Below are 57025 nucleotides of genomic sequence, written 5' to 3' on the forward strand. Positions count from 1 at the left end.
TTGAAGACGCGGACGGCCACGGTGAGCAGGGTCTCGGGGGTGTACGTGTCCCTCCGGGGGGCGGTGGTCACGAGCCGCTCACCCCGTGCCCGTCCCCGTCCTCGTCGGCCGCGGCCGCGTAGCCGAGCCGGAACAGGGCCAGCGAGGGCGCGTACCGGCCGCCGGGACAGCGCTCGTCGAGGTGGTGCAGCAGGTCGTAGGCCCAGTCCTGGCCGAGCCGGGCGTGCCATTCGCCGGGGCCGAGGGGGTAGTTGACGCCGAGCCGCATGGCGGTGTCGATGTCCTCGAAGGTGGCGGCGCCCTTGGCGACGGCGTCGGCGGCGAGGTCGACGAGCATGGCCACGGTGCGGGCGACGATCATGCCGGGCACGTCCCCGATGACGCTGACCTTCTTGCCGAGCTTCTGGAACAGGCCGACCGCCTCGGCGAGGGTCTCCGGGCTGGTGTCCTCGGAGGCCGACAGCGCGATCCGGGTGGCCCCGCGGTAGTCGAGGGCGAGGTCGAAGTAGACGACGTCGGTGAACTCGACGGAGGTCTTGCCGTCCGCGAGCACCAGCTGCCCTTCGCTCGGCAGCTGGATGTACGGGCCGCCGGACGGGGCCCGGACCACCTCGATCCCGGCTTCCTCCATGAGGTCCACGAGGACGGCGGCGGGGCCGAGGTCGCCCACCACGGAGACGTGGCCGGGGGCCTCGTCGGGACCGGCCGTGTGCGGGGCGGGGGCCTCGGCGCCGTCCTCGTACGCGTACCAGCCGCGGCCCGTCTTGCGGCCCAGCCGGCCGGACTGCACGAGCCGGCGCTGGGCGAGCGAGGGCAGGAACTTGGGGCTGCGGTGGAAGGACTCCCAGACCGAGCGGCTCACGGCCTCGTTGACGTCCTGGCCGATCAGGTCGGTCAGCTCGAACGGGCCCATCCGGAAGCCGCCGCTCTCGCGCAGGACGGCGTCGATGGTGGCGGGGTCGGCGCCCTGCTCCTCGTACACCGCGAAGGCCTCGGCGTAGAAGGGGCGGGCGATCCGGTTGACGATGAACCCGGGGGTGTCGGCGCAGCGGACCGGGGTCTTGCCCCAGGCCAGGACGGTGTCGAAGGCGGTCTGCGCGGTCCCGGGGGCGGTGGCGGTGCCGCTGACCACCTCGACCAGGGGCAGCAGCGGGGCCGGGTTGAAGAAGTGCAGGCCGACGAAGCGGCCGGGGTGCTTCAGCAGGGCGCCCAGCTCGGTGACCGAGAGGGAGGAGGTGTTGGTGGCCAGCACGGCGTCCGGCTCCACCACTCCTTCGAGGGAGGCGAACAGCTCCTGCTTGACGCGGACGTCCTCGACGATCGCCTCGACCACCAGCGCGGCCGGGGCCAGCGCGGAGAGCTCGGGCACGGCCGTGAGCCGGGCGGCCGCCTCGTCGGCTCCGGCCCGGTCCATCCGGCCCTTGGCCACGAGCCGGTCGATCCGGTCGGCCACGGCCGCCCGGCCCAGCTCGGCGCCGCCCTCCCGGGCGTCGTACAGCAGCACCTCGTGGCCGGCGAGAAGGGCGACCTGGGCGATGCCCTGGCCCATCGTTCCGGCTCCGACGACCGCCACGGTGCGGGACCGCTCGATTCCTGTCATGACCCCGATCCTCTCGCATCAGCTGTCCACAAGGAGCGGCAGGCCCTCTTGTCCCGACCGATCGTTCGGTTACTCTAACTCCAGTCTGCTCTGCCGACGCCGCTGTCGCCTGATCCCGTTCGGAAATCACACCCGATACCGCCCGGCTCAACGAGGAGTTGGTCCCTGATGGCCGCCGAGCTCACCGTCCCCCTGCTCACCGAGAAGCACCGGCCCACCCTCGGCCAGGCCCTGGAAGCGATCCGCAGCCGGGCGTACTGGTCCCCGCACCCCGAGCACCCGAAGGCCTACGGCGAGACCGCCCCGGCCGACGGCCTCGCGGCCCACGAGGCCGTCCGCGGCACCCGCCTCGACCTCGGCCAGCCCGGCACCGACGGCTGGGCCGGCGGCGAGGTCTCCCCCTTCGGACCGGAGCTCGGCGTCGAGTACCCGCATGTGGACCCGGACGTGCTGCTGCCCGCCATGAAGGCCGGCATGGCCGCCTGGCGGGACGCCGGACCCGAGGTCCGCGCCCTCGTCTGCATCGAGATCCTCTCCCGCATCGGCGCCCGCACCCACGAGTTCGCGCACGCCGTCATGCACACCAGCGGCCAGGCCTTCATGATGGCCTTCCAGGCCGGCGGCCCCCACGCACAGGACCGCGGCCTGGAAGCCGTGGCCTACGCCTACGAGGAGCAGACCCGGGTCCCCGGCCGGGCCGACTGGTCCAAGCCCCAGGGCAAGAAGGACCCGCTCAACCTGGGCAAGACCTTCACCGCCGTACCGCGCGGCATCGCGCTCGTCATCGGCTGCAACACCTTCCCGACCTGGAACGGCTACCCCGGCCTCTTCGCCTCCCTGGCCACCGGGAACCCCGTCCTCGTCAAGGCGCACCCGCGGGCCGTCCTGCCGCTCGCCCTGACCGTGCAGGTCGCCCGCGAGGTGCTCGCCGAGGCCGGCTTCGACCCGAACCTCGTGGCCCTGGCCGCCGAGCACCCGGGCGAGGGCATCGCCAAGACCCTCGCCCTCCGCCCCGAAATCAAGATCATCGACTACACGGGCTCCACGGAGTTCGGCGACTGGCTGGAGCAGAACGCCCGCCAGGCCCTCGTCTACACCGAGAAGGCGGGCGTCAACACGGTCGTGGTCGACTCCACCGACGACTACCGCGGCATGCTCTCCAACCTGGCCTTCTCGCTGTCCCTCTACAGCGGCCAGATGTGCACCACCCCGCAGAACCTGCTCATCCCCCGCGAGGGCATCGCCACCGACGGCGGCCACAAGACCTTCGACGAGGTCGTCGCCGACCTCGCCACTTCGGTCGAGAAGCTCCTCGGCGACGACGCCCGGGCCAACGCGCTGCTCGGCGCCCTGGTCAACCCCGGGGTCAAGGAGCGCCTGGAGGCCGCCGCCGGGCTCGGGGAGGTGGCCCTCGCCTCCCGCGAGGTGGCCAACCCCGAGTTCCCGGACGCCGTGGTCCGCACCCCCGTCCTCGTCAAGCTGGACGCGGCCAAGCCCGACGACGCGGCCGCCTACATGTCCGAGTGCTTCGGCCCGGTCGCCTTCGCGGTGGCCGTCGACTCCACCGCCGACGCGCTCGACCTGCTCCGCCGCACCGTCCGCGACAAGGGCGCCATGACCGTCGGCGCCTACACCACCTCCCCCGACACCGAGCGGGCCGTGGAGGAGGTCTGCCTGGAGGAATCCGCGCAGCTCTCGCTGAACCTCACCGGCGGGGTGTACGTGAACCAGACTGCCGCCTTCTCCGACTTCCACGGCTCCGGCGGCAACCCGGCCGCCAACGCCGCTCTGTGCGACGGGGCGTTTGTGGCCAACCGCTTCCGGGTGGTCGAGGTGCGCCGCCAGGCGTGACGGCGGCGGTGTCAGGAGGGGTCCGGCGGCAGGTCCGCCGGACCTCCCCAGTGGAAGAGGGCCATGGCCACGCTCGTGGCCAGGTTGTAGCTGGAGACCTGCGGGCGCATCGGCAGGGACACCAGGTGGTCGGCCCGCTCCCGCAGCTCCGGTGAAATCCCGTGCCGCTCCGAGCCGAAGGCGAGCACCGCGTCGTCGGGCAGGGTGAAGGAGCGGATGCTCTCCCCCTCCGGGTCCAGCGCGAACAGCGGGCCCGGCGGCAGCTCCGCCAGCGGCAGCCGCTCCACCGCCGTGGCGTAGTGCAGCCCGGCGCCCGCCCGGACCACGTTCGGGTGCCACGGATCGAGATCGCCGGTGGTCACCACCCCCGTCGCCCCGAACCCGGCGGCCAGCCGCACCACCGCGCCCACGTTGCCCAGGTGCCGCGGGTTGTCGAGCAGCACCACCGGCGCGGGCCGCGGGGTCCGGGCCAGCTCGGCCAGGTTCGCCTCCCGGTCCCGGCGGGCGGCCAGCGCCGCCACACCCGTCGGGTGCACCTTCAGCAGCAGCTCGTGCAGCACCAGCGCGGGCACCTCGCGCACCAGCTCCGCCGCCGCCGGGCCGACGTCCGGCGCCAGCCCCTCGGCCAGCCGCAGCAGGGCCGCCCGGTCGTCGCAGATCCCGATCCGCACGTCCGCGCCGAAGCGCAGCGCGTGCTTCAGCGCGTGGAAACCGTCCAGCAGCACCGCCCCGCCCTCGGCGGTCAGCCGCCAGTCCAGCACGGCCTGCGCGACCGCCTCCCCGCCACCGTGCCGCTGCGCCCCGCCGTGCTGCTCGCTCATCCCCCCACCCTACGAGCCGCGGGGGCGCCGTCGGGCCAGGTGGGGCGGGGGGCGCGGCGGGACGCGCGCGGCGCGGGCGGTCCCGCCCGCGCGGCCCCCGCCCCGCCCCCTCACTACGCTCGGTACGGCAACCGTGACACCGCACGGCCCACAGAAACGCCCGACGCGACGGAGGCGGATCGTGAAGAAGCTCGTCAACTCCCCGGAGACCGTGGTCGCCGACGCCCTGCGCGGCCTGGCCGCGGCCCACCCCGCCCTGAAGGCGGCCCCCGAGGAGGGCATCGTCACCCGCGCCTCCGGTCCCGTCCCCGGCAAGGTCGCGCTGCTCTCCGGCGGCGGCAGCGGCCACGAGCCGCTGCACGCCGGGTTCGTCGGCCCCGGCATGCTCGACGCGGCCGTCTGCGGGCCCGTGTTCACCTCGCCCGTGCCGGACGCCATCGCCAAGGCCACCGCCGCGGTCGACGCCGGCGCCGGGGTGCTGCACCTCGTCAAGAACTACACCGGCGACGTCCTCAACTTCACGATGGCCGCCGAGGACTGCGAGGAGGCGGGCCTGCGCGTCGCCCGTGTCGTCATCGACGACGACGTGGCCGTCTCCGCCGCCGAGGGCGGCCCCGGACGCCGCGGCACCGGCGCCACCCTGTTCGTCGAGAAGATCGCGGGCGCCCTGGCCGAGGAGGGCGCCCCCCTGGACGCGGTGGCCGCCGTCGCCCGCAAGGTCAACGAACGCTCCCGCAGCTACGGGGTGGCGCTGTCCTCCTGCACCACCCCCGCCAAGGGCAGCCCCCACTTCGACCTCGGCCCCGACGAGATGGAGCTCGGCATCGGCATCCACGGCGAGCCCGGCCGCGAGCGCCGCCGCCTGCTGCCCGCCGCCGACACCGCCCGCCTGATGCTCGACGCGATCCTCGCCGACCTCCCCGACTGCTCCGGCGACCCGGTCGTCCTCCTGGTCAACGGCATGGGGGCGACCCCGCCCATCGAGCTGTACGTGATGCGCGCGGAGGCCGGCACGGTGCTCGCCGAACGCGGCGTCCCGGTGGCCCGCAGCCTCGTCGGCACCTACGTCACCAGCCTCGACATGGCGGGCTGCAGCTTCAGCCTGTGCCGCGCCGACGAGGAACTTCTGCGCCTGTGGGACGCCCCGGTGGACACCCCGGCCCTGCGCTGGGGGCGCTGACGCCCCGGCCGGCCCCGCCGGCATCCGCATCCACGGCCGCGGCCGCTTCCCCGGCCCCGCCGGCATCCCCGTCCGCGTCCGCCCCCGGGCCCGTGTCACCGCGCGGGGAGCTCCGTACCGGCCGCAGCCGGACGCCGAGCGCACCCGCGCGGGCCCCCAGCCAGACCAGGAAGGCGGTCGGCAGGAAGACCGCGTCCGCGGCGATCATGGCCAGGGAGAAGAACGGCAGGCCGAGGACGACCGCGATGCCCGCGTGCTCCAGCATCATCACGGCGAGCAGGACGTTCTTGACCCGCCGGTTGAACAGCGTGAACGGGAAGGCCACCTGGACCGCGACCGTGCCGTACGACAGCAGCATGACCAGCACCCCGCTGCCGCCGAGCAGCCCGGAGAGGGCCGGCCACGGCGAGAAGTAGTCGAGGTTCAGCGGGTAGTACAGCGCCGTGCCGTCCTGCCAGCGCGAGCCCTGGATCTTGTACCAGCCGGCCGTCGCGTAGATCAGGCAGACCTCCGCCATGATCACGAACATCGCGGCGTTGTGCACCACGTTGCCGATCACGTCGAACAGCGCGCGGGCCTCCCCGCGCGGATCGGTGCGCCCGGCGGCCCACCACAGCGCGTGCCCCGTCCACAGGGCGGCGAAGACCATGACCAGGGCGCTGCTGGTGGCCCCCTTCTGGGCGGTCACGACCAGCACGGCGCCCAGTACGGCCCACAGCAGCGGCCCGGCGAGGTCCCGCTCCGGCGGCGCCCCGGGGGCCCGGCGGGCGGCCCGCCGGGCGTCCAGGGACCAGACCTGGGCGCAGCGGGTCAGGACCAGGTAGACCGCCATGAGGTGGATGACGTTGTCCCCGCCGTCGCCCATGAAGACGGACCGGTTCTGCAGGGACAGCACGCCGATCATGAAGAACACGGAGGTGGCCCGGGTGCGCCAGCCGAGGACCGTCAGGGCCGCCGCGAGCACCGCCAGCAGGTAGACCAGCTCGAACCACAGCCCGCTGCGGCCCCACAGCAGCACGGTGAAGGCGTTGTTGGAGGCGACCAGCCGCTCGGCGAGCTCCCAGCTCCAGGGGCCGTCGGGGCCGTACAGCTCGTGGCGGTGCGGGAACTCCCGGAGCAGGAAGAGCAGCCAGGTCCCGGCGAAGCCGATGCGTATGACGGCGCTCTGGTACGGGCCGAGCGCCTGCCCGGTGACCCGCCCGGCGGCCCGGGCGAGGGCGGCGCGCACGGCGGCGGCGGTACGGGCGGGCCCGCGCGGGGGTCCGGCGGGGGCGGCACCGGCGGGTGCGGGCCGGGCAGCGGCGGCGCCGGACGCGTCTGCGGCGGTCCCGGCGGTCCCGGCGGTCCCGGCGGTCTCGGGGCGGATGGTCATCGGTCGGCCTCCGTCACGGTCCACCAGGGCAGCTGCCGGCGGTAGGTCCGGGTGTCGGTCTTCTCGTCGCTCCACGAGGGGGCGGCGACGTTGGTGGTGGCGGAGCGGACCTGCACCCGCAGGACCTCCATGCCCCCGCCGCCGTACCGCTCGGCCATCCGCCGGGCCGCGATCCGGCGCAGGTACTCCTCGGAGAAGGCGCCGCGGTCCCCGGTGGCCCGGTCCTTGTCGTCGTGCGAGCCGGTGTAGAAGTCCCAGGCGCGGCGGAGCTCGTTCTGCTGGACGTGGCTGGGCAGCAGGTTGTGGCGGATGGCCGCGCCGTCGTCGGCGGACAGGTTCCGCCAGGGGGTGGTGACCCGGTTGCCGTCCCGGCCGCGGATCTGGGCGCGGACCTCGACGGCGATGTTCTGCTGGAGCGGGTTCGGGGCGAACAGCTTCCAGTTCTGCTCGAACTCCGGGTAGATCCAGTCGTCCACCGTCTGCGCGTGCCGCTTGGTCAGCGTGTTCGACGGGGCCACGTGCAGGAACACCAGCCCGAGGTGCCAGCAGGCGGCCACGGCGGCGGCCGCGAGGGCCAGGGCGGCGGCGGTCCGGTACGGCCGGGACAGGCCGGCGATGCCGGGTGCGCGGGGCGGCGGCACCGCCCCGGGAGCGGGCCCGCCCGGGGCCTCGTGCTCGTTCGAATCCATCCCGCCCCGCTCCTCGGCCGTCCACAAGGCATCCACAGAGGTTGACACCCTACGGGCCGCCGTCTCACCATTGAAGAGCATGGACCGAACGATCGGTCGGTAGGCACTGGTCACGACAGCGCAGGACATCGGCAGGGGGCCGGCATGGTGGCATTGACCCAGGACGCGGCGGCAGGGCAGGCGCCGGACCCGGCGCTCGTCGCCGCGTTCGACGCGGCCGTGGCGGCCGACGAGCGCGTGGAGCCGCGGGACTGGATGCCCGCGGAGTACCGCGCCTCCCTGGTCCGCCAGATGGCCCAGCACGCGCACTCCGAAATCATCGGGATGCAGCCCGAGGCCAACTGGATCACCCGCGCGCCCTCGCTGCGGCGCAAGGCGATCCTCATGGCCAAGGTCCAGGACGAGGCGGGCCACGGGCTGTACCTGTACAGCGCCGCCGAAACCCTCGGCACCAGCCGCGACGAACTCCTCGACAAGCTGCACGCGGGCAAGCAGAAGTACTCCTCGATCTTCAACTACCCCACCCTGACGTGGGCCGACGTCGGCGCCATCGGCTGGCTCGTGGACGGCGCGGCGATCACCAACCAGGTCCCCCTGTGCCGCTGCTCGTACGGCCCGTACGCCCGCGCCATGGTCCGGATCTGCAAGGAGGAGTCCTTCCACCAGCGCCAGGGGTACGAGCTGCTCCTCGCCCTCTCCCAGGGCACCGAGGCCCAGCACGCCATGGCCCAGGACGCCGTGAACCGCTGGTGGTGGCCCTCGCTGATGATGTTCGGCCCGCCGGACGACGAGTCGGCCCACTCGGCCCAGTCCATGGCCTGGCGCATCAAGCGCCACTCCAACGACGAACTCCGCCAGCGGTTCGTCGACATCGCGGTACCGCAGGCCGAGGCCCTCGGCCTGACCCTCCCGGACCCGGACCTCAAGTGGAACGAGGAGCGGGGCCACCACGACTTCGGCGCCATCGACTGGACCGAGTTCTGGGAGGTCCTCAAGGGCAACGGCCCCTGCAACGAGCAGCGGATCGGGCAGCGCCGCAGGGCCCACGAAGAGGGCGCCTGGGTAAGGGATGCGGCGGCGGAGTACGCCCGCAAGCACGGAGGGGTGAAGGCATGAGCACGACGGAATGGCCGCTCTGGGAGGTGTTCGTCCGCTCGCGGCGCGGACTCTCGCACACGCACGCGGGCAGCCTGCACGCCCCGGACGCCGAGATGGCCCTGCGCAACGCGCGCGACCTCTACACCCGGCGCAACGAGGGCGTGTCCATCTGGGTGGTGCCCTCCGCCGCGGTGACCGCCTCCTCCCCCGACGAGCGGGACCCCTTCTTCGCCCCGTCCGCCGACAAGCCCTACCGGCACCCCACCTTCTACGAGATCCCCGAGGGAGTGCGGCACCTGTGACCACCACCGTGGACAAGACGGCGGCCCTCGCCCTCGGCGACGACGCCCTGGTGCTCGCCCAGCGCCTCGGCGAATGGGCGGGCCACGCCCCCGTCCTCGAAGAGGAAGTGGCCCTCGCCAACATCGCACTCGACCTGCTCGGCCAGGCCCGCGTGCTGCTCTCCCTCGCCGGCGACGAGGACGAGCTCGCCTTCCTCCGGGAGGAGCGCGAGTTCCGCAACCTCCAGCTGGTCGAACAGCCCAACGGCGACTTCGCCCACACCATCGCCCGCCAGCTGTACTTCTCCGTCTACCAGCAGCTGCTGTACGGGGAGCTGGCCGCCGGATCCGGCCCGTTCGCCCCGCTGGCCGCCAAGGCCGTCAAGGAGACCGCCTACCACCGCGACCACGCCGAGCAGTGGACCCTGCGGCTGGGCGACGGCACCGAGGAGAGCCGCCGGCGGATGCAGGCCGCACTCGCGGCCCTGTGGAAGTTCACCGGCGAGATGTTCCTCCCCGTCGAAGGCCTCGGCCTCGACGAGGCGGCCCTGAAGGACCTGGACGCCCGCTGGCTGGCCGCCGTCACCGCCACCGTCGAGCAGGCCGGGCTGACCCTCCCCGAGGGGCCGCGCACCGGCGCCTGGGCCGCGGGCGCCGGCCGCCAGGGCCTGCACACCGAGCCCTTCGGCCGGATGCTCGCCGAAATGCAGCACCTGCACCGCAGCCACCCGGGGGCGTCGTGGTGACCGCCACCCGCCTCGAAGAGGAACTGGCCGCGCTCGCCGGGTCGGTCCCCGACCCCGAGCTGCCCGTCCTCACCCTGGCGGAGCTGGGCGTGGTCCGCGGGGTCCGGATGCTCGGCCCCGGCCGCGCCGAGGTGGACCTCACCCCCACCTACACCGGCTGCCCGGCGATCGAGGCCATGTCGGCCGACATCGAGCGGGTCCTCCACGACCACGGCATACCCGAGGTCTCGGTGCGCACCGTCCTGGCCCCGGCCTGGTCCACCGACGACATCACCGCGGAAGGGCGGCGCAAGCTCGCCGAGTTCGGGATCGCCCCGCCGCGGCCGCACACGGCGGAGGGGCCGGTGCCGGTCATGCTGTCGGTGCGCTGCCCGCACTGCGGCTCCACCGACACCGAGCTGCTGAGCCGCTTCTCCTCCACCGCCTGCAAGGCCCTGCGGCGCTGTGCCTCCTGCCGCGAACCGTTCGACCACTTCAAGGAGTTGTAGATGGCTGCGGCCCGCCACGGCGCGTTCCACCAGCTGAAGGTGGCGGCCGTCGACCGGCTCACCGAGGACTCGGTCGCCCTCACCCTGGAGGTGCCGCCGGAGCTGCGCGAGGAGTACCGGCACGCCGCCGGCCAGCACCTGACCCTGCGCCGCCGGAGCCCGGAGGGCACCGAGGTCCGGCGTACGTACTCGATCTGCTCGGCCGCCCCCGGGGCGGCGGGGCCGGCCGCCCTGCGCGTGGGCGTCCGCATGGTCGAGGGCGGCGCGTTCTCCACGTACGCGCACAAGGAGATCTGCGCCGGGGACGAGCTCGACGTGATGGTCCCGGCCGGCCGGTTCGTCCTCGAACCGCGGCCCGGGCACTTCGCCGCGATCGTCGGCGGCAGCGGGATCACCCCGGTGCTGTCGATCGCCGCGACCCTGCTGGCCGCCGAGCCCGAGGCCCGGTTCTGCCTGGTCCGCGCCGACCGCACGGCGGCCTCGGTGATGTTCCTGGACGAGGTGGCCGACCTCAAGGACCGCTACCCGGACCGCTTCCAGCTGGTGACCGTGCTCTCGCGGGAGGAGCAGGAGGCGGGCCTGCCGTCCGGGCGCCTCGACGAGGAGCGGCTGACCGGGCTGCTGCCCGCACTGCTGCCCGTGGAGTCCGTCGCGGGCTGGTTCCTGTGCGGGCCGTACGGGCTGGTGCAGGGCGCCGAGCGGGCCCTGCAGGGCCTGGGCGTGGACCGCGCCCGGATCCACGAGGAGATCTTCCACGTGGCGGACGAGGCGGCGCCGGCCCCGGCCGCGGGCGCCGCGGCCCCGGCCCACAGCCGGGTCACCGCCAAGCTCGACGGCCGCTCCGGCAGCTGGCCCGTCCAGGCCGGGGAGTCCCTGCTCGACGCGGTGCTGCGCAACCGGGCGGACGCCCCATACGCGTGCAAGGGCGGGGTCTGCGGCACCTGCCGGGCCTTCGTGGTCTCCGGCGAGGTCCGCATGGACCGCAACTTCGCCCTGGAGGACGAGGAGACGGAGGCCGGATTCGTACTGGCCTGCCAGTCGCACCCGCTGACGGACGAGGTGGAGATCGACTTCGACCGCTGACCGCTGCCGCTGACCGCGGCGCAGGCCAGGCGGAGGCCAGGCACAGGCCCGGTGCAGTCCCGTCCGAGGGCTGCGCCGGGCCTGTGCTTTTTCCAGAACCTGTTCTATCTTGACGGACCGTCAGATCAAGCCGGTTCCGGTGCACGCGGGAGGACAGGCAGTGGACTTCACCTTCACCGAGGAGCAGCAGGCCGCCGTCGAGGCGGCCAGGGCCGTGTTCGCCGACGTCGCCCCCGACCGGGTCTCCAGCCCCGCCCTGTCCCCCGGCGCCGTCGCCGACGACTTCGACCGCCCCCTGTGGGCCACCCTGGCCGCCTCCGACCTGCTCGGCCTCACCACCGCCACCGGACACGGCGGCGCCGGCCTCGACACCGTCGCCCTCTGCCTGCTGCTACGCGAATCCGCCCGGGTCCTCGCCCGCGTCCCCCTGCTCGAACACTGCGCGACCGCCCTGGCCGTCCAGACGCACGGCAGCCCCGCCCTCGCCGCCGAACTCCTGCCCCGCGCCGCCCGCGGAGAACTCGTCCTCACCGCCGCCGCCTCCGGCCGCACCGGCCACGACCCCGCCGAACTCGCCGTCACCGCCCGCCCCGAGGGCACCCACTGGGTCCTCGACGGACTCCAGACCGCCGTCCCGTGGGGCCACACCGCCGACCTGATCGCCGTACCCGCCCACACCCCGGCCGGAGCACCCGTCATCGCCCTCGTCGCACCGGGCACCCCCGGACTGGGCGCGGCCCGCCAGTACTCCACCAGCGGGGAACTCCTCGCCGAACTGGCCCTCGACTCCGTACGCGTCCCCGCCGGCCGGGTCATCGACGCCGACGGCGCCTGGGAACGGCTGCGCCAGACCCTCACCACCGGAACCTGCGCCCTCGCCCTCGGCCTCGGCGAACAGGTCCTCGCGATGACCTCCGCGTACACGGCCAAGCGCGAGCAGTTCGGCTTCCCCGTCGCCACCTTCCAGGCCGTCGCCGTCCAGGCCGCCGACCGCTACATCGACCTGCGGGCCATGGAGGTCACCCTCTGGCAGGCCGCCTGGCGGCTCGACAGCGGAGCCGGCGGCCCGCTCCCCGCCGCCGGGGACGTGGCCGTGGCCAAGATCTGGGCCTCCGAAGGGGTCCGCCGCGTGGTGCAGACCGCCCAGCACCTGCACGGCGGCTTCGGCGCGGACACCGACTACGCCCTGCACCGCTACCACGCCTGGGCCAAGCAGCTGGAGCTCTCACTCGGGCCGGCCGCCGCCCACGAAGAGGCCCTCGGCGACCTCCTGGCCGCCCACCCCCTGGCCTGAGCGGCACCGGCCGGCCCGGCCGGCACCACCCACCACGCCCACGGCCACGGCCACGGCCACGGCACGGTGGCCCGGTACGGCCACGGCCCGAAGGCCGGGTACGGCCACGGCCCGAAGGCCGGGTACGGCCACGGCCCGAAGGCCGGGTACGGCCACGGCCCGAAGGCCGGGTGCGGCTACAGCACGAAGGCCGGGCTGCCGCCGTCCGCCACCATCGGACGGCCGGCCGCCTCCCACGCCTGCATCCCGCCGTCGATGTTCACGGCGTCGATCCCGTTCTGCAGCAGGTACTGCGTCACCTGCGCGGACCGGCCGCCGACCCGGCACATCACGTGCACCCGGCGGCCGTCCTCGACGGCCTCCGTCAGCTCGCCGAAACGCGCCACGAAACCGCTCATCGGCAGGTGCAGCGCGCCCTCGACGTGACCCGCCGCCCATTCGTCGTCCTCCCGGACGTCCAGCACGAAGCCGTCGGCGGGCACGGCGGCGGCGTCCACCGAAGGGAGCGGACCGAAGTTCATAACGCCTTCTCTCGTAAAGGGCCCTCGCAACGGGCCCCGTAACAGGCCCGGTGAAGGGCTCGGACTGCCCCGAACCTATCCGACCCGTCCGCCCCGCCCCACCGGACTACGAGACCAGCCCCGCCAGCTCGCTCTCCCGCTCCGCGACCTGCGCCAGCAGCTGCTCGGCGATCTCCTCCAGCAGCCGGTCCGGATCGTCCGGCGCCATCTTCAGCATCGCACCGATCGCACTCTGCTCCAGCTCCGCGGCCACCAGCGCCAGCAGCTCCTTGCGGCGCGCCAGCCACTCCAGCCGGGCGTACAGCTCCTCGGCCTCCGTCAGCCGCGCCTCCTCCGGCTCCGGACCCGCCGCCCACTCCTCGCCGAGCGCCAGCAGCTCCGCCTCGCTGCCCCGGCCGTACGCGGCGTTCACCCGCACCAGGAAGGCGTCCCGGCGCTGCCGCTCCGCCTCGTCCCGGGCCAGGTCCGGATGCGCCTGCCGGACCAGCTCCCGGTACAGCCGGCGGGCCTCCTCCGAAGGCCGCACCCGCTCCGGCGGCCGCACCGACTGCTCGGTGAGCATCGCCCCGGCATCGTCCGAGATCCCGTCCGAGCCGAGCCAGCCGTGGAACAGCTCGTCCACCCCCGGCATCGGCATCACCAGGGACCGGGCCTCCGCCGCCCGCCGCAGATCCTCCGGATCCCCGGTACGGGCCGCCCGCGCCTCCGCGATCAGCGCGTCCAGCTCGTCCAGCCGCGTGTACATCGGGCCCAGCTTCTGGTGGTGCAGCCGGGAGAAGTTCTCGACCTCCACCCGGAAGGTCTCCACCGCGATCTCGAACTCGATCAGCGCCTGCTCGGCCGCACGCACGGCCCGCCCCAGCCGCGCCTCGGGCTGCTCGTCATCACTCACCCGACCAGCCTAGGGCCTGCCCCGCCCGGCCCGGCATCCGGCGGACCCGCCCCGTCCGCAGCAGGCCCCGCAGCCGATCATGCAGCCGGCCCCGCAGCAGCCGAGGTCGGACGCCCTCCGGGCTGCCGCCGAGGTCAGCCCCCCGCCGCCGCAGCAGCCGAGGTCAGACCCCCTCCTCCGCCGCCACCCGGCCCGCGCGGACCGCCGCCACCAGATCCGCGTGATCGGCCTCCGTCACGTCCGCGTACGCCACCGCGAAGCCGGCCACCGCCTCGTCCAGCTCCTCGTTCTTGCCGCAGTAGCCCGCGATCAGCCGCGGATCGGCACTGTGCGCATGCGCCCGCGCCAGCAGCGCGCCCGTCATGCGCGCGTAGTCGTCCAGCTGGTCCGGGGCCAGCGCCGCCGGGTCCACGCTCCCCTTGCGGTTGCGGAACTGCCGCACCTGGAACGGCCGCCCCTGCACCGTCGTCCAGCCGAGCAGGATGTCCGACACCACCTGCATCCGCTTCTGCCCGGCCACCACCCGCTGCCCCTCGTGCTCCGCCGCCGCCCCGCCGAAGCCCACCGCCGCCAGATGCGGCAGCAGCACCGACGGCCGCGCCTCCTTCACCTGGAGCACCAGCGCCTCCCCCCGGTGGTCCAGCAGCAGCACCACGTACGAGCGCGTGCCCACACTGCCCGTCCCCACCACCCGGAACGCCACGTCGTGCACGGCGTACCGGGCCAGCAGCGGCAGCCGGTCCCCCGGCAGCGTCTCCAGGTACGGGCCCAGCGACGCGGCCACCGCCGCCGCCTCCGCATCCCCCACCCGCCGCAGCACCGGCAGCGCGTCCACGAACCGGCGGCCGCCGTCCGGCCCCGCCTCGGTCGACTTCGCCGCGAACCGCGCGCTCGTGTTGTTCCGCGCCTTCGCCGACACCCGCTCCAGCAGCCCCACCAGATCCCGCGCATCGGTGTGCGAGACCAGCTCCTCGTCCGCGATCGCGTTCCACGCGTCCAGCACCGGCAGCTTCGCCAGCAGCCGCATCGTCCGCCGGTACGCGCCGGCCGCGTCCTGCGCCGCCGTCCGGCACACCTCCTCGGAGGCGCCCGCCACCCGTCCGGCCAGCACCAGCGAGGCCGCCAGCCGCTTCACGTCCCACTCCCACGGCCCGTACACGGTCTCGTCGAAGTCGTTGAGGTCGATCACCAGCCGGCCGCGCGCATCCCCGTACAGCCCGAAGTTCGCCGCGTGCGCGTCCCCGCACAACTGGGTGCCGATCCCGGTCACCGGAGTGCCCGTCAGATCGTGCGCCATCAGCCCGGCCGCACCCCGCAGGAAGGCGAACGGGTTCGCGGCCATCCGCCCCACCCGGATCGGGGCCAGCTCCGCCACCCGGCCCGCGTTCGACTCCTCGACCGCACGGACCGCGTCCGGCCGCCCGGGAACCGGCCCCAGCTCCGCGTGCGCCTTCCGCGGCACCCGGGTCCGCAGGGCCCGGCCCTCGGCGCGCGCATCGCCCTGCGCCGTACGCGGTGCGAAACCGGCCACCCCAGGTATGCGCTCACCCATCGTCAGACCCCGCCCTCGTCACCCGCCCGTACCCGCGTACGGATCGGCAGACCAACAGATCAACAGATCAACAGCGCACGACCGTACCCACCGAGGCCCCCGCACGGAAGCTCCGGGCCCGGCCCCCGGCCGCCGCCCCGCACCCCGGCCCACGGCCGAAACCCGACGACCGCACCCCGACGCCCCCGTCCCGAAGACCGGAACCGACGCCCGCAATCCCCGGCGCCCGACCCCCACGACCCGCCCTACAGCCCCGCGTCCCGCGCCAGCAGCGCCGCCTGCACCCGGTTCTCGCACCCCAGCTTCGCCAGGATCCGGCTCACGTACGTCTTCACCGTCGCCTCGCTCATGTGCAGCCGCCGCCCGGCATCCGCGTTCGACAGCCCCTCGCCCAGCAGCACCAGCACCCCCCGCTCCCGCTCGCTCAGCTCCGCCACCCGCCGCCGGGCCTCCTCCGCCCGCCCGCCGGCCACCCGCCCCGCCCCCGAAGCCAGCTGGTCCACCACGTGCCGGGTCGCCGCCGGAGACAGGTACGCGTCCCCGGCCGCCGCCGCCCGCACCGCACCGATCAGCTCCGCCGGCGCCGAATCCTTCAGCAGGAAACCCGCACCGCCCTCCGCCAGCGCCCGCAGCACGTTCTCCTTCTCCCCGAACGTGGTCAGGATCAGCGCCCGCGTCCCCGGCGCCGCCCGCCGCAGCTCCGCCAGCGCCGTCAGCCCGTCCATCACCGGCATCTGGATGTCCAGGAGCACCACGTCCGGCGCGTGCGCCCGCGCGAGCTCCACCGCCGCACGCCCGTCGGGCGCCTCCGCAACCACCTCCACCCCCGGATCCGAGGTCAGGATCATCCGGATCCCCGCACGGATGAGGGGCTCGTCATCGGCAATGACCACCCTGACCACACCGCTCGCCACGCCCGCTCCTACCTGTCCACCTCGTACGCCGACTTCTCGACCAGCTTGCCGTCCTTGAAACAGAAGCGGAAAACCCGGTCCGTCCGCATGTCCGACGCATACGCCTCGTCCAGCAGGAACAGGCACTCCGCCCCCGCCGGCCGCGCCGGACCACCCTCCTCCAGCCCGGCGGTCACGAGATCGCTGCCCTCCGGCAGCCGCCCCCGCACCACCTCCTCCGAGGTGCCCACCTTCTGCTCCTCGTACGTCTCCTCCCCCACCGTCGCCTTCTGCGCCGCGCCCATCACCATGAACAGCAGCACCCCCGCCGCGATCACCAGCAGCACCAGCGCCGCCGCCGCGATCGCGCAGCCCAGCGCCACCCCCCGCAGCCGGCTCCGGCCCACCTGCCCGGCCAGCTCCCGGTCCACGGCGGACCAGTCCACCGGCCCCCCGCCCCGCAGCCCCACCGGCTGCGCCTGCTGCCCGAAATCGTCCGCCGCATCCACCGGCGCCACCGCCGGACCCGCCGGCTCCGCCCCGTACGGCAGCACCCCCGCCACCCGGAACCCGCCGTCCGCCGCCGCCCCCGCGTGCACCATCCCGCCGACCAGCCGGGCCCGCTCCCGCAGCCCCGTCAGCCCCTGCCCGCCGCTGACCACCTCGCCCGCACCCGGCCCGGCGGCCGGCCCGTTCGCGATCTCCACCACCAGCGAGTCGTCCTCGTACCGCAGCTCCACCGCGATCGGCGCCCCCGGCGCATGCTTGTACGCGTTCGTCAGCGCCTCCTGCACGATCCGGTACGCCGCGTGGTCGCACGCCGGAGCCAGCGGCCGCTCCGCACCCGTCCGTGTCAGCCGCACGTCCGTCCCCGCCGCCCGCGCAGCCTCCACCACCCCCGCGATGCCGGCCACCCCGCGCGCCACCGGCCCCGTGTCCTCCGCCTCCGCAGGCGCCTCCACCCCGTCCCGCAGGATGCCCACGACCTCCCGCAGCTCGTGCATCGCCGACACCGAGGCCTGCCGCAGCACCCCCACCGCCTCCCGCTGACGGTCGGTCAGCGCCGGATCGACCTCCAGCGCCCCCGTGTGCACCGCGATCAGCGCCAGCTGGTGCCCCAGGCTGTCGTGCATGTCCTGCGCGATCCGCTGCCGCTCCCGCAGCCGCGCCTGCCCCGCCACCATCTCCCGCTCGCGCAGCAGCTGCGCGTTGCGGTCCTGCATCGCGTGCAGCAGGGTCCGCCGCTGGTTCCAGTACCGGCTGGCCAGACCCGGGAACACGGTCGTCGCCAGGTACAGCAGCGTCGCGAAGAAGACCATCTGGAGCGGCCGCAGCTGCTGCCCGTCCACCAGCAGCCCCACCCCGATGCTGAGCACGAACCCCAGCGTGAACGCGAACAGCGCCCGCACCACGCCCACGATCCGCCGCCCGGCCGTCCAGCCCGCAAGGATCGTCACCGGCGCCATCCCCGGCAGCCAGCCGCCCAGCGCACACGACGCGACCAGCACCCCCGCCGGCAGCCGGCGCCGCAGCAGCGACAGCAGCGCCGCACCCACCCCGCTGACCGCCACCTTCCAGGCGGCGTCCTGCGCCAGATCGGCCACCCCGGCCGCCATCAGCGCCAGCGTCCCCGCGAGCACGGCCTCGCCCGCGATCCGGCGCCGGGACCACGCATCGGGCCCCTTCAGCCAGTTCCAGCCCCGGCCCAGCTCTGCCTTCACGTCCACGCCCCGACCCTAGGCACCCGATCCACCGCCGTCCGCTCTCTTTCGTCGCGCCCCGCCCGACGAAAGTCGCAGAGTGACGGCCCCCACACCCGGACCCCGTCCGGCCCCCGCCCGACCCGCACCGGCAAACCCGTACGCACCGCACGACACAACACAAGAAGCCCCGCGGATCTGTGATCCGCGGGGCTTCCGCTGTGGGCGAGGGGGGATTTGAACCCCCACGTCCCGAAGGACACTGGCACCTGAAGCCAGCGCGTCTGCCGTTCCGCCACTCGCCCGAGTAGCTACCTGGGGGCCTTCCCTTTCGGGCCGTTCCCCTGGCGACACCGGAACATTAGCACGTCGGACGGGGTGCAACCGAATCGCTTTCCCGCAGCCCCCCGCACCGCCCCCCGGAAGGGCACGCACCGGGGGTTCGCCCCTCCCCTCCCGCTGTCACCGCCAGGTGCGGGACACTGGTCCGGGGCCGCCTCTACGATCCCTTGTGAGGGGCAACACTCGTCTGCTGGACAGATAAGGGGAACCAGCCGATTTCCCCACGCGTGGATACGATCAGTAAGCAGTACAGGGCGACAACGACGGAGGAGGTGCCCCATGGGAGTCCTGAAGAGGTTCGAACAGCGACTTGAAGGCTTGGTGAACGGCACCTTCGCCAAGGTGTTCAAGTCCGAGGTCCAGCCCGTCGAGATCGCCGGCGCCCTCCAGCGCGAGTGCGACAACAACGCGACCATCTGGAACCGCGAGCGCACCGTCGTCCCCAACGACTTCATCGTGGAACTCAGCGCCGGGGACTACGAGCGGCTCAGCCCGTACTCCGGACAGCTCGGCGACGAGCTCGCCGGCCTCGTCCGCGACTACGCCAAGCAGCAGCGCTACACCTTCATGGGGCCCATCAAGGTCCACCTGGAGAAGGCCGACGACCTCGACACCGGCCTGTACCGCGTCCGCAGCCGCACCCTGGCCTCCTCCACCTCCCAGCCGCAGCCGGACCCCCAGCCGGGCCCCGGCGGATACGGCTACCCGCCCGTCGCCGCCCCCCCGATGCCCGCAGGCCCGCCCCCCGGCGGACCCCAGCGGCGCCCCGGGCACGGCGGACCGGCCCCCGCACCCGGAGGCGGCGACCGCCTCCGCCGCTGGATCGAGATCAACGGCACCCGCCACCAGATCTCCCGCCCGACGCTGGTGCTCGGACGCAGCACCGAAGCCGACGTGCGGATCGACGACCCCGGCGTATCCCGCCGGCACTGTGAGATCCGGACCGGAACGCCCTCGACGATCCAGGATCTCGGGTCCACCAACGGCATCGTGGTGGACGGGCAGCACACCACCCGCGCTACGCTCCGCGACGGCTCGCGGATCGTCGTGGGCAGCACGACCATCATTTACCGGCAAGCCGAAGGGTGAAGCGGGGGCAATGTCAGAGCTGACCCTGACGGTCATGCGGCTGGGTTTCCTGGCCGTTCTGTGGCTGTTCGTCATCGTGGCCGTACAGGTCATCAGGAGTGACCTGTTCGGCACGCGGGTGACCCAGCGCGGTTCACGCCGCGGCGGGGCGGACACCCGCACGCAGCCGCAGGGAGGCCGCCAGACCGCGCCCCCGCAGCAGCGCCAGCGCCGCGGCGCACCCACCAAGCTGGTCGTCTCCGAAGGCACCCTCACCGGCACCACGGTCGCCCTCCAGGGGCAGACCATCACCCTGGGCCGGGCCCACGACTCGACCATCGTGCTGGACGACGACTACGCCTCCAGCCGCCATGCCAGGATCTACCCCGACCGGGACGGCAACTGGATCGTCGAGGACCTCGGGTCGACCAACGGCACCTACCTCGACCGGGCCCGGCTGACCGTCGCGACACCCATTCCGCTGGGCGCCCCGATCCGCATCGGCAAGACCGTCATCGAGCTGCGGAAGTAGTACGAGAATGAGCGAGCGGAGCGAGCGAGCCGCGGCGGTCCCCACAGCGGACCCGAGCGCGCTCCCGACCGGAGGGTGGGCAGTGTGGCTCGAGACCGGCTGTACCCGGAAGGCTTGTCGACTGGGCAGGTGCACATGAGTCTGTCCCTGCGGTTCGCCGCCGGTTCGCACAAGGGCATGATCCGCGAGGGGAACGAAGATTCCGGTTACGCCGGACCCCGCCTCCTCGCCATCGCCGACGGCATGGGCGGCCAGGCGGCCGGCGAGGTCGCCAGCTCCGAGGTGATCTCCACCCTCGTGCAGCTCGACGACGACGTCCCGGGCTCCGACCTCCTCACCTCCCTCGGCAGCGCCGTCCAGCGCGCCAACGACCAGCTGCGCGTCATGGTCGAGGAGGACCCCCAGCTCGAAGGCATGGGCACCACGCTCACCGCCCTCCTGTGGACCGGCCAGCGCCTCGGCCTCGTCCACGTCGGCGACTCCCGCGCCTACCTGCTGCGCGACGGCGTCCTCACCCAGATCACCCAGGACCACACCTGGGTCCAGCGGCTCGTCGACGAAGGCCGGATCACCGAAGAGGAAGCCACCACCCACCCCCAGCGCTCCCTCCTCATGCGCGCCCTCGGCAGCGGGGACCACGTCGAACCCGACCTCTCCATCCGCGAGGTCCGCGCCGGCGACCGCTACCTCATCTGCTCCGACGGCCTCTCCGGCGTGGTCTCCCACCAGACCCTCGAAGAGACCCTGGCCGGCTACCACGGCCCGCACGAGACCGTCCAGGCGCTCATCCAGCTCGCCCTGCGCGGCGGCGGCCCCGACAACATCACCTGCATCGTCGCCGACGTCCTCGACAACGGCAGCGTGGACACCCTCGCCGGCCAGTTCACCGACACCCCCGTGGTCGTCGGCGCGGTCGCCGAGAACCAGCACCAGCTGTTCGACGGCGGCGCCATGCAGACCCCCGCCGGCCGCGCCTCCGGGCTCGGCCGCCGCCACCCCGCCCCCCCGGCCGCCGGCTTCGGTCCGCCCGGAAGCGGCGAGACCCCCGGATACGGCGCCGCACCCGAAGGCCCGTACGGCAGCTTCGGCGACCACGAGGGCTACGACGACTTCGACGACACCGAGGACGAGTTCGCCCCCCGCAAAGGGCGGAAGTGGCTCAAGAGGTCCCTCATCCTCCTCGTCGCCGCCGGAGTGATCGGCGGCGGCCTCTACGGCGGCTGGCGCTGGACCCAGACCCAGTACTACGTCGGCGTCCAGGAGCAGCACGTCGCCCTCTTCCGCGGGATCAGCCAGGACCTGGCATGGATCAAGCTGTCGAAGGTCGACCAGGACCACCCCGAGATCGAACTCAAGTACCTCCCGCCGTTCCAGCAGAAGCTCCTCAAGGAGACCATCAGCGGGGGCAGCCGCGAAGGCGCCGAGAAGAAGATCGACGAACTGGCCGTCCAGGCCTCCGCCTGCAAGAAGGACGAGCAGCGCCGCAAGGCGGAGGAGACCGCCAAGCCCGCCCCCGACGGCGGCACGGCCACCCGGAAGAACCCGACGCCCACACCCGGCCCCAGCCTCACGCCAGAAGAGCAGAAGCTGGTCGGACTGTGCGGGAAGCAGTAGGAGCCGCAACTCAAGCGGCAAGCGGGCGCAGGGGGCCTGCCACACCATGAGCGTTGTCACCAACACGACCACCATCGGCGCCATCGAGCTGCCGAGCCGGCGCAACACCGAGCTCCTGCTGCTCGCGTTCGCCGTGGTCATCCCGATCTTCGCCTACGCCAACGTGGGCCTCGCCGTCCACGGCAAGCTGCCCCCTGGCATGCTCGCCTACGGACTCGGCCTCGGCCTGCTCGCAGGCATCGGCCACCTCGTCGTACGCCGGTACGCCAAGTACGCCGACCCGCTGCTGCTGCCGCTGGCCACCCTCCTCAACGGACTCGGCCTCGTCCTCATCTGGCGACTCGACCAGTCCGAACGGCTCCAGAACCTCGCCAAGCGGCAGTTCGGCGCCTTCTCCCCCTCGGCGCCCAACCAGCTCTTCTACACCGCGGTCGGCATCGCCCTCTTCGTCGGCGTCCTGCTCCTCCTCAAGGACCACCGCACCCTCCAGCGCTTCACGTACATCTCCATGGCCGCGGCGCTGGTCCTGCTGATCCTCCCCGTCGTCCCCGGCCTCGGCGCCGACGTCTTCGGCGCCAAGATCTGGATCAGCGTCGCCGGCTTCTCCATCCAGCCCGGCGAATTCGCCAAGATCGTCATCGCGGTCTTCTTCGCCGGCTACCTCATGGTCAAGCGCGACGCCCTCGCCCTCGCCAGCCGCCGCTTCATGGGCCTCTACCTGCCCCGCGGCCGCGACCTCGGCCCCATCCTCATGATCTGGGCGATGAGCCTGCTCATCCTCATCTTCGAGAACGACCTCGGCACCTCGCTGCTCTTCTTCGGCATGTTCGTGATCATGCTGTACGTCGCCACCGAGCGGACCAGCTGGATCGTCATCGGCCTCCTGATGTCCGTCGCCGGCGCCGTCGTCGTCGCCGGCTTCTCCGGCCACGTCGAAGCCCGCGTCAACGCCTGGCTCGACCCCTTCGCCTGCTACACCACCTCCGGCGCCTGCGAGCAGGTCGGCCAGTCCCTCATGTCCTTCGGCTCCGGCGGCGTCCTCGGCACCGGCCTCGGCCAGGGCCACTCCGACCTCATCCTCTTCGCCGCCAACTCCGACTTCATCTTCTCCACCGTCGGCGAAGAACTCGGACTCGCCGGAGTCATGGCCTTCCTCCTGCTCTACGGCCTGATCATCGAACGCGGCGCCCGCACCGCCCTCGCCGCCCGCGACCCGTTCGGCAAGCTCTTCGCCATCGGCCTCTCCGGCGCCTTCGCCATCCAGATCTTCGTCGTCGCCGGCGGAGTCATGGGCCTCATCCCCCTCACCGGCATGACCATGCCCTTCCTCGCCTCCGGCGGATCCTCGGTCATCGCCAACTGGGCCCTCATCGGCATCCTCATCCGCATCAGCGACACCGCGCGCCGACCCGCACCGGCCCCCGCCCCGTCCCCCGACGCCGAAATGACCCAGGTGGTCCGACCCTCATGAACAAGCCGCTGCGCCGCATCGCGATCTTCTGCGGACTGCTCATCCTCGCCCTGCTCGTCCGCACCAACTGGCTCCAGTACGTCCAGGCCGAGGAACTGAGCACCCGCAAGGAGAACCGCCGGGTCGCCATCGCCCAGTACGCCCAGGAGCGGGGCAACATCATCGCCAACGGGAAGCCCATCACCGGCTCCACCGTCACCGACGGCAGCGACTACAAGTACAAGCGCACCTACATCGACGGCCCCATGTGGGCCCCCGTCACCGGGTTCGCCTCCCAGGCCTTCGGCTCCACCCAGCTCGAAAAGCTCGAAGACAAGATCCTCACCGGCAACGACGACCGGCTCTTCTTCGACCGCACCATCGGCATGTTCACCGGCGAGAAGCGCCAGGGCGGCAACGTCGTCACCACCCTCATGCCCGCCGCCCAGAAGGCCGCCTTCAAGGGCCTCGGCAGCAACAAGGGCGCCGTCGTCGCCCTCGACCCCCGCACCGGCGCCATCCTCGCCCTCGCCAGCGCCCCCTCGTACGACCCCTCCTCCTTCGCCGGCAACTCCAAGACCGACGAAAAGGCCTGGGTCGCACTCAAGGACAGCAAGAACAAGGAACTCGTCAACCGCGCCCTGCGCGAGACCTACCCGCCCGGCTCCACCTTCAAGGTGGTCACCGCCGCCGCAGCCCTCGAACACGGCGTCGTCACCGACGTCGACGCCCCCACCGACACCCCCGAGCCGTACATCCTCCCCGGCACCCGCACCCAGCTGATCAACCAGCACGGCGGCTGCAAGGGCGCCAGCCTGAACAAGGCGCTCGAGGTGTCCTGCAACAGCGTCTTCGCCAACATGGGCGACAAGGTGGGCCGCGACAAGATGGTCGAGACCGCCGAGAAGTTCGGCTTCAACGACCCCGAGATCGACACCCCGGTCCGCGCCTTCGCCAGCGTCTACGACAAGACCATGAGCCGCGACGGCAACGCCCAGTCCGCCATCGGCCAGTTCAACACCGCCGCCACCCCCCTCCAGATGGCCATGGTCGCCGCCGCCGTCGCCAACGACGGCAAGCTGATGAAGCCCTACATGGTCGACCAGCTCACCGCCCCCAACCTGGACGTCATCGAGCGCACCGAGCCCGAGGAGATGAGCCGCCCGCTCTCCCCCGAGAACGCGCAGAAGCTCCAGGACATGATGGTCAACGTCGTCGAGAACGGCACCGGCGAGCGGGCGCGGATCCCCAGCGCCACCGTCGGCGGCAAGACCGGCACCGCCCAGCACGGCGAGAAGAACAAGAAGCGCCCCTACGCCTGGTTCATCTCGTACGCCAAGACCGACAAGGGCGCCGTCGCCGTCGCCGTCGTCATCGAGGACAGCGACGCCACCCGCGAGGACATCAGCGGCGGCGGCCTCGCCGCCCCCATCGCCAAGGACGTCATGCAGGCGGTCCTCAAGGCACAGGGGTGACGCAACTCACGCCGCCGGGCCACCGGCGGCAACGGGTACCGGTCCGGTATCAGCCTGCGGTCACGGACGGCAGACACAGCCGCGGCCGGTAGCCTTTTGCGCGAACAGCACACCGCCGGACCACACACGGGTGCGGTCGGGACTGACGGAGAGGGCTGGAACGTTATGGAAGAGCCGCGTCGCCTCGGCGGCCGGTACGAGCTGGGCTCGGTGCTCGGCCGTGGTGGCATGGCCGAGGTCTATCTCGCGCACGACACCCGGCTCGGCCGCACCGTCGCCGTGAAGACCCTCCGGGCGGACCTCGCCCGCGATCCGTCCTTCCAGGCCCGGTTCCGCCGCGAGGCCCAGTCGGCCGCCTCGCTGAACCACCCGGCGATCGTCGCCGTCTACGACACCGGCGAGGACTACGTCGACAACATCTCCATCCCGTACATCGTGATGGAGTACGTCGACGGCTCCACGCTCCGCGAACTCCTGCACTCCGGCCGCAGACTGCTGCCCGAGCGCACCCTGGAAATGACCATCGGCATCCTCCAGGCCCTCGAGTACTCGCACCGCGCCGGCATCGTCCACCGCGACATCAAGCCCGCCAACGTCATGCTGACGCGCACCGGCCAGGTCAAGGTCATGGACTTCGGCATCGCCCGCGCCATGGGCGACTCCGGCATGACCATGACCCAGACCGCCGCCGTCATCGGCACCGCCCAGTACCTCTCCCCCGAGCAGGCCAAGGGCGAACAGGTCGACGCCCGCTCCGACCTGTACTCCACCGGCTGCCTCCTCTACGAGCTGCTCACCGTCCGGCCCCCGTTCGTCGGCGACTCCCCCGTCGCCGTCGCCTACCAGCACGTACGGGAAGAACCCCAGCCGCCGAGCAACTTCGACCCCGAGATCACGCCCGAGATGGACGCCATCGTCCTCAAGGCCCTGGTCAAGGACCCCGACTACCGCTACCAGTCGGCCGACGAAATGCGCGCCGACATCGAAGCGTGCCTCGACGGCCAGCCCGTCGCCGCCACCGCGGCCATGGGCGCCCCCGGCTACGGCGGCTACGGCTACCCCGACCAGGCCCACGGCCACCCCGGCTACGACCAGCCCACCACGGCGCTGCGCACCGCCGACCCCGGCCAGACCTCGATGATGCCGCCCATGCCCCCCGGCGCCGACGGCGGCTACCCGCCGCACGGCTACGACGACGGCGGCCGCGCCGGCCGCCGCCAGAAGAAGAGCCGCGCCTCCACCGTGCTGCTCGCCGCCGCCGCCATCCTCGTCCTGATCGGCGCGATCCTCATCGGGAGCGCACTGACCAGCAAGACCGGCAGCAACACCTTCGCGGCCCCGAACCTCGTCGGCACCACCTTCGACCAGGCCGTCAAGAACGGCGACAACGTCGGCCTCAAGGTCGTCAAGTCGAAGGACGAGCCCTGCGACGACCAGCCCAAGGGCAGCGTCTGCAGCCAGGACCCCACGGCCGGCACCGACGTCTCCAAGGGCGACACCATCAACGTGGTCGTCTCCGCCGGCGCACCGAAGGTCCTCGTCCCCGACGTCATCAACGTCTCCTTCGACGAGGCCGAGAAGACCCTGAAGGACAAGGGCTTCGCGGTCGAGCGCAAGAACGAGGAGTCCGACCGGACCCCCGGCACCGTCCTGCGCCAGACCCCGAAGGGCAGCTCCTCCGTCCAGAAGGGCTCCACGGTCACCCTGTGGGTCGCCAAGGAGGCGGAGAAGTCCACCGTCCCGGACCTCACCGGCAAGACCGTGGACGACGCCAGGAAGGCCCTGGAGGACGAAGGCCTCAAGCTCGGCAGCGTCACGGAGATCGAGTCCAGCGCCACGCCCGGCACGGTCGTCGAGCAGAGCCTCGCGCCGAACGTCGAGGTGGCCAAGGACTCCACCGTCAACATCAAGACGGCGAAGGCGGCCTCCAAGGTCAAGGTGCCGAACCTCGCGGGCAAGACGGTCGCCGAGGCCCGCCAGATCCTCCAGCGGAAGAACCTGACCTTCGGCTCCGTCCTCTCCGGCCCGCAGGACGAGAACGCGATCATCGCGGCCTCGGACCCGCTCCCCGGCAACGAGGTGGACCCCGGCACGGTCGTCAACGTGGTCACCACCGCGGGCCAGGGCGACCAGGGCGGCCAGCAGGGCGGCGGCTTCCTCGGCGGCCTCCGCGGCAACTGATCCGACCGGACAACGAAGGAAGGCCGGGCCCCGAACGGGGGGCCCGGCCTTCCGGCGTATCAGAACCGAGCTCCTTCAAGGAGCCCGGCTCCACACCCGTCACCCGCGCAGTTCCGCCGGCGGCGTCCGCCCCGCGTCCACCTTCTGGGTCCGCACCAGTTCACCCCACACGATGTACCGGTACTTCGAGGTGTACACCGGGGTGCAGGTCGTCAGGGTGATGTAGCGGCCGGGGGTCGTGCGGCCCGACTGGCGCGGGACCGGAGCCAGGACCTCCGTGTTGTACTTCGACGTCTGGCGCAGCTCCGCGAACACCTTGTACACGTACCAGGTGTCACGGGTCTCGAAGACGATCGCGTCCCCGTCCCGCAGCCGGTGGATGTTGTGGAACTTGGCCCCGTGCCCGTCCCGGTGCGCCGCCAGCGTGAAGTTGCCCTGCTCCTCCCACGGCAGCGCCGACTTCACCGGCTGCGTGTAGTAGCCGGCCACCCCGTCGTTCAGGACCTCGGACGAGGTGCCCTTCTTGACCAGGACCTCCCCGCCGCCCATCGCCGGCACGTGCAGGAAGCCGATCCCGTCCTTCGTGTCCAGCGCCCCCGGACCCGCCGCCACCGGCGCCGACCGCCAGGTCTCGCGCACCGCGTCCCCGCGCGCCGAGGCCTCCCGGTCCGCCAGCACGTTCGTCCACCACAGCGAATAGACCACGAACAGTCCCAGCACCAGACCCGCCGTGATCAGCAGCTCCCCGGTGAGGCTGAGCACGGCCGCGACCCGGTTCCGCGTCCGCCTGCGTGTGCCCGACACCTGCCCACCGTCCCCTGACTGCTGCTGCTATCCGGCCAGCGCGGCCGGCACGCCCTTGCTGCGCGGCCTTTCGTCGACCATCCTGCCCCACACCACCATCCGATAGGTGCTGGTGAACTCGGGCGTGCACGTGGTCAGCGTCAGATAGCGGCCGGGCCGGGTGAAGCCCGAGCCCTCCGGAACCGGCTTCAGCACCCCCACGTTCGCCGGCGAGGTCTGCGGCAGGATCGAGGTCATCTCGTACGTGTAGTAGGCCTCGCGGGTCTCCACCACCACCGGGTCCCCCGGCCGCAGCCGGTTGATGAACCGGAACGGCTCCCCGTGCGTGTTCCGGTGCCCCGCCACCGCGAAGTTCCCCGTACGGTCCCCCGGCATCGCCGTCTTCAGCGAGCCCTGCCCGTAGTGCCCGACCAGCCCCCGGTCCAGCACCTTCGGCTTGCTGACCCCCTCGGCCACCGGCACCTTCACGTCCAGCTTCGGGATGTACATGATCGCGAACCCCTGGCCGGGCTCGAAGGCCTGCGGCACCGCCGCCGCTCCGTCGTCCCGCGCCCAGTGCTCCCGGAGGCTGCCCACCGCCCCGTCGGCGTTCCGCCCGGCCAGCACGTTGGTGTACCAGAGCTGATAGGCGACGAAGAGCAGCATCAGCACGCCCGCCGTGATGAACAGTTCCCCCGCGACCCGCCCGGCGACCACCAGCGGACCCCCGCGGGCCCGCCTGCGCGCCCGTCTGGCGGCCTCCTGGGCTGCCCGGCGCCGCGCGGCCCGCCCCCCGGTGGGAGCGGGCGGCGCGAGGGCCGTCACGCGACGGCCTTGCCCACCACCGGCGCCAGGCCCGCCGACCGTCCCACGGCCCCCGGGTCGCCGCAGCGCACCAGCCAGTTCGCGAGCATCCGGTGGCCCCACTCGGTCAGCACCGACTCGGGGTGGAACTGCACGCCCTCCACGTCGTGCTCCCGGTGCCGCAGGCCCATGATGATCCCGTCCTCGGTCCGCGCGGTCACCTCCAGCACGTCCGGCAGGGTCTGCGGCTCCGCGGCCAGCGAGTGGTAGCGGGTGGCGGTGAACGGCGAGGGCAGCCCCTCGAAGACGCCCTTGCCCTCGTGGAGCACCGGCGAGGTCTTGCCGTGCAGCAGCTCCGGAGCCCGCCCGACCACACCGCCGTACGCCACGGCCATCGACTGCATGCCCAGGCAGACGCCGAAGACCGGCACCCCGGTGTCCGCGCAGTGCCGGACCATGTCCACGCAGACCCCGGCCTCCTCGGGGGTCCCGGGCCCGGGCGAGAGCAGCACCCCGTCGAAGCCGCCCTCCTCGCCCGCCTTCGGCGAGGAGGGGCCGGGGACGTGGGCGAGCGCGACCTCGTCGTTGCGCAGCACCTCGCACTCGGCGCCGAGCTGGTACAGGTACTGGACCAGGTTGAAAACAAAGCTGTCGTAGTTGTCCACGACCAGAATGCGCGCGCTCACCGGGTGGCTCCCGATCCTTCGTCGACGGTCACATCGTTGAACGGAAGCAGCGGCTCGGCCCACGGGAAGACGTACTGGAACAGCACGAAGACCACGGCCAGGACCAGTACGAGGGAGATCAGCGCGCGCACCCACGCGTTGCCCGGCAGATGCCGCCAGATCCAGCCGTACATGCCGTCCCTTCCGTTCCGTATCGAGCAACAGACTACGGGCTGGCCTGCCGCGCGGGCCGGGTCTCGGAAAGTTCCGCCCACACGATGAGACGATGGCTGTGCCCCCACTCCGGATCGCAGGTGGTGAGGGTCAGGTACCGCCCCGGCCCGGTGAACCCCGACTTCACCGGCACCGGATCGAGCACGGCCGTGTCCCCCGGCACCGTCCGCACCGGGCCCGTCCGCACCGTGTACGTGTACGTGGCCGCCGGGTCCTTGAGGATCACCGCGTCGCCGGGGCGCAGCCGCGGGAAGTCCTTGAACGGGTCCCCGTGGGTGCGGCGGTGTCCGGCGACGGCGAAGTTCCCGGTGCCGCCCGGCGGCGCCGTGCCCTCGTAGTGGCCCAGCCCCCGCCGGAGGACCCCCGGCCCGGTCCCCTCCAGCACCGGCTTGTGCCAGTCCGCCCCGAACCGCGGCACGTACATCTCGGCGAACGCCCGCCCCGGCGTACGGGCGGCCGCCTCCGGCCCGGACTCGGGCGGCGGCGGAACCTGCGACGGGGGCGGGGCCTGGGACCGGGGCGGGGCCGGGGCCCGGGGCGCCGCCGCGGCCTCCCGCGCCCAGCGCTCGTGCAGCCCCGCCAGCTCCGCTTCCATCGCCCGGTCCGCCTCGACCCCGGTCCAGAAGAGCACGTAGACGACGAAGAGCAGGATGAGCGTGCCGGCGGTCAGGCACAGCTCGCTGAAGGTGCGCACGGCCAGCCGCAGCACCGCCTCGGGGCGCGGGCGGCCCGGACCGGGGCGGGGCTGTTCAGGAACGGCTCTCCACGGGCTTCGCATAGTGGAGGTCCACTGTGCCGGAGTACCCCGGCAGAGTCAGCGCCTTGTGGTCCTCCACTTTCCAGCCCAGCCCGTAGGCGTTCACGTAGAGCTGGTAGTTCTGGATGGCCGGGGAGTCGGCGAGGGCCTGCCGGAGCGCCCCCGGGTCGCCGACGGCCGTCACCTTGTACGGCGGGGAGTAGACCCGGCCCTGGAGGATCAGCGTGTTGCCCACGCAGCGCACGGCGCTCGTGGAGATCAGCCGCTGGTCCATGACGCGGATCCCGCGGGCCCCGCCCTGCCAGAGGGCGTTCACCACGGCCTGCAGGTCCTGCTGGTGGATGACCAGGTCGTTGGGCTGCGGCTCGGGCACGTTGGGGATGCGGGCCTTGGCCCCGGGCGGGGCGTCGTTGAGGGTGACGGTGACGGCCCGGCCCGTGAGCGGATCGGTCCCGGCGGCCTTCTGGAGGGCCTTGAGCTTGGCGTCCTCGGCCCGGGTGCTGCCGTCGTCCCGCTCGGCGAGGGCGTCGACCTGGCGGCGGACGGCGCTGGTGCTGTCCTCCAGGCCCGCGTTCTTCTGGCTGCGCTCGTGGATCAGGTCCGACAGTTTCAGGAGCGAGTCGTCGGTCCGGATGTTCGTACCCTTGGAAGTGTTGAAGCTCGTGACGAAGATGAGTCCGGCGAGCGCGAACACGGCGAGGGTCAGGAGCCGGACCGGCCTCCGGTGGGAACGGTCGGAATTGCTCAACGTACCCTTCTCCTTCAACGCCTCAAGAACCACTACGCTAACGGACGCCCGGGGGAGGAAGAGTCCCCAGCGCATCGACAGGAGAGACCCTCGTGCCGAAGTCACGGATCCGCAAGAAGACCGACTACACGCCGCCGCCGGCCGCCCGGCAGGCCCAGGCGATCAAGCTGACGAACCGCAGCTGGGTCGCCCCCGTGATGCTGGCGATGTTCCTCGTCGGTCTGGCGTGGATCGTGATGTTCTACGTCACGGACACGCGCCTGCCCGTCGAGGCCCTCGGCAACTGGAACATCGTGGTCGGTTTCGGCTTCATCGCAGCCGGCTTCGGCGTCTCCACGCAGTGGAAGTAGCGGGGGGCTGTCAAGCTCTCCCCAATGTTATCCACAGCGCTATCCACAGCTGAGGAAAAGACAGAAGATCTGTGGATAACTTGGACCCAGGTTGACGCCGGTGTGATTGATACCGCCGCCGACCTGGGTCCTTGCACGTGAGCACCCCACCGCCCCACATGCACAAGATCCACCCCGGTCTGTGGACAACTCTCGGCGCTCAGGTGAGCGCGGCCGTCCTCAGGAGCACGGTCAGGACCACCGCGGCGAGCACCAGCCCCACGCTCCCCCACTGCCACAGGCCCCGCCGTTCCCGCGGGGCGTGGACCATCCCGAAGCCGATGACCGCGCCGCCGACCAGGCCGCCGATGTGGGCCTGCCAGGAGATCCCGCCCCAGCCGAAGGTCAGCACGAGGTTCAGCACGAGCAGCGCGATCATGGGGCGCATGTCGTAGCGCAGCCGGCGCATGAGCACGGCGGTGGCGCCGAACAGGCCGAAGATGGCCCCGGAGGCGCCGAGGGTGAGCTGCTGCGGGGATTCCAGCCAGTACACGAGGGCGCTGCCGGCCAGCCCGGAGCCCAGGTAGAGCGCCAGGTAGCGGGAGCGGCCGAGGGCGGCTTCCAGGGGCGGGCCGAGGAACCACAGGCTCAGCATGTTGAAGCCGATGTGGACGATTTCCTGGTGGAGGAACATCGAGGTCAGCAGCCGGTACCACTGTCCTTCGGCGACGCCCTCCCACGTGCCGGAGGCCGGGTCGAAGTACTGTCCGGCGAGCCCGAGGGCGTCGACGAAGGGCTGCTTGTAGACGAGCGCTCCGAGGAACACCGCCAGGTTGGCGGCGATCAGCAGCTTGGTGACGAGGCTCGGGTCGGCGGCCGGGGTGCCGCCGGCGAGGGTGCGCGGCTCGGTGGCCTGCGGGCTGTGGCCGGTGCCGGAGCCGGTGCGCACGCATTCGGGGCACTGGAAGCCGACGGAGGCGTCGACCATGCAGTCGGGGCAGATCGGCCGGTCGCAGCGGGTGCAGCGGATGCCGGTCTCGCGGTCCGGGTGCCGGTAGCAGACCGGCAGGCGCTCGGTGTCCATGGCCCCCGCCCGGTTCAGCGCGTCTCGATGACGACGGACTCGAGGACGACGTCCTCCAGGGGCCGTTCGGTGCGCGGGTTGGTGGCTGCGCCGGCGATGGCGTTGACGACGGCCTGGCTGGCCTTGTCGGCGACCTCGCCGAAGATCGTGTGGCGGCGGGTCAGCCAGGCGGTGGGGGCGACCGTGATGAAGAACTGGGAGCCGTTGGTGCCCGGGCCGGCGTTGGCCATGGCGAGCAGGTAGGGCTTGGTGAAGGCGAGGTCGGGGTGGAACTCGTCGGGGAACTGGTAGCCGGGGCCGCCGGTGCCGTTCCCGAGGGGGTCGCCGCCCTGGATCATGAAGCCGCTGATGACCCGGTGGAAGACGGTGCCGTCGTAGAGGGGTGCGGTGGACTTGGCGCCGGTTTCGGGGTCGGTCCACTCCCGCTTGCCGGTGGCGAGCTCGACGAAGTTCCTGACGGTCTTCGGTGCGTGGTTCGGCAGCAGCTCGATCTCGATGTCGCCGTGGTTGGTCTTGAGGGTGGCGTAGAGCTTCTCGGCCACGAATCTGCCTTCCATAAGTCCATCTGAGTCCCTCGATCCTCGCATGGACGAACCACGGACACCCAGATGCACGTCCGCGCATGCCGTGCGGGGTTATAAGGGGCATGATCCTGCAATGGGTGGAAAGGTGAACTGTGTCCGCCACCGAAGAGGAGTGATCACGTGACCCGCACGGAAGGCCTGCTCGCGGCAGCCGGCACGGCCAAGGAGAGCGTCCGGAGCGCTGCGGAGGCGGTGGCCCCGTATGCCGGGACGGCCCGGGACGCCGCTCTGCACTATGCGCACGAGGCCAATGAGCGGCTGGCCCCGAAGGTGTCGGGCGCGGCGCACGAGGCCGCCCGGCAGGCGCGTGTCCAGTACGGGGCCCATGTGGCGCCTCGGCTGGTGCAGGCGCGCGGGGCGCTGCCGCCGCAGGTGGACGAGACCGCGGTGAGGATGGTGCGCGGGACGCGCAGGGCCTGCCGGCATGCGGCGGACTACGCCCAGCCGCGGATCGAGCAGGCGGTGGCGGCCGGCCGGCCGGTGGCCGAGGAGGCCGCTTCGCGTTCGGCCGCGGCGCTGGCGGCGCTGCGGGGCCAGGTGTCGGCCAAGGAGGTGCAGCGGCTGGTGCGCCGGCACGAGCGGCGGGCGCGGAACCGGCGGATGTTCAAGGGGGTGGCTCTTGCCGGGCTGTTGACGGGTGCGGCCTTCGCTGCGTGGAAGTGGTGGGACCAGCAGTCGAATCCGGACTGGCTGGTGGAGCCGCCGGCGGCGACGGAGGTGGCGGACCGGGGTTCGGTGGGTTCGGTGGACGGCAGCGGCCCGGAGCGCTCGCTGGACGATGCGGCGGAGGAGGCGGCCGAGGAGGCGGAGGCCGCGGCTTCGGAGCGGGAGCAGGACGGGGGGCGCTGACGGGCCGTTCCGGCCAGGTGCGGGCCCGGTCCCCGGTGGGGTCCGGGCCCGCCGGTTTGCCCGGAATCTGCGTTGCGCGGGGGCGGGGCCGGACGGTTTCATGGCTGCTCGGCACCGATTCCGCAGGAGTTCAGCATGGTCCAGGTCCAGCGCATGTCCCGGTTGATGGCGAAGACCCTGCGCGAGGACCCGGCGGACGCGGAGACGCTGAGTCACCGCCTGCTGGTGCGGGCCGGATACGTACGGCGGAATTCGGCCGGGGTGTGGAGCTGGCTGCCGCTGGGCCGCAGGGTGCTGGAGAACGTGTCGCGCGTGGTGCGCGAGGAGATGGACGCGATCGGCGGGCAGGAGGTCCTGCTGCCGGCCCTGCTGCCGAAGGAGCCGTACGAGGCGAGCGGCCGCTGGTCGGAGTACGGGGACCTGCTGTTCCGGCTGCGGGACCGCAAGGGTGCGGAGTACCTGCTGGGTCCGACGCACGAGGAGGTCTTCACGCTGCTGGTGAAGGACCAGTGCACCTCGTACAAGGACCTTCCGGTGATCCTGTACCAGATCCAGACGAAGTACCGGGACGAGGCGCGGCCGCGGTCGGGTGTGCTGCGGGGCCGCGAGTTCCAGATGAAGGACTCGTATTCGTTCGACACCACCGACGAGGGGCTGGCGGAGGCGTACGCGCTGCACCGGGAGGCGTACCGGCGGATCTTCACGCGGCTGGGGCTGGACTTCCGCATCTGCTCGGCGGTGTCGGGGGCGATGGGCGGTTCGGCTTCGGAGGAGTTCCTCGCGCCGTCGGCGGCGGGTGAGGACACGTTCGCGGACTGTCCGTCGTGCGGGTACGCGGCGAACACGGAGGCGGTGACGTTCCCGTTGCGGCCGGCGGGGGCGGACGGGCTGCCGGCACTGGCGGAGGTGGCGACTCCGGACACCCCGACGATCGAGGCGCTGGCGGCCCACATGGGGGTGCCGGCTGCGGCGACGCTGAAGAACCTGCTGGTCAAGGTGGACGGGCAGATCACGGCGGTGGGTGTGCCGGGTGACCGCGAAGTGGATCTGGGGAAGCTGGCGGAGCATCTGGCGCCCGCGGTGGTGGAGCTGGTGACGGAGGAGGACTTCGCGCTCCGTCCGGACCTGGTGCGCGGGTACGTGGGTCCGCAGGGGCTGGACAAGGTGCCGTACCTGGCGGATCCGCGGGTGGCACCGGGCACGTCCTGGATCACGGGGGCGAACCGGCCGGACACGCATGCGCGGAACGTGGTGTGCGGCCGGGACTTTGCGGTGGACCGGTACCTGGACGTGGTGGTCGTGGCGGACGGCGACCCGTGCCCTGCGTGCGGGGGCGGGCTGGTGCTGGACCGGGCGATCGAGGTGGGCCACATCTTCCAGCTGGGCCGCAAGTACGCGGACACCTTCCGGCTCGACGTGCTGGGGCCGGAGGGGAAGCCGGTGCGCGTGACGATGGGCTCGTACGGGATCGGGGTCTCGCGGGTGGTCGCGGCGCTGGCCGAGCAGTCCGCGGACGAGCGGGGGCTGTGCTGGCCGGCGGAGGTCGCGCCGGCGGACGTGCACGTGGTGGCTGCGGGCAAGGCGGTGCAGACGGGGCTGGCGCTGGAGGTGGCGGAGCTGCTGGCGGGCCGCGGGGTGCGGGTGCTGGTGGACGAGCGTGCGGGGGTGTCCCCGGGGGTGAAGTTCGCCGATGCGGAGCTGATCGGCATCCCGAAGATCCTGGTCGCGGGGCGGCGGGCGGCGGAGGGCGTGCTGGAGCTGAAGGACCGCCGGACCGGTGAGCGCGAGGAGCTCCCGGTGGCGGAGGCCGTGGCGCGGCTGGTGCCGGGCGGGGGCGTCTGACGCCTTGCTCGAGAGCCGCCGGAAAAGCGGTGGCGAAAGGGGTTCACAGGTGGGTTCTTCCTGGCACACTGCCGGGAAGGGCCCACCTTTTCTTTACCTTCGGCGGCGGCCGCGAAAGAATCTTCACCGGTCGGCCGATTTCCGGCCCGGCGACCGGTTCCGGGATCACCGGCAGATTTTCTGGTTCTGTCCGCATTGCGCCTTTCATTCACTCGGCAAAATGCGCATCTCCACAATGCGACACATGACACCGGCACCCTCGGGAGGCTTGCTGCCCGAGGATGGAGGGGTCGTGAAGAACGGTTCTCCGCCGTTCCGGCCGTACCGCGCCGCAGTGCCCTGCGCCGCCATGGAAGTGGAATCAGCAATGAAGCGAATCGCCGTCACCTTCGTCTCCGTTGTGACCCTCTCGACCGGTCTGATCAGCCTGGTGGGCCTGGGTGCCACCGGCTCCGCCGACTCCTCCGGCTCCGGTTCCCCCCTCGTCACGTCCGCCGCGGACGCCACGGGCAAGAAGGACCTCGGCTGGGGCTGACATAAAAATTCCGTGAATTCTCGCGGAAGTTGGCCTGCACCCCGGTACACATTGCCCAAAGGAGCATGAGCAGGATGTCCGAAAGCCGCCGCCCCGTCGTCCTCATCGCCGAGCAGCTGAGCGAGGCGACCCTCGATGCACTCGGCCCAGAATTCACGATCCGGCACTGTGACGGTGCCGACCGCGAGGAACTCCTGAAGGCCGTTGCGGATGCCGACGCCCTGCTCGTGCGTTCCGCCACGAAAGTGGACGCGGAAGTCCTGACCGCGGCCGACCGGCTGAAAGTCGTCGCCCGGGCCGGAGTCGGCCTCGACAATGTGGACGTGAAAGCCGCCACCGCGGCCGGCGTCCTCGTCGTGAACGCGCCCACCTCCAACATCGTGAGCGCCGCCGAGCTCGCCATCGCCCTCCTGCTGGCCTCGGCGCGCAACGTCGCGGCGGCCAACTCGGCCCTCAAGGGCGGCAAGTGGGCCCGCTCTCAGTACGGCGGGGTCGAGCTCGCGGGCAAGACCGCCGGCATCGTCGGCCTCGGCCGGATCGGCGCGCTCGTCGCGCAGCGGCTGGCCGCCTTCGGCCTCGGCCTGATCGCGTACGACCCGTACGCGGCGCCCGAGCGGGCTGCGGAGCTGGGGGTGGAACTGGTCACCCTCGACGAGCTGCTGCGCCGCTCCGACTTCATCACCGTGCACCTGCCGCGCACCCCGGAGACCATCGGGCTGATCGGCGACGAGGCCCTGCGCAAGGTGAAGCCGAGCGTGCGGATCATCAACGCCGCCCGCGGCGGGATCGTGGACGAGACGGCGCTGGCGCTCGCCCTCAAGGAGGGCCGGGTGGCCGGCGCGGGCATCGACGTCTTCGAGTTCGAGCCGACCACCGAATCCCCGCTGTTCGACTTCGACTCGGTGGTCGTGACCCCGCACCTGGGCGCCTCGACCGGCGAGGCGCAGGAGAAGGCGGGCGTGTCGGTGGCCGAGTCCGTGCGCCTGGCGTTCGCCGGGGAGCCGGTCCCGGACGCCGTGAACGGGTCCTCGCTGGCGGACCTCGGCCGATGACGGCCTCCTCGGCGGCGCTCGGCACGGCCGGTCTCCGGACCGGGCCCACGCCGGGCGACGCCGCCATCGCCGGGCCGTACGTGGCCGGGGACGTGCTCAGCCGCTTCCTGCGCGCGGAGGCCCGCAGCGCGCTGTACGGGCCGGCGGCCGCCGGGTCCTGCGCGGCCGGGGCCGGGCGGCCGGCGACGGCTGCGGGCCCGGCCGCCGGGCCGGTGCCGGGTGCCGGCCGGGTCGTGCGGCCGCGCCGGGACCCCGGCCACGAGCAGGCCGTGATGGCCTGTTTCCGGCGGCTGTACGACGCGGGTCTGATCGTGGCGCGCACGGCGGACCTGCCGTACTGCCGGGGCTGCGAGCGCTGGCTGTCCGGTCCCCGGGTGGTGGGCGGCTGTCCCGGCTGCGGGGCGGCGTCCGACGGCAGTGCGTGCGGTTCCTGCGCCCGGCCGGTCGATCCGGCGGAGCTCGCCGGGCCGCAGTGCGCCCGGTGCGGCGCGCCTGCGCAACTGCGGCCGTACGAGCGGCTGTACGTCCGGGCCCCGCGCGGAGCCGCCGCGCCCGGGCGGTCCGGTGGCGGTGGGCTGCGGCCGGAGCTGCGGGTGCCGCGCCATGTGCGGGAGCTGTTCGGGGAGTCCGCTGCGGGCGGGGGTGCGGCGGTGGCCGTGACCCGGCCCGCGGAGTGGGGCGTCCCGGTGCCGGTGGTCGGCTTCGAGGACCAGCGGATCGCCGTCCGGTTCGAGGGGCCGCCCGGGTCGGTGTTCGCGGCGGAGCCGCCGGCGGACCCGTCGGCCAACGTGGGACCGGACTTGGGGGCAGCCCGGGCGGCGGTCCCGCCGTCCGACCCCGAGGCGGTCCCGCCGTCCGACCCCGAGGCGGTCCCGCCGTCCGACCCCGAGGCCGACCCCGAGGCGGGCCCCGAGGCGGATGCCGTCCGCGGATACCGGGCGGACGCGGGCCCGGGCGGTCCGGCCGGCGGGGACCTCCTGCGCTACCACGTGTGTGCGCAGCTGCCCCAGGACCGTGAGGACGGCACCGGCATGCCCGCTCTGGCGGTGAGCCGGCGGCGGCTGGACGGGCTGTGGAACGCCTGGCTGGACGGCCTGTTCACGGCCGTCCGGGAGGAGTGCGGGGGCCGGATCCCCGCGGAGGAGCCGGCCGGGGCCGCCTGGGAGCGGCTGCGGGAGCGACTGCTCGGGTCGGTGGCGCAGCTGCGCGAGGCGTACGGCACGGCGGGGTTCGATCCGCGGCGTGCGGTCGCCCTGCTGGACGGGGTGGTCTCGGGCGCGGCGGAGTTCGGCCGGCTGCACGCGGCCGGCCGGGACGGCGACGCCGGGCCGAAGGCGCGCCGGGCGGCGCTGGCCGGCCAGCTCGCGGTGGCCGCCGCGCTGTCGGCGTGGGCGGCCCCGCTACTGCCGGAGGGTGCGGCCCGGCTGGCCGCCGTACTCGGGGTGCCGGCGGACCGGCCGGTGTCCGCGGCGGCACTGGTGGTGCCGCGGACCTCCGGCCGGCTCGCCTCCTACGCGGGGCCGGTCTTCGGCGCCTGACCGGCCGGTCTGCCGGGGCCTGACCGGCAGACCGGCCGGAGACCGGTCGGGGCCCGGGTCACGCGGAATTCCGCGTCCCGGGCCCCGTGTCGTCCGAGGCGACGATGCCCGAGGGAATCCGGCCCTCGTACTCGCGCAGGATGTATCCGGCGTGGACCCGGCTCTTCGCGCCGATCCGTTCCATGATCTTGGCGATGTGGCGCTGGCAGGTGCGGACGGTCATCCCCATGCGCCGGGCAATGACCTTGTCCGGCTCACCCAGGAGAAGCAGCCGGATAATATCCTCCTTCGCTTTGTCCGAGGCAAAAATAGCCTGGTCCCGGCCATGACTTGTCGGAAATTCTTCGGCCTGGCCCCACATGCGCTCGAAGGTCGCGACGAGAAAACCGACGATATTCGGCTCGCGGATCACGAGCGCCCCCTGCGGGTTGCCGCGCAGTTCGATGACCACCACCTCCTGGTCGAAGGCGATCATCCGCATGAAGCCGTCCCCGAGGGTGCGCACCTCGGCGCCGAGCTCGGTGACGATGTCCACGTACGAGGTGGTCGTCGCGCTGAACTGGGCGGTGGACTGGTAGAGCGTCCGCATCCGCACCCCCCGTCCGAGGAGTTCCTCGGTCCGCGTCATGGCCTCCTGGAGCACGTCCTCGTCGCGAGCGCCCCCCGGCTGCGACGTGAGCACCTCGAAGGTGGCCTGAGCTGCGAGTCTCGTCAGCTGGTCGCGGACGGCCGCCACGCTGTGGAGCTCCTCGACCGGCGGCCGGCGCAGCCTGCGCGCGAGGCCGCCCTCGTACACCGGGGTGAGTTCGTCGCGCAGCCGGTCGGCGGCGCTGCGCAGCTGCCGGGCCTGCTGGGCGACGGGGTGCACGAGCGCGTCGGAGGCGGCGTCCGGGGACGCGGCGACGTAATGCGGATCCGGGGTGCCCACCGCCAGCAGCAGCCGTCGCTCGACGAGGCTCTCGACGGCTTTTTTCACATCCCCCTGCGGAATGCCCTCCAGTGTGAGAGCCTCCACGTCCCGTATCCCGGAGCTCTCCACCGCGTGTGTATAGACGGCCAGTTCTAAAGAACTGAGCGGCGCGAGCAGATCAATGCCCGGTATGTCGCGTTCGTCCATTTTATTCACCCCTCCTGATGTAGCTCGTGCATATAAGCATGCCTGGCCGCAGCGGCACAGACAGGGGTGGGGATGGCAGGGTGGAAACATCGTTCCAGGGGGTTGCGAAGGGTTCGGCAGCCATAACGAAAGCAAGAGAGACGTGGATATACAGAGCACTCTTTTCCTGTCGTTTCTGCTGGCTGCCACAATTGTTTGCATAACCCCCGGCCCCGATATGCTCTACGTGATGTCCTACGGGGTTTCCCAAGGTCGTACGGGCGGCGTCTCGGCCGCCGCGGGAGTCGCCGGCGGCATGTTCGTGCACGCCGCCCTGGCCGCCCTCGGAGTGGCCCTCCTGATGTCCCAGTACCCCTGGCTCCTCATGATCTTCAAGGGCATCGGAATCGCCTATCTCGTCTATCTCGGCGTATCCATCCTCCGGGACAAGTCCGATCTCTCCGTGAATGCGGACAGATCCCGCCGGTCCTACGCGAAAATCGCGTACAAGGCGATGATCGTGAATCTGACGAACCCCAAGGTGATCGTCTTCTACGTGGCATTCCTGCCGCAATTCACCTCGCCTTCCGGATGGCCCGTACCGGTCCAGCTGTTCGTTCTCGGCGCCATCTTCGTGAGCATCGGCTTCGCCGCCGACGCCGCCGTCGGCGTGGCCAGCGGGGCGCTGAGCAAGCGTTTTGCCGACAGCAAGACCTTCACCCGGCGCGTCAACGTGTCCTGCGGAATCGTCATGTTCTTGCTCGCCGCGATTCTCCTGCTCGACATCTGAGCCGGCGCGCCCCGCCTCCGGACCACTTCCACCAGCTTCCTCACCCAGGGAATTCCCGTGTCCGTTGCAGAAACCCACACCTCCTCCGCGCCGGCCGCCACCGGCGCGCTGCGCCCCCGGGTATGGCCGACGACAGCAGTGCAGGACACCGACGGCGTGCTGAACATCGGCGGCGTGTCCGTGACGGAAATCGCCGAACGGTTCGGCACCCCTGCCTACCTCTTCGACGAAACCGATTTCCGGATGCGCTGCACCGAATTCCGGACGGCCTTCCACGATTTCGACGTGTACTACGCGAGCAAGGCCTTTCTGACCCGTACCAGCGCCCGTCTCGCGGAAGAGGCCGGGCTCAGCCTGGACGTCTGCACCGAAGGCGAACTGGCCTACGCCAAGGCCGTGGACTTCCCCGCCGAACGCATCCTGATGCACGGCAACAACAAGTCGGAGGCCGAGCTGGCCGCCGCCCTCGACTACGGGGTGGGCCGCATCGTGGTCGACTCCCGCGAGGAGCTGGACCGGCTGGAGGCCCTCGCCCCGCAGTTCCCGGGCACCCGCCCCAAGGTCCTGCTGCGCGTCACCGTCGGCGTGCGCGCCGACACGCACGCCCACATCGCCACCGCCCACGAGGACCAGAAGTTCGGGTTCTCGCTGGTCAGCGGCGAGGCCGAGGAGGCCGTCCGCCGGGTGGCCCGCGGCGGGCTCCTCGAACTGCGCGGCCTGCACAGCCACATCGGCTCCCAGATCCTCACCACGGCCGGCTTCGAGGCCGCCGCCCGGCGGCTGCTCGGCCTGCGCGCCAAGCTCATGGCCGAGGGGATCGAGCTGCCCGAGATCGACCTCGGGGGCGGCTTCGGCATCGCCTACACCGCCGAGGACGAGCCCACCCCCGCCGCCGAGATGGCCCGCATCCTGCGCACGGTGGTGGCGGAGGAGTGCACCGCCCTCGGCACCGACGTCCCCCGGCTCGCCATCGAGCCCGGCCGCGCCATCGCCGGCCCCTCCGGGGTCACCCTGTACCGGGTCGGGACCGTCAAGGTCCGCGAGGGCCTGCGCACGTACGTGGCGGTCGACGGCGGCATGAGCGACAACGTCCGCACCGCCCTCTACGACGCCACCTACTCGGTGCAGCTGGCCGGCCGGACCTCGCAGGCCCCGCCCACCCTGGTCCGCGTCGTCGGCAAGCACTGCGACGCCGGGGACGTCGTGGTCAAGGAGGACCACCTGCCCTCCGACGTACAGGCCGGCGACCTCATCGCGGTGCCCGGCACCGGCGCGTACTGCCGCAGCCTCGCCCACACCTACAACCAGATCCCGCGGCCGCCCGTGATCGCGGTCGCCGGCGGCCGGGCGCGGGAGATCGTGCGCCGCGAGACCGTCGAGGACCTCATGGCCCTCGACCTCGGATGACGGCCGCCCCCTCAGCCTTCCGCCCGGCGGTACCCACCAAGGAGCACGAGCCAGCATGACGAAGCACCGCACCCAGGACGCGTACACCAACAGCATCGAGTCGCCGACCTACCAGAGCGCCTCGTACTACTTCAACAACGCCGAGCACGTGAAGGCCGGGCTGCACGACCGCTCGGAGCCCGCGGGCCGCTACGGCCGCTACTCCAACCCGACCTGGATCGAGGTCGAGAACAAGCTCAGCGAACTGAGCGGCGCCGAGAGCTCCCTGGTCTTCGCCTCCGGCATGGCCGCCCACGTCACGGCCTTCCTGACGCTGCTGGAGGCCGGCGACGAGGTGGTCCTGCCCTCCGAGTCGTACCGGCAGGTCCGCAACGTCTTCCACCACATCCTGCCGAAGTTCGGCGTGAAGGTGCACGAGTTCTCGATCCGCAACCCCGAGAAGTTCGTCGCCGACATCGCCGCCCTGCGCGGGAAGATCAAGCTCGTGCACCTGGAGATGCCCTCCTCCCCGCACATGTACCTGATCGACGTGGAGAAGGTCCGCGAGGCCGTCGGCCCGGACGTCATCCTCACCCTCGACAGCTCCTTCTCCCCGCCGCCGAACTTCCACGCCCTCCAGCACGGCGTGGACCTGGTCCTCTTCAGTGCCACCAAGTACCTCAGCGGCCACGGGGACATCGTCTGCGGCGTCGCGTCCGGCCGCGAGGAGCTCATCGAGAAGCTCCGCTGGTACCGCGACACCACCGGCCCGATCACCGACGGCAACACGGCCTTCCTGCTCCGCCGCAGCCTCTACACCCTCCAGCTGCGCATGGAGCGGGTGAACGCCATGGGCCTGGAGGTGGCCCGCTACCTGGAGGGCCACCCGGCCGTCGACCGCGTCTACTACAACGGCCTCGAAAGCCACCCGCACCACGAGCTGGCGCAGAAGTACCTCAACGGCTTCGGCGGGGTCATCACCTTCGAGCTGAAGATGACCGAGGAGCAGACCGCCGAGGTCGTCGACCGCCTCCAGGTGCCCTTCATGGCCTCCAACTTCGGCGCCCCGCACACCCTGGTCGAGCAGAGCACCTTCTTCACGTACTTCGAGTACTCGGAGGAGGAGCTCGTCAGCATCGGCGTCCCGCGCGGCACGGTCCGCCTGGCCCTGGGCTACAGCAACGACGTCACCGCGATCATCAAGGACCTGGACCAGGCCCTGTCGCACGTCCAGGCCCAGGCGTGACCGACCGGGTCCACGACCTCGGTGACCCGTACGCCTTCCTGACCCTGCCCGGCTACGTCCCGCACGTCCGGACCACGCTGAAGCTGGAGGCCCTCAACCCGGCGGGCTCCATCAAGCTCAAGACGGCCCGCGAAATGCTGGCCGCCGCCGAGGACGAGGGCCTGCTCGGGCCGGGTTCCGCCCTGATCGAGTCCACCTCCGGCAACCTGGGCATCGCACTGGCCACCCTGTGCGCGGCCCAGGGCCTCCGGCTGACCCTCGTCACCGACCCGAACACCCCGGCCCAGAGCCTGCGCCACATGCGGGCCCTCGGCGCCGAGGTGGTCGTGGTGCGGGAGCGGGACCGCAACGGGGGCTACCTCCAGACCCGGATCGACCTGATCCGGGACCGGCTGCGGACCACCCCCGGCCTGGTGTGGCTCAACCAGTACGCCAACCCGGCCAACTCCCGCGCCCACAGCCGCCACACCATGGCGGAGGTGCTGGACGGGTACGGCGTCCCCGACTGGCTGTTCGTCGGGGTGGGCAGCACCGGCACTTTCATGGGCTGCCTCCAGGCGGTCCGCGAACGGCAGCTGCCCACCCGGGTGGTGGCGGTGGACGCGGTCGGATCGGTCACGTTCGGCGGCGCCCCGGCCCGGCGGTACCTGCCCGGCCTGGGCGCCAGCCGGCGGCCCGAGCTGTTCACCGACGACGGGTCCTTCACCAAGGTCCGCGTCCCGGAGGCGGACACCGTCCGCACCTGCCGGCGGGTGGCCCGTACGTACGGGCTGCTGCCGGGGGCGTCCACCGGGACCGCCCTGTCGGCGGTGTCCGCCCTGAGCGCGGACATCCCCGCCGGCAGCCGGGTCCTCGTCATCGCCCCCGACCTCGGCGACCGCTACCTCGGCACGCTCTACGACGACGAATGGGTGGCCGCGACCCTCGGGCCGGACGTGCTCGAACCCGGCACGGACCTGCCGGGGAGCGGTGCCGACCTGCCCGGGACCGGTGCCGACCTGCCCGGGACCGGCGCCGCCGGACCCGGGGTGCCGGGATCCGGGCCGCTCGGGCCCTGCGCCCTCCAGTCCACCCGCTGACCCACGAACCACCGGAGCCCCCGCCCCATGCCCGAATTCTCCGTACTGGCCGGCAAGGACATCGCCGAACTCCTCGACGGACGGGAACGCCAGGTCATCGACTGGGTCGAGCAGGCCTACCTGACCCACGACGCCGGGCGCACCGTCAACCCGGACAGCTACTTCCTGCGCTTCCCCGAGAAGCCGGACGCCCGGATCATCGCCCTGCCCGCCTTCCTGGGCAGCGGCACGGACGGCAGCGGTGCGGAGGGCGAAAGCCCCGCCGGCGCAGGCGCGGAAGGCGCAGGCGCGGAAGACGCAGCCGCGGAAGACGCAGCCGCGGAAGGGGAGGGCACCGGGGTCGCCGGGATCAAGTGGATCAGCAGCTTCCCGGCGAACGTCCGCGACGGCCTGCCCCGCGCCTCGGCCGTGCTGGTCCTCAACGACTACCGCACCGGCTACCCCTTCGCCCTCCTGGAGTCCGCCGGGATCAGCGCGGCCCGCACCGCCGCCTCCGCCGCCCTGGCCGCCACCGCCCTGGGCGGCCGCCGGGCCGCCACGGTCGGCGTGGTCGGGGCCGGGGTGATCGCCCGGACGGTCTGCCGGTACCTGGACGCCGCCGGGATCGCGCTCACGGACGTGGTCTGCCACGACCTGGACGCGGACTCGGCCGCAGCCCTCACCGGGCACCTCGCCGAGCGGCACGGACCCGGCACCGTCCGCGCCGGCAGCCTCTCCGAGGCCCTCGCCGCCGACCTCGTCGTCCTCGCCACCACCGCCCTGCACCCGTACATCGGCACCGAGCACACCCTGCGTGCCGGGCAGGTCGTGCTCAACATCTCGCTGCGGGACATCAAGCCGCAGCTCCTGCTCACCGCGCAGAACGTGGTGGACGACGTGGAGCACTGCCTCAAGGCGGACACCTCGCCGCACCTGGCCGAGCAGCTCCTCGAAGGGGACCGGGCCTTCATCGACGGCACCCTCGCCGACGTGCTGCGCGGCCGGGTCGCCGTCTCGCCGGACCGGCCGGTGGTCTTCTCCCCCTTCGGCCTGGGCGTGCTCGACCTCGCCGTGGGCCACCGGCTGCACCGGCAGGCCCGCGAGCGCGGCCGGCTGCTGCCGGTCCCGGGGTTCTTCGGCGAGGTCCGCCGCTGGTGACCCGCGGGTGAACCGCCCTTCCCCCGCCCCTTCCCCTGCCCCCTCTCCCCGCTCCCCCCGCTCCCCCTGTTCTTCCAGCCCGTCAGTTCGCCGTACCGCCCCGAAAGGACCTTGCATGTCCCTCGCCGAGACCGAGACCCCCACCGACAACGGATTCGAGAAGCGGGTCCTGGAACTGGCCGAGTCGGTCTACCGCCACCCCGCACTCAACAACGCCTTCTACGACCTGTGGCGCTCCACCGAACTCCCCGCGGAGAAGGTCGAGATCGTCGCCCGCAACTTCTTCGCCCAGGTCGCCCCGACCGTCAACCGCCTCGCCCTCGTCTTCCTGCGGATGTCCCCGGACGACCTGGTCGCCCGCTCCGAGACGGTCGAGAACCTCAACGACGAGATGGGCAACGGGGACCCGAAGAAGGTCCACACCGTCCTGCTGAAGAACTTCTTCTCCGTTCTCCTCTCCCGCATCCAGGGCTTCGAGGTCGCCTTCGACGACATCGACCCGACCGTGCTGCCCGCCACCCAGCGGGTGGTGGACGAGGGCGCCAAGCTCTTCGGCCACGAGAACGTCAAGGTCGGCTGCGGGGCCCTGCTCGCCCAGGAGTGGCACGCGTACGCCCAGCTCGTCTACCTCTACGAGGGTGCGCGCAACTACATGCGCCACTTCGCCCTGGAGGACTTCCACGAGCACTGCGAGTTCTTCTACCTGCACATCGGTGCCGCGGAGAAGGAGCACAAGCTGCACGCCGTCTCCAGCTCGGCCGCCCTGTGCCGCACCGAGGAGGACCTCGCCGCCCTGGAGTACGGCTTCACCGCCTACCTCGACCTGCTCGCCGCGTTCTGGCAGGAGCTCGCGGTGGCCGCGGACCCCTCGGGCGCCGCGGCATGACCGCCGTGCCCCGGTCGGTGGTGGTGATCGTCGATCCCCTGCGCGCCGGCATCAAGCTCGCGCAGCTGTTCAACGGGCTCGGGTACCGCTGCGTGGCCGTGCTCAGCCGGGAGAGCGACTCCGCGTTCTGGCGGGACTCCTTCCGGCCGCAGGACTTCCTGCTGGTCCTCCACGAGGCGGACGGGTTCGACGCCCTGGTCTCCGGCCTGGGCGCGTACGAGGTGGCCTGCCTGGTCCCGGGCGGCGAATCGGGCGTGGACCTCGCCGACCGGCTCACCCCGCACTTCCCGGGCGTGCCCGGCCTGGACCCTCGGACGGCGCACGGCCGCCGGGACAAGTTCCACATGGCGGAGCTGCTCACGGCCAACGGGATCGCCGCCATCCCGCACCTGCGCACCGCGGACCCGGACGCCGCCGTGGACTGGTACCGGACCAGCACGGACGGGCACGCCGTGGTCAAGCCGCTGGCCGGCACCTCGGCGGAGGGCGTGCGCTTCTGCTCCTCGGCCGCCGAGGTGGCGGCCGCCTTCGCCGAACTCCAGGGCACGGTCAGCCTGTTCGGCAAGGTCAACGCGGAACTGCTGGTCCAGCAGGACATCGTGCACGCCGGCGGGGTGGAGTTCACCGTCAACTCGGTCAGCTCGCGCGGCCGGCACCACGTGACCGACGTGTGGCGGATGCACCGCCGGATGGTCGGCGCCACCGCCGTCTGCACGTACTCCGAGCTGGTGCATCCGCACGAGTCCGACTACGGGCTGCTGGCCACCTACCTCCAGGACGTGCTGGAAGCCCTCGGCATCGACAACGGCACCGCGCACAGCGAGATCATGCTGACCGCGCAGGGCCCGGTGCTGATCGAGACCGGTGCGCGCATCGAGGGTGCCTGCGACCCCGGCGCGGCCCTCACCCTCACCGGCCGCAGCCAGAACTCCCTGCTGCCGCTGAGCTATCTGGACCCGCAGGGGTTCGAGCACGCCATCACCCGGCCCCGGCCGGTGCCCGAGCTGCACTCCCGGCACGTGTACCTGCTCAGCCCGGTGGAGGGGAAGGTGGTCCGGGCCCCCGATCTGGGCCCGATCCGCCGGCTGCCCAGCTTCTACGGCATGGACACCACCCTCGACTCCGTGGACGTGCTCGAACGCACCGTCAACCTCGCCACCTGCCCCGGCAACCTGTATCTCGTCGCCGAGAGCAAGGAGCGGCTGGAGAAGGACTACGAGACCCTGCGGAGGCTGGAGACCCGGCTCTACGCGGACATGCTCGGATGAAGCAGTACCGGCAGGTCCTGAGGGTCCCGGGGGTCTGGCAGACCGTCGCACTGGGCTGGTTCGTGAAGCTGCCGGTGATCGCGGTCCCGGTGGTGCTGGCCCTTCAGGTGACCCTCGGGCTCGGCCGCGGCCTGGGCTCCGCGGGTCTGGTCACCGGAGCCTGGATGCTGGGCGCGATGACCGGATCCCCCTTCCTGGGCCGGGCCATGGACCGGCGCGGACTGCGGCCCGTCCTGCTGGTGAGCGCCGCCGCCCAGGCGGTGTTCTGGGCGGTGGCGGCCCTGCTGCCGCACCCGGTGCTCGTCGGCGGCGCGCTGCTGTCCGGGCTGCTGCTGGTGCCCGGCTCGACCGTGGTCCGGCTGGTGATCGCCCAGCAGGTGCCGGCAGAGCACCGGCAGGCGGGCTTCGCGCTGGACTCGGTCTCCAGCCAGGTCTCGTACCTCGTGGGGCCGGGAGTGGCCGCCGTCCTGGCCACCCAGCTCTCCCCGGCCCTCACCACCCGCGCCCTGGGGGCCGTCCTGGTCCTCGGCACGACCGCCCTGGCCCTGCGGGTGCCGGGGCCGGGGCAGTCCGGCGGCCCGCGGGACACTCCCGCCCCGGGCCGTCCGGGCCTCGCCCTGATCCTCCTGCTGGCCTGCACGTTCGCCACCGGGGTGATCTCCTCCGGCTTCGAGATCTCCCTGCTGGGCGTGCTGCGGGCCGAGGGGGACGTGTCCTGGGTGGGCCTGCTCATCGCCATGACCGGCGGCTACGCGGTGGCGGGCGGCTTCCTCTTCGGCACCCTGTCCGTTCCGGTGCCGGCCTGGATCCCGGTCTCCCTGCTCGGCCTGGTCACCGTACCGCTGGCGCTGGCCTCGGACTGGCGGGTGCTGCTGGTGGCCGTGGCCCCCGCGGCCATGCTCTCCGCCGCCTCCTTCGCGGCGACGGCCACGGCCGTCAGCGAGGCCTCGGACGCCGACTCCCGCGGCCGGGCGATGGGCCTGTACGGGTCCGCAGTGGCGGGCGGCAACGCCCTGGGGGCCCCGCTCGCCGGACTGACCGCCGGCTGGGGCGGGCCCTCCGCAGGATTCGTGGCGGTCGGCTGCTTCACCGCAGCCGTGGGCCTGACCGCCTGCCTCGGCCTGCGCGCCACGGCCCGCCGCAGACCGGACCGCCGTCATGTTTCACGTGAAACATCCGCCCGGGCAGGGAGCACCGCCGGGGCCGGTGTTTCACGTGAAACACCGGTTGTTTCACGTGAAACACCGCCGCCGGCCGCCACCCCCGTCACCGATCCCGCAGGAAAGGCAGACCCGACATGACCGCTTCCCCGTCGCCCGTCATCGCGCTGGTCGACACGTACGGGCTGTCCAAGACCCTCGCGGACGAGTTCCAGAAGCAGGGCGCCACCCTGGTGCGGGTGCAGTCCACCGAGGAGGTGCCGACCGCCTACCGGGGCGCCTTCGACCTCTCCCCGTACGCCGAGAACATCGTGCACCGCGGGGACCTGGCCGCCACCGCCCGCGCCGTGGCCGCCCACCGCCCGGCCGCCGTGGTCGCGGGCGGGGAGATCGGGGTCGAGCTCGCCGACGCCCTCAGCGAGCACCTGGGGCTCCCCACGAACGGCACCGCACTGAGCGCCGCCCGCCGCGACAAGTACGTCATGGTGGAAACGGTCAAGGCGGCGGGCGTACCGGGAGCCCGCCAGCTGCTGGTCCACTCCGCGGGCGAACTCGCCGACTGGCACCGCGAACACGGCGGCCGGGTCGTGGTGAAACCCCTGCGCAGCGCCGCCGGAAACGGCATCCGGTTCTGCGACACCCCCGAGCAGTCCGCCGCCGCCTACGCGGAGATCGCCGGACAGGAGAACGTCTTCTCCCAGCGCAACGAGGGCGCCGTCGCCCAGGAGTACCTGCGCGGCACCGAATACATGGTCAACACCGTCAGCCGGGACGGAGTGCACCGGGTCTGCGAGATCTGGCGCACCACCCGCATCACCGCCAACGGGGTGCAGGACCTCTCCGACACGGTCTACCTGATGCAGCGCACCGGCCCCGTGCAGGACGTGCTCACCGCCTACGCCCACCGGGTGCTCGACGCCCTCGGCATCGCCCACGGCCCGGCCCACGTCGAGATCAAACTGACCGACGCCGGACCGCGGCTGGTCGAGGCCGGGGCCCGCATCTGCGGGGCCAACCTGCCCCTGCACGCCCAGCAGGCCCATGGCAGCTCCCAGCTCGACTGGACCGCCGAGGCCTATCTGCGGCCCCAGCACTTCCTCACCCACCACGCCGACCCCACGCCCCCCGGCCGCTTCTGCGCCTTCGTCGGCCTGGTCTCCCCGGTCTCCGGCACCCTGCGCGACTACCGCGGGCTCGACGCGATACGCGCCCTGGAGAGCTTCACCGAGCTCAAGGTGTACGCCCGGCCCGGCGGACCGATCTCCCGCACGGTCGACGACCTCAGCTATCCGGCCGTGGTCGTCCTGATGCACGAGAACGAGGAAACCGTGCTGCGCGACGCCAACACCATCCGCTACCTCGACGGCCCGTCGTTCTACGACGTCGAACCGGCCGCCACCGCCTGAACACCCCCGAGGACACAGGAACACGCCATGACTTCCGCATCCGGCTACGCCGCCACCGCCCGCGCCTGGGTGGACCGCTGGGACCGCCAGCAGGAGACCTTCCTGCCCGAGCGGGAAGAGCAGTTCACCGCCCTCATCGACGTGGTCGAGGAGATCAGCGGCCGGCCCGACCCGCTGGTCCTCGACCTCGGCTGCGGCCCCGGCTCCATCGGCGTACGGCTGCTGCGGCGCATCCCCGCCGCCACCGTGGTGTCCGTGGACGCCGACCCCCTCCTCATCGAACTCGGCCGCGCCGCCTACGCCGACGTACCCGGGCTGCACTTCGCCGACGTGGACCTGCGCGACCCCGACTGGTCGGCCGCACTGGGCCTGGAGCGCCGCCCCGACGCCGTCCTGAGCACCACCGCCCTGCACTGGCTGGCACCCGAGGTGCTGGAATCCCTGTACGGCGGGCTCACCACCCTGCTGCGGCCCGGCGGGATCCTCGTCAACTGCGACGAGCTCGAACGCGACCGCGCGGGCTCCCCCGTACTGTCCCGCCTCGACCGCGCGCTCCTGCGCCGCGAGCGGGACCGCCGGGCCACTGCCGAGGCCGCCGACAGCTGGTACGGCTGGTGGGAGGAGGTCAAGGCCGAGCCCGCGTTCGCCGCCGCCGTCGCCGAACGCAGCCGCCGCGGCTACGACGGCGAGAACCACAGCGACCTGTCCGCCGCCTTCGCCATCCACCACGAAGCCCTGCAGAAGGCCGGGTTCGCCGAGGTCGGCACGATCTGGCAGCGCGGCGAGGTCCGGCTGCTGTGCGCCGTCACCGACTCCCCCGACAACGCCCGCGCCGCCGAGGAGCCCCACACCCACAACCACGCCCCGGCCGGCCACGCCCATGACTGAGCTCCGCCCGCTCGGGCCCAACCCGCGCAACAGCTGGCGGGCCTCCGCCACGGAGGTGGACCTGCGCCGCCCGCTGCGGCCGCACCGCCCCGTGGCCCTCCCCGCCGCGCCCCAGCACCTCACGCTCGACCTGGCCCGGACCGCGCTGCTCGTCATCGACATGCAGAACGACTTCTGCCACCCCGACGGCTGGCTCGCCTCCATAGGGCTCGACGTCTCCGGAGCCACCGCCCTGGCCGAGTCCATCGGCGCGATGCTGCCCCCGCTGCGGGCCGCGGGAGTCCCCGTGATCTGGCTGAACTGGGCCTCCCGCCCCGACCGGGCCAACATTCCGCCGAACGTGCTGCACGCCTACGACCTGGCGGGCACCGGCGGCGGCATCGGCTCCCGGCTCCCCGGCATCCCCACTCCGGTCCTGGAAGCAGACAGCTGGGGGGCCGCCGTGGTCTCCGCCCTCACCCCCGCCGCCGGGGACCTCCACCTCACCAAGCAGCGGATGAGCGGCTTCCACGACACCCGGCTCGACTCCGTGCTGCGCAACCTGCGCGTGGACACCGTCCTGTTCACCGGGGTCAACGCCGACCAGTGCGTGATGGCCACCCTCACCGACGCAGCGTGCCTGGGCTACGACGCCGTCCTCCTGGAAGACGGCGTCGGCACCACCTCCCCCGGCTTCTGCCTGGACGCCACCCTCTACAACGTCCGCCACTGCTTCGGCTTCACCGCCCGGGGAGAGGACCTCGTCGCCGCCCTCGCAGCCGGGCAGGCCGCCGTACCCGCCGCACCACCGGCCTGACACGGCGCGGGACGGGACGGGGCACCGGGACGGGGGACCCCGGCAGGACAGGGCACCGGCACGAGAGGAACGGATCGGGACCGGACGGGGAACGGCGGCGCCGACCATCAATGGCGACCCCGCTCGACCACCCTGTCGACAGGAGACCCGACGTGCTGAACCTGATGACCCCGGACGAGACGAGCCTCGCCGTCTACCGCGCCCGGGTGGCCCACCCGGCCGCCACCGCGGCCGAGCTCTGCCGTCTGCTGGCCGTGGCCCCCGAGGAGCTGGAGCGCGCCGACGAGGCGCTCGCCTCCCTGCACCTGCTGCGCCCGGCCGCCCACGGCGGCTGGGTGGCGGTGAGCCCGGAGACCGCCTCCGACCTGCTGCTCGCCGAAACCGAGCAGCAGCTGCTGGTCCAGCGCGCCGCCGTGGCCGACACCCGGGCCAGCCTCACCGCCCTGACCGGCGAATACCTGGAGGCCCGCAGCCAGCGGCCCACCACGGGCGGAGTGGAACGGGTCGAAGGCGAGCAGGCCCTCCAGGTCCTCCTGGAGGAGCTCAGCCGCTCGTGCAGCTCCACCGTCGACGCCATGGTCCCGGTGGGCGGCCGCAGCGACCGCACCCTCCTCCCGGAGATCCCGGTCGGCCTGGCCATGCTGGAACGCGGGGTCACCATCCGCACCCTGTTCCAGCAGGCCGGCTCCTCCCACCAGAACACCGCCAGCTACGCCCGGGCCATCTCGACCGCGGGCGCCCAGGTGAAGAGCCTGACCCTGCTGCCCGCGTTCCTCCTCGTGTACGACGCCAAGACGGCCGTGGTCCCGGTGGGCCCCGGCCCCTCCGGAGCGGACGCCGTCGTGATCCGCGACCCCGCGGTCGTCCAGGTCCTGATGAGCCTGTTCGAGCACCACTGGGAGCAGGCCGGCGACTACGCGGTCCCCGAGCAGGAGCCGGTCGCGGGCCCGACCGATCTGGAGCGGGCGGTCCTGCGGCTGATGGCGGCCGGCAAGAAGGACGAGGTGATCGCCCGGCAGATCGGGATCTCGGCCCGGTCCATCAGCCGGGTCGTCGCCACCCTGATGGACCGGCTGCAGGCCGCCAGCCGCTTCCAGGCCGGGGTCCGGGCCGCCGCACTCGGCTGGCTGGCCTGACCCCGTCCGGCAGCGGCCGGCGGCCCGCCGGCCCCGCGTCCCGCCTCAGACCCGCTCCCGCGAGGGCCAGCGGCGCATCGCGGGCACGAACAGCAGGGCCACCACCAGGTTGATCAGACCGCCGACCACCCACGGCGCGCGCAGCCCCCACTCGGCGGCGACCAGGCCGCCGGTGGCGGCACCCAGCGGGATCGCACCGAAGCAGATCATCCGGGTGCCGGTGCCGACCCGCCCCCGCAGCTCGTCCGGAACCAGCCGCTGGCTGGTCGACTGCGCCATCACGTTCCACAGCGACAGACCGGCCGACCAGATGCAGAACAGCGCGGCCACCACGACCGTCCCCCGGCCGAACAGGCCGATGGCCAGCAGGCTCACCGAGCCCGCGGTGGACACCGTGATCGCCACCGCGCGGGCCCCGCACCGGGCGACCACCCGGCTGCTGCCCAGCGCGCCGACCACCCCGCCGATCGCCATCGTCGCGAGCAGTACGCCGTACCCGCCGTCGCCCACGCCCAGCACCTCGGACGCGAACAGCACGAGCACCGACTGGCCCATGGTGACGCAGAAGTTGCTGGCGGCCGCGAGGACCACGATGGCCCGCAGCACCGGGTGGCGGAACAGCAGCCGCAGCCCCTCGGTCGCCTCGTTGACCAGGGCGCCCGCCCCCCGCTCGGCCGCGGCGGTGCGCTCGGGACGGAACCGCCCGCCGGTGCCCCGGATCCGCAGGAGCAGCAGCAGCGACACCGCGTAGGCGGCCGCGTCCAGCCAGAACGGCAGCGGCAGCAGGAACGCGAACAGGGCCGAGCCGAGCGGCGGGCCGACGAACTGCCGGCCCACGGTCTCCGCGGTGACGCTCCGCCCGTTGGCGGTCTCCAGCGCGGCACTCGGCACGATGCTGGGTATCACCGCCCGGCTGGCGCCGGTGAACAGGATGTCCCCCGCGGTGAGCCCGAAGGCCAGCACGTAGATCATCCAGATCCGGGCGAGGTCGAAGGTCGCCAGTACGGCGATGGCGAGCAGCAGGAACACCTGCACGGCCTGGGTGCCCACCATGAGCCGCCGCCGGTCGAACCGGTCGACGATCACCCCGCCCGGCAGGGCGAGCAGCAGCCAGGGCAGCCCCTCGGCGAGCACCACCCCGGAGATCAGGCGCGGGTCGTCGGTCAGCCGGCTGGCCAGCAGCGGCAGGGTCGCGAGCAGCACCCCCTCGCCGAGGGTCTGCACCGAGTAGGCGGACAGCAGGTAGCGGAAGTCCCGTCCGGGCTTCGGCTTCGCGGCCCCGGCCGCGGCGGGCCCGGGTGCGAGATCGGCGGTCTGGGCCATGGGGGTCAGCTCCCGTCGGAGTGAGTCGGCTCGGGGTACAGGTAGATGCCGGCGAGCCGCTTGCGCGTCGCGTCGAGGGTGAACGGCTCACCGGAGGGCACCAGTCGGCTGCCGCCGCCGGCGAAACCGGTGGGCATCCAGTAGAGGCCGAGGCAGGAGTCCCACGACTCCGTCTCGCCCGTCGCGAGGTTCAGCACCGGCTCCTCGCGCGGCACGACCCGCTCCTGGACGATCGCGCCGACCTGGGCGGCCTGGCCGAGCGCCTCCTCCCAGCGGGCCTCGTCGACCAGCCAGCCGCAGGTGATGCCCGATCCGGCGAAGCCCTCGTTCAGCTTGAGGATCAGGTGCTCGCGCCGCGCGCGGCACTGCTCGACCATCTCCCGGCCGGTGGCCGCCGAACCCGGGTCGAGCATCCGGGTCCAGGGCAGCACCCGGTCCACCATCAGCTGCTCTTCGGCGCTCATGTGCCCGCGCAGCCGCGGGTCGGAGAGGTACGCCATCCAGCGCTTGTTGGCGTGCAGATCGGTCTCCAGCGGGCTCCACAGGACCACCCCGCCGTCCCGGTGCGCGTCGCGCAGCTGCTCGGTCAGGGCCCGCCCGTCCGGGTCGTCGACCACCTGGTCGAGGTCGAACACCCGGTAGACCACGTCCACCGGCGCGCCCTTGAACCGGACCCGGCCGCCTTCGACCTTCAGGTCGCCGATCTCGCCGAGGTGGCACTCCAGCCCGTGGCCCCGCAGGATGTTCTGCAGCGGCCGCCAGGCGTGCCCGTACAGGGCCATGCCGCCCGGCCCCTCGACGAGGGCGACCACCGGATCCGCGCCGGAGGTGACCTCCGCGGCCGCCTCGCGCAGCGAACGGGCCAGCACCTCGGTGGTGTCCACGTGGTGCAGGCCGTGGGCGCCGGCGAAGGAGCGGAAGCCGTCGAAGTCGAGCATCCGGCGGGCCACCGGGCCCACCCACTCCTGACCGCCGGTCTGGCTGGAGGCGTTGAACTCCAGGATCTTCAGCGACTCGCCGTCGTGGTAGGCGTCGATCCGGCCGAACCGCGGCGGCTTCTGCTTCTGGAAGGCGCCGACCAGGTCCGCCTTGGACCTGCTCAGGCCGAGCGCCTCGCAGACCCGGTCCACGTCACCGTCGAACAGCCGCTCGGGCAGCGAGGTGAGCAGGTCCACCACGCCGAGCAGGTCGGCCTCGAAGCGGCGGATCTCCTCCTCGGGGAAGAACATCGGCCGGTTCAGGTAGCGGTAGCCGAGCGCGTCCAGCTCCGGGAAACCGCCCGCGTCGAGGTCGATGTCCCGCAGCGGGCTGCCCGGACGGGCGAGTTCCCGGTTGAACAGCCGGGTGATCTGGTCAGTCATGGGATTTCCGTTCTGCGTCCGACCGGCACGTCGGACCGGGGGTGTCGGACCGGGGTGTGGGACCGGGGATGGGGGACCCGGGTAGGGAACCGGGGGTGGCCCGGGGGGTACGAAACCGAGGCCTGGGACCGGACTCGGGGACCGGCCGCGCGCCGGCTACGCCAGACGCCCGTCGATGACGGTCTTGATCTTGCCGCTGACCGCGTTGCGGGGCAGCTCGCCCTCCGCACGGCACTCCACGACCAGCTCGAAGGGGGTCAGCGAAGCATCGAAGGAGTGGTAGTCGCTCAGCACCTCGAACTGCTCGCCCAGGTGCGCCCGCACCGCGAGCGGGTCCAGCTCCTTCGGCGACTCGGTGCGCACCGTCACCGTCTCCTTGTCCCCGTGGGAGTTGATCTCCACCTGGAGCTGGGAGACACCGAACGGCGCGAGCGCCGCCATGATCTCGCCGTACAGGACCGTCCGGCCCTTGACCTTGATCTGGCCGTCCGAGCGCCCCAGGTACTCCAGCACCCGGCCGGTCACACCGCAGCCGCACACGTGGTGCGTGATCCGGCCCATGTCCCCGATCCGGTAGCGGATCAGCGGACCCTCGAACTTCTGCATGCTCGTCACCAGAAGCTCGCCCGCCGCGCCCTCCGGCAGCGGCACGCCCTGCTCGTCCACGACCTCGATCAGGTTGTAGTCCTCGCACAGGTGGTGCAGGGTGCCGCCCAGCTCACTGCACTGGTAGCCGAGCTGCGCACCGTCGTTGGCCGCCAGGATGCTGGAGACCACCGTGGTGCCGAGCTCCTCGCGCAGCCACTGCTTGTCCGACTCCTGCATCGGCGTACCGCCGTAGATGACCTTCTCGATCCGCAGCTTCGGATCGCGGGCCTTCGCCTCGCGCAGCACCGGCAGCACCAGCGCCGGCTGGCCGAGCACCACGTTCGCACCGAAACTGCCGGCGAGCATCAGCACGTCGTCCGGAGTGACCATCTGCGCCGTGCTGTACGCCTCCACGGGCATCCGGGCCAGTTCCATGCTGCTGGTCACCAGACCGCCGTACAGACCGCCGCCGAACAGGGTGTTGATCACGCGGTCGCCGGGGCGGATGCCCAGGGCCCACAGCAGCGGCACGGCCTCGCGCATCATGTTGTTCCAGTCGGCGCGCGAGTAGACGATGTACCGCGGCGGGCCGGTCGTCGCCCCGCTGCGCAGCACCTCCCCGCTGGGCCGGGCCCCGCTGCACAGCGCCCGGGAGGCCGGCAGGGAGTTCTTCTCCAGGTCCCCCTTCTCCAGCACCGGCAGGGCCGCCAGGTCGGCGCGCGCGCCGATGCGGGGCAGCTCGCGGTAGTGCGGGGCGCGCCGGGCCTGCTCGACCAGGAACCGCAGCTTCGCGGCCAGCCGCTCGTCCTCGTGGGCCGCGTCGGCGGCGCGGGCGTCGGACAGCCGCGTGCCCTTCAGGTACTCGCTGCGCTGCAGGGCGCCGACCCACCCCGAGCGGCAGTCCAGCCGCAGCGCACCCGCCGTCAGGGCCGCCGCGCCGGCACCGGCCGCC

General features: G+C 72.5%; 52 protein-coding genes, 1 tRNA gene and 2 pseudogenes (2 of these 55 running past the window's edge). 32 read left to right on the plus strand and 23 right to left on the minus strand.

The window, feature by feature from the left end; all coding sequences use genetic code 11:
• On the minus strand, positions 1–71 hold the start of the coding sequence (locus ACZ407_RS05710) for a TetR/AcrR family transcriptional regulator (RefSeq protein ID WP_468125767.1). Its footprint begins 532 nt before the window's first position; the window shows 71 of its 603 coding nt (coding positions 1–71); it begins with the start codon at positions 69–71; its stop codon lies off the left edge, out of view.
• Positions 68–1600 (minus strand): 3-hydroxyacyl-CoA dehydrogenase, encoded by a 1533-nt coding sequence (locus tag ACZ407_RS05715; protein WP_468125769.1) that lies wholly within the window; start codon positions 1598–1600, stop codon positions 68–70. Before ACZ407_RS05715 ends, ACZ407_RS05710 begins: the two co-directional genes overlap by 4 nt.
• A gap of 168 nt (positions 1601–1768) precedes the next feature.
• Here ACZ407_RS05715 and paaN point away from each other — a divergent pair, with 168 nt between their 5' ends.
• A complete protein-coding gene (paaN, locus tag ACZ407_RS05720; protein WP_468125771.1) occupies positions 1769–3451 on the plus strand; it encodes a phenylacetic acid degradation protein PaaN in 1683 nt (560 codons plus the stop codon).
• An 11-nt stretch (positions 3452–3462) separates the two neighbouring features.
• Here paaN and ACZ407_RS05725 read toward each other — a convergent pair whose 3' ends face one another.
• The gene (locus ACZ407_RS05725; RefSeq protein ID WP_468125772.1) at positions 3463–4272 is read right to left on the minus strand and encodes a TrmH family RNA methyltransferase; all 810 of its coding nucleotides are present in this window, start codon (positions 4270–4272) and stop codon (positions 3463–3465) included.
• Between the two features lie 181 nt (positions 4273–4453).
• Here ACZ407_RS05725 and dhaK point away from each other — a divergent pair, with 181 nt between their 5' ends.
• A complete protein-coding gene (gene dhaK, locus ACZ407_RS05730) occupies positions 4454–5452 on the plus strand; it encodes a dihydroxyacetone kinase subunit DhaK (protein ID WP_468125774.1) in 999 nt (332 codons plus the stop codon).
• On the opposite strand, the gene ACZ407_RS05735 is transcribed toward dhaK, so the two are convergent.
• Entirely contained in the window at positions 5370–6824 is a 1455-nt protein-coding gene (locus tag ACZ407_RS05735; RefSeq protein ID WP_468125775.1) for an HTTM domain-containing protein, read from the minus strand. The genes dhaK and ACZ407_RS05735 overlap by 83 nt on opposite strands.
• Positions 6821–7513 carry a DUF5819 family protein gene (locus tag ACZ407_RS05740; protein ID WP_468125777.1) on the minus strand — a complete coding sequence of 231 codons (693 nt, stop codon included), beginning with the start codon at positions 7511–7513 and terminating at the stop codon, positions 6821–6823. Before ACZ407_RS05740 ends, ACZ407_RS05735 begins: the two co-directional genes overlap by 4 nt.
• Before the next feature lie 144 nt (positions 7514–7657).
• Here ACZ407_RS05740 and paaA point away from each other — a divergent pair, with 144 nt between their 5' ends.
• The 6 genes from paaA (at position 7658) to ACZ407_RS05770 (ending at position 12503) form a co-directional block, all read left to right on the plus strand.
• On the plus strand, positions 7658–8629 hold the full coding sequence (paaA, locus tag ACZ407_RS05745; RefSeq protein WP_468125779.1) for a 1,2-phenylacetyl-CoA epoxidase subunit PaaA: 972 nt from the start codon (positions 7658–7660) through the stop codon (positions 8627–8629).
• Complete coding sequence (gene paaB / locus ACZ407_RS05750) at positions 8626–8913, plus strand: 1,2-phenylacetyl-CoA epoxidase subunit PaaB (RefSeq protein WP_468125781.1); 288 nt, start codon at positions 8626–8628, stop codon at positions 8911–8913. Before paaA ends, paaB begins: the two co-directional genes overlap by 4 nt.
• On the plus strand, positions 8910–9638 hold the full coding sequence (gene paaC, locus ACZ407_RS05755; RefSeq protein ID WP_468125782.1) for a 1,2-phenylacetyl-CoA epoxidase subunit PaaC: 729 nt from the start codon (positions 8910–8912) through the stop codon (positions 9636–9638). Before paaB ends, paaC begins: the two co-directional genes overlap by 4 nt.
• A complete protein-coding gene (paaD, locus tag ACZ407_RS05760; RefSeq protein ID WP_468125784.1) occupies positions 9632–10126 on the plus strand; it encodes a 1,2-phenylacetyl-CoA epoxidase subunit PaaD in 495 nt (164 codons plus the stop codon). The genes paaC and paaD overlap by 7 nt, the downstream gene beginning before the upstream one ends.
• On the plus strand, positions 10127–11209 hold the full coding sequence (paaE, locus tag ACZ407_RS05765; protein WP_468125785.1) for a 1,2-phenylacetyl-CoA epoxidase subunit PaaE: 1083 nt from the start codon (positions 10127–10129) through the stop codon (positions 11207–11209).
• Positions 11210–11369: 160 nt separating this feature from the next.
• Complete coding sequence (locus tag ACZ407_RS05770) at positions 11370–12503, plus strand: acyl-CoA dehydrogenase family protein (protein ID WP_468126063.1); 1134 nt, start codon at positions 11370–11372, stop codon at positions 12501–12503.
• A gap of 176 nt (positions 12504–12679) precedes the next feature.
• Here ACZ407_RS05770 and ACZ407_RS05775 read toward each other — a convergent pair whose 3' ends face one another.
• The 6 genes from ACZ407_RS05775 to ACZ407_RS05800 form a co-directional block, all read right to left on the minus strand.
• Positions 12680–13024: a rhodanese-like domain-containing protein gene (locus ACZ407_RS05775; RefSeq protein WP_468125787.1), complete on the minus strand. Its 345-nt coding sequence runs from the start codon at positions 13022–13024 to the stop codon at positions 12680–12682.
• 106 nt (positions 13025–13130) lie between these two features.
• Positions 13131–13916: a J domain-containing protein gene (locus ACZ407_RS05780; RefSeq protein WP_468125789.1), complete on the minus strand. Its 786-nt coding sequence runs from the start codon at positions 13914–13916 to the stop codon at positions 13131–13133.
• Between the two features lie 163 nt (positions 13917–14079).
• A complete protein-coding gene (locus tag ACZ407_RS05785) occupies positions 14080–15468 on the minus strand; it encodes a DUF2252 domain-containing protein (RefSeq protein WP_468125791.1) in 1389 nt (462 codons plus the stop codon).
• Positions 15469–15713: 245 nt separating this feature from the next.
• Entirely contained in the window at positions 15714–16382 is a 669-nt protein-coding gene (locus ACZ407_RS05790) for a response regulator transcription factor (protein WP_468125793.1), read from the minus strand.
• An 8-nt stretch (positions 16383–16390) separates the two neighbouring features.
• Positions 16391–18088 (minus strand): sensor histidine kinase, encoded by a 1698-nt coding sequence (locus ACZ407_RS05795; protein WP_468125794.1) that lies wholly within the window; start codon positions 18086–18088, stop codon positions 16391–16393.
• A 195-nt stretch (positions 18089–18283) separates the two neighbouring features.
• Positions 18284–18366, minus strand: a tRNA-Leu gene (locus ACZ407_RS05800).
• Positions 18367–18682: 316 nt separating this feature from the next.
• On the opposite strand from ACZ407_RS05800, the gene ACZ407_RS05805 reads away from it, so the two are divergent.
• The 6 genes from ACZ407_RS05805 (at position 18683) to pknB (ending at position 26723) form a co-directional block, all read left to right on the plus strand.
• Positions 18683–19492, plus strand: a complete 810-nt coding sequence (locus ACZ407_RS05805; protein ID WP_468125796.1) for an FhaA domain-containing protein — start codon at positions 18683–18685, stop codon at positions 19490–19492.
• 10 nt (positions 19493–19502) lie between these two features.
• Positions 19503–20003 (plus strand): FHA domain-containing protein FhaB/FipA, encoded by a 501-nt coding sequence (locus ACZ407_RS05810; RefSeq protein ID WP_468125798.1) that lies wholly within the window; start codon positions 19503–19505, stop codon positions 20001–20003.
• 135 nt (positions 20004–20138) lie between these two features.
• Positions 20139–21617, plus strand: a complete 1479-nt coding sequence (locus ACZ407_RS05815; RefSeq protein WP_468125799.1) for a PP2C family protein-serine/threonine phosphatase — start codon at positions 20139–20141, stop codon at positions 21615–21617.
• Between the two features lie 46 nt (positions 21618–21663).
• Complete coding sequence (locus tag ACZ407_RS05820; RefSeq protein ID WP_468125801.1) at positions 21664–23088, plus strand: FtsW/RodA/SpoVE family cell cycle protein; 1425 nt, start codon at positions 21664–21666, stop codon at positions 23086–23088.
• The gene (locus ACZ407_RS05825; RefSeq protein WP_468125803.1) at positions 23085–24542 is read left to right on the plus strand and encodes a peptidoglycan D,D-transpeptidase FtsI family protein; all 1458 of its coding nucleotides are present in this window, start codon (positions 23085–23087) and stop codon (positions 24540–24542) included. Before ACZ407_RS05820 ends, ACZ407_RS05825 begins: the two co-directional genes overlap by 4 nt.
• A 165-nt stretch (positions 24543–24707) precedes the next feature.
• Positions 24708–26723: a Stk1 family PASTA domain-containing Ser/Thr kinase gene (gene pknB / locus ACZ407_RS05830; protein ID WP_468125805.1), complete on the plus strand. Its 2016-nt coding sequence runs from the start codon at positions 24708–24710 to the stop codon at positions 26721–26723.
• Positions 26724–26822: 99 nt separating this feature from the next.
• Here the strand turns inward: pknB and ACZ407_RS05835 are convergent, their stop codons facing one another.
• The 6 genes and pseudogenes from ACZ407_RS05835 to ACZ407_RS05860 form a co-directional block, all read right to left on the minus strand.
• Positions 26823–27527, minus strand: a complete 705-nt coding sequence (locus ACZ407_RS05835; RefSeq protein WP_468125806.1) for a class E sortase — start codon at positions 27525–27527, stop codon at positions 26823–26825.
• A 27-nt stretch (positions 27528–27554) separates the two neighbouring features.
• Positions 27555–28316, minus strand: a pseudogene (locus ACZ407_RS05840) (class E sortase); the annotation flags it as partial.
• Between the two features lie 11 nt (positions 28317–28327).
• On the minus strand, positions 28328–28996 hold the full coding sequence (locus ACZ407_RS05845) for an aminodeoxychorismate/anthranilate synthase component II (protein ID WP_468125808.1): 669 nt from the start codon (positions 28994–28996) through the stop codon (positions 28328–28330).
• Positions 28993–29169, minus strand: a complete 177-nt coding sequence (locus tag ACZ407_RS05850; protein ID WP_226731531.1) for a hypothetical protein — start codon at positions 29167–29169, stop codon at positions 28993–28995. The genes ACZ407_RS05845 and ACZ407_RS05850 overlap by 4 nt, the downstream gene beginning before the upstream one ends.
• 32 nt (positions 29170–29201) lie before the next feature.
• Positions 29202–29909 (minus strand): class E sortase, encoded by a 708-nt coding sequence (locus ACZ407_RS05855; RefSeq protein ID WP_468126064.1) that lies wholly within the window; start codon positions 29907–29909, stop codon positions 29202–29204.
• 49 nt (positions 29910–29958) lie between these two features.
• Positions 29959–30714, minus strand: a complete 756-nt coding sequence (locus ACZ407_RS05860; RefSeq protein ID WP_468125810.1) for a DUF881 domain-containing protein — start codon at positions 30712–30714, stop codon at positions 29959–29961.
• Positions 30715–30806: 92 nt separating this feature from the next.
• Here ACZ407_RS05860 and crgA point away from each other — a divergent pair, with 92 nt between their 5' ends.
• Positions 30807–31064, plus strand: coding sequence for a cell division protein CrgA (gene crgA, locus ACZ407_RS05865; RefSeq protein ID WP_468125811.1), 258 nt, complete (start codon positions 30807–30809; stop codon positions 31062–31064).
• 199 nt (positions 31065–31263) lie between these two features.
• Here crgA and ACZ407_RS05870 read toward each other — a convergent pair whose 3' ends face one another.
• A complete protein-coding gene (locus ACZ407_RS05870) occupies positions 31264–32127 on the minus strand; it encodes a rhomboid family intramembrane serine protease (RefSeq protein ID WP_468125812.1) in 864 nt (287 codons plus the stop codon).
• Positions 32128–32141: 14 nt separating this feature from the next.
• Entirely contained in the window at positions 32142–32669 is a 528-nt protein-coding gene (locus ACZ407_RS05875) for a peptidylprolyl isomerase (protein WP_468126066.1), read from the minus strand.
• 162 nt (positions 32670–32831) lie between these two features.
• Between ACZ407_RS05875 and ACZ407_RS05880 the strand changes: the two genes are divergently transcribed.
• The 5 genes and pseudogenes from ACZ407_RS05880 to ACZ407_RS05900 all read left to right on the plus strand — a co-directional run bounded on the left by ACZ407_RS05880 (position 32832) and on the right by ACZ407_RS05900 (position 38527).
• A complete protein-coding gene (locus ACZ407_RS05880; protein WP_468125814.1) occupies positions 32832–33560 on the plus strand; it encodes a DUF5324 family protein in 729 nt (242 codons plus the stop codon).
• A 135-nt stretch (positions 33561–33695) separates the two neighbouring features.
• A complete protein-coding gene (locus ACZ407_RS05885) occupies positions 33696–35402 on the plus strand; it encodes a proline--tRNA ligase (protein WP_468125815.1) in 1707 nt (568 codons plus the stop codon).
• Positions 35403–35769: 367 nt separating this feature from the next.
• Positions 35770–35937, plus strand: a complete 168-nt coding sequence (locus ACZ407_RS05890; RefSeq protein WP_468125817.1) for a hypothetical protein — start codon at positions 35770–35772, stop codon at positions 35935–35937.
• A gap of 74 nt (positions 35938–36011) precedes the next feature.
• A pseudogene (locus ACZ407_RS05895) lies at positions 36012–36959 on the plus strand (NAD(P)-dependent oxidoreductase); the annotation flags it as partial.
• A gap of 26 nt (positions 36960–36985) precedes the next feature.
• The gene (locus ACZ407_RS05900; protein ID WP_468125819.1) at positions 36986–38527 is read left to right on the plus strand and encodes a class I tRNA ligase family protein; all 1542 of its coding nucleotides are present in this window, start codon (positions 36986–36988) and stop codon (positions 38525–38527) included.
• A gap of 58 nt (positions 38528–38585) precedes the next feature.
• On the opposite strand, the gene ACZ407_RS05905 is transcribed toward ACZ407_RS05900, so the two are convergent.
• Complete coding sequence (locus ACZ407_RS05905; protein WP_468125820.1) at positions 38586–39644, minus strand: LuxR C-terminal-related transcriptional regulator; 1059 nt, start codon at positions 39642–39644, stop codon at positions 38586–38588.
• 142 nt (positions 39645–39786) lie between these two features.
• On the opposite strand from ACZ407_RS05905, the gene ACZ407_RS05910 reads away from it, so the two are divergent.
• From ACZ407_RS05910 to ACZ407_RS05965, 12 genes are all read left to right on the plus strand, one after another.
• On the plus strand, positions 39787–40413 hold the full coding sequence (locus tag ACZ407_RS05910) for a LysE family translocator (RefSeq protein ID WP_468125822.1): 627 nt from the start codon (positions 39787–39789) through the stop codon (positions 40411–40413).
• A gap of 57 nt (positions 40414–40470) precedes the next feature.
• Positions 40471–41820, plus strand: coding sequence for a diaminopimelate decarboxylase (lysA, locus tag ACZ407_RS05915; protein WP_468125823.1), 1350 nt, complete (start codon positions 40471–40473; stop codon positions 41818–41820).
• Between the two features lie 55 nt (positions 41821–41875).
• Positions 41876–43045 (plus strand): aminotransferase class I/II-fold pyridoxal phosphate-dependent enzyme, encoded by a 1170-nt coding sequence (locus ACZ407_RS05920; RefSeq protein WP_468125824.1) that lies wholly within the window; start codon positions 41876–41878, stop codon positions 43043–43045.
• A complete protein-coding gene (gene sbnA, locus ACZ407_RS05925; RefSeq protein ID WP_468125825.1) occupies positions 43042–44124 on the plus strand; it encodes a 2,3-diaminopropionate biosynthesis protein SbnA in 1083 nt (360 codons plus the stop codon). Before ACZ407_RS05920 ends, sbnA begins: the two co-directional genes overlap by 4 nt.
• A 27-nt stretch (positions 44125–44151) precedes the next feature.
• Entirely contained in the window at positions 44152–45261 is a 1110-nt protein-coding gene (locus tag ACZ407_RS05930; RefSeq protein WP_468125826.1) for a 2,3-diaminopropionate biosynthesis protein SbnB, read from the plus strand.
• A gap of 115 nt (positions 45262–45376) precedes the next feature.
• A complete protein-coding gene (locus ACZ407_RS05935) occupies positions 45377–46147 on the plus strand; it encodes an iron-containing redox enzyme family protein (protein WP_468125828.1) in 771 nt (256 codons plus the stop codon).
• Positions 46144–47415: an ATP-grasp domain-containing protein gene (locus ACZ407_RS05940; protein WP_468125829.1), complete on the plus strand. Its 1272-nt coding sequence runs from the start codon at positions 46144–46146 to the stop codon at positions 47413–47415. Before ACZ407_RS05935 ends, ACZ407_RS05940 begins: the two co-directional genes overlap by 4 nt.
• On the plus strand, positions 47412–48716 hold the full coding sequence (locus ACZ407_RS05945; RefSeq protein WP_468125830.1) for an MFS transporter: 1305 nt from the start codon (positions 47412–47414) through the stop codon (positions 48714–48716). Before ACZ407_RS05940 ends, ACZ407_RS05945 begins: the two co-directional genes overlap by 4 nt.
• A complete protein-coding gene (locus tag ACZ407_RS05950) occupies positions 48713–49981 on the plus strand; it encodes an ATP-grasp domain-containing protein (RefSeq protein ID WP_468125832.1) in 1269 nt (422 codons plus the stop codon). The genes ACZ407_RS05945 and ACZ407_RS05950 overlap by 4 nt, the downstream gene beginning before the upstream one ends.
• Positions 49982–50008: 27 nt before the next feature.
• Complete coding sequence (locus ACZ407_RS05955) at positions 50009–50869, plus strand: class I SAM-dependent methyltransferase (protein ID WP_468125833.1); 861 nt, start codon at positions 50009–50011, stop codon at positions 50867–50869.
• The gene (locus ACZ407_RS05960) at positions 50862–51665 is read left to right on the plus strand and encodes a cysteine hydrolase family protein (RefSeq protein ID WP_468125834.1); all 804 of its coding nucleotides are present in this window, start codon (positions 50862–50864) and stop codon (positions 51663–51665) included. Before ACZ407_RS05955 ends, ACZ407_RS05960 begins: the two co-directional genes overlap by 8 nt.
• A gap of 152 nt (positions 51666–51817) precedes the next feature.
• Positions 51818–52801 carry a helix-turn-helix transcriptional regulator gene (locus tag ACZ407_RS05965; RefSeq protein WP_468125836.1) on the plus strand — a complete coding sequence of 328 codons (984 nt, stop codon included), beginning with the start codon at positions 51818–51820 and terminating at the stop codon, positions 52799–52801.
• Positions 52802–52846: 45 nt separating this feature from the next.
• Here the strand turns inward: ACZ407_RS05965 and ACZ407_RS05970 are convergent, their stop codons facing one another.
• The 3 genes from ACZ407_RS05970 to ACZ407_RS05980 form a co-directional block, all read right to left on the minus strand.
• Entirely contained in the window at positions 52847–54124 is a 1278-nt protein-coding gene (locus tag ACZ407_RS05970) for an MFS transporter (RefSeq protein WP_468125838.1), read from the minus strand.
• A gap of 5 nt (positions 54125–54129) precedes the next feature.
• Positions 54130–55485, minus strand: a complete 1356-nt coding sequence (locus ACZ407_RS05975) for a hypothetical protein (protein ID WP_468125840.1) — start codon at positions 55483–55485, stop codon at positions 54130–54132.
• A 156-nt stretch (positions 55486–55641) separates the two neighbouring features.
• A protein-coding gene (locus tag ACZ407_RS05980) for a phenylacetate--CoA ligase family protein (RefSeq protein ID WP_468125842.1) crosses the window boundary here: on the minus strand, positions 55642–57025 show its 3' portion. It continues 542 nt past the right edge of the window; the window shows 1384 of its 1926 coding nt (coding positions 543–1926); its start codon lies off the right edge, out of view; it ends in the stop codon at positions 55642–55644.

This window comes from Streptomyces sp. NPDC030809 (assembly GCF_055572195.1).

Excerpts from the sequence above, each read along its gene's own strand:
- ACZ407_RS05725 (WP_468125772.1), bottom strand. The coding sequence starts at position 4,272 with ATGAGCGAGCAGCACGGCGGGGCGCAGCGGCACGGTGGCGGGGAGGCG.
- ACZ407_RS05870 (WP_468125812.1), bottom strand. The coding sequence starts at position 32,127 with ATGGACACCGAGCGCCTGCCGGTCTGCTACCGGCACCCGGACCGCGAG.
- paaE (WP_468125785.1), top strand. The coding sequence starts at position 10,127 with ATGGCTGCGGCCCGCCACGGCGCGTTCCACCAGCTGAAGGTGGCGGCC.
- ACZ407_RS05820 (WP_468125801.1), top strand. The coding sequence starts at position 21,664 with ATGAGCGTTGTCACCAACACGACCACCATCGGCGCCATCGAGCTGCCG.
- ACZ407_RS05930 (WP_468125826.1), top strand. The coding sequence starts at position 44,152 with ATGCCCGAATTCTCCGTACTGGCCGGCAAGGACATCGCCGAACTCCTC.
- ACZ407_RS05735 (WP_468125775.1), bottom strand. The coding sequence starts at position 6,824 with ATGACCATCCGCCCCGAGACCGCCGGGACCGCCGGGACCGCCGGGACC.
- paaA (WP_468125779.1), top strand. The coding sequence starts at position 7,658 with ATGGTGGCATTGACCCAGGACGCGGCGGCAGGGCAGGCGCCGGACCCG.
- ACZ407_RS05850 (WP_226731531.1), bottom strand. The coding sequence starts at position 29,169 with ATGTACGGCTGGATCTGGCGGCATCTGCCGGGCAACGCGTGGGTGCGC.
- ACZ407_RS05775 (WP_468125787.1), bottom strand. The coding sequence starts at position 13,024 with ATGAACTTCGGTCCGCTCCCTTCGGTGGACGCCGCCGCCGTGCCCGCC.
- ACZ407_RS05960 (WP_468125834.1), top strand. The coding sequence starts at position 50,862 with ATGACTGAGCTCCGCCCGCTCGGGCCCAACCCGCGCAACAGCTGGCGG.
- ACZ407_RS05715 (WP_468125769.1), bottom strand. The coding sequence starts at position 1,600 with ATGACAGGAATCGAGCGGTCCCGCACCGTGGCGGTCGTCGGAGCCGGA.
- ACZ407_RS05935 (WP_468125828.1), top strand. The coding sequence starts at position 45,377 with ATGTCCCTCGCCGAGACCGAGACCCCCACCGACAACGGATTCGAGAAG.
- paaB (WP_468125781.1), top strand. The coding sequence starts at position 8,626 with ATGAGCACGACGGAATGGCCGCTCTGGGAGGTGTTCGTCCGCTCGCGG.
- ACZ407_RS05805 (WP_468125796.1), top strand. The coding sequence starts at position 18,683 with ATGGGAGTCCTGAAGAGGTTCGAACAGCGACTTGAAGGCTTGGTGAAC.
- ACZ407_RS05970 (WP_468125838.1), bottom strand. The coding sequence starts at position 54,124 with ATGGCCCAGACCGCCGATCTCGCACCCGGGCCCGCCGCGGCCGGGGCC.
- ACZ407_RS05900 (WP_468125819.1), top strand. The coding sequence starts at position 36,986 with ATGACGGCCTCCTCGGCGGCGCTCGGCACGGCCGGTCTCCGGACCGGG.
- ACZ407_RS05810 (WP_468125798.1), top strand. The coding sequence starts at position 19,503 with ATGTCAGAGCTGACCCTGACGGTCATGCGGCTGGGTTTCCTGGCCGTT.
- ACZ407_RS05825 (WP_468125803.1), top strand. The coding sequence starts at position 23,085 with ATGAACAAGCCGCTGCGCCGCATCGCGATCTTCTGCGGACTGCTCATC.
- ACZ407_RS05885 (WP_468125815.1), top strand. The coding sequence starts at position 33,696 with ATGGTCCAGGTCCAGCGCATGTCCCGGTTGATGGCGAAGACCCTGCGC.
- ACZ407_RS05920 (WP_468125824.1), top strand. The coding sequence starts at position 41,876 with ATGACGAAGCACCGCACCCAGGACGCGTACACCAACAGCATCGAGTCG.
- ACZ407_RS05815 (WP_468125799.1), top strand. The coding sequence starts at position 20,139 with ATGAGTCTGTCCCTGCGGTTCGCCGCCGGTTCGCACAAGGGCATGATC.
- ACZ407_RS05955 (WP_468125833.1), top strand. The coding sequence starts at position 50,009 with ATGACTTCCGCATCCGGCTACGCCGCCACCGCCCGCGCCTGGGTGGAC.
- paaN (WP_468125771.1), top strand. The coding sequence starts at position 1,769 with ATGGCCGCCGAGCTCACCGTCCCCCTGCTCACCGAGAAGCACCGGCCC.
- ACZ407_RS05975 (WP_468125840.1), bottom strand. The coding sequence starts at position 55,485 with ATGACTGACCAGATCACCCGGCTGTTCAACCGGGAACTCGCCCGTCCG.
- ACZ407_RS05905 (WP_468125820.1), bottom strand. The coding sequence starts at position 39,644 with ATGGACGAACGCGACATACCGGGCATTGATCTGCTCGCGCCGCTCAGT.
- ACZ407_RS05950 (WP_468125832.1), top strand. The coding sequence starts at position 48,713 with ATGACCGCTTCCCCGTCGCCCGTCATCGCGCTGGTCGACACGTACGGG.
- pknB (WP_468125805.1), top strand. The coding sequence starts at position 24,708 with ATGGAAGAGCCGCGTCGCCTCGGCGGCCGGTACGAGCTGGGCTCGGTG.
- ACZ407_RS05890 (WP_468125817.1), top strand. The coding sequence starts at position 35,770 with ATGAAGCGAATCGCCGTCACCTTCGTCTCCGTTGTGACCCTCTCGACC.
- ACZ407_RS05945 (WP_468125830.1), top strand. The coding sequence starts at position 47,412 with ATGAAGCAGTACCGGCAGGTCCTGAGGGTCCCGGGGGTCTGGCAGACC.
- ACZ407_RS05940 (WP_468125829.1), top strand. The coding sequence starts at position 46,144 with ATGACCGCCGTGCCCCGGTCGGTGGTGGTGATCGTCGATCCCCTGCGC.
- ACZ407_RS05740 (WP_468125777.1), bottom strand. The coding sequence starts at position 7,513 with ATGGATTCGAACGAGCACGAGGCCCCGGGCGGGCCCGCTCCCGGGGCG.
- ACZ407_RS05785 (WP_468125791.1), bottom strand. The coding sequence starts at position 15,468 with ATGGGTGAGCGCATACCTGGGGTGGCCGGTTTCGCACCGCGTACGGCG.